We start from the raw sequence: 42,106 nt of genomic DNA on the forward strand, positions 1-42,106 counted from the left end.
CAGGGCCGCCGACGAGCCGAAGTCGCGTCCACCTCTCGACCAGAACGTACACGATCGGGTTGCGTTCCGGCGAAGTTGGCAGTTCAGGGTGTTTGGTCTGCCAGGATCACAAATCACCAACCCCCTTTCACCCTGGATGGGAGTCTCTCCAATGGCTGTGTCACTTGCTGACGCCGAAGCGTCGAAGGCCGCTGTTTCCGCTGCCGACGAGGATGCGATCTGGCGTCCGTTCACCTTCTCGACGGCCGAGGACGCGGTGAACTTCGCGAACCTGACGCCTGCGCAGAAGGCAGGCGAGTTCACCCTGGCTGCCGGCAGCGACGGCCAGTGGGTGGGCGCCTACTTCTTCTGACCTTCCCCGTCGCGGCGACCCTGTACCGCGGGCAATCCCGCCTTGCGATTCCCGCTTTCGGCGGGGCGGGGGAGGCCTCCCCCTCGCGGGGGACGGCGGATGATCCGTGGGACGGATGTGATCAGCGCGGGTGACGCGGAACCCTGGAGCGTCGGCAATCCGGACATTCGGGGGTCACGGTGGTTGTTCCTGCACATTCGGAGACAGGTGGCGTTCCCAAGCCGCCGATCGCAAGCCCGGGGCGGATGTTGTGGTGGCGGCGGTGGCCCGTGCGGGCGCCCGCGGCAGCCGCATCCTGGGGTGTGTTGTACGCCGCTGTCGAGGTCACCTGGGCGGTGACGGGCACCGCCGTGCCGTGGAAGGAGCACTCCGCGTACGCGCCGGGGATCCAGCTCTTCCTGGCGGCCCTCGCGCTGCTGGCCGGTGGCGCCTGCCTAGCCGGTGGCGCGTGCCTGGCCGGCGCCCGAACTCTCACCGGGCCCGGCCGGGTTGCGGTGGCGACGGCGCTGATCGCGGCGCTCCCGGTGTTCGGCGTGGGGATGATCGGGCTGCCGATCCATTTCGTGACGCTTGCGACGCTCTCGGGGATCGAGAGCGCCACCGGGCTGGCCCAGGTGCTGCTGAACACGGCCGGTGCCGCCCTCCTGCTCCTCGTCGGGCTGTCGTACCGTCGACGGCTGCGCGGAGACTGCCCGCGGTGCGGGCGGCCGCACGCCGGCGCAGCCGACGGCCCGCTTGTCCACCCGGCCCCCTCCCGAGCCCCGGGGCGGACCCGCGTCGCGGTGTACCTGCTCATGGGCGGACTTCTGCCGTGGGCGGTGGTCAAGACCATCTGGACGCTCGGCGGCGACGCGCTCGGTGTCGCGGGCGACGATTGGCAGCGGATGACGAGCGCCGACGCGTCGGGGCCGTCGAAGGCGACCGCGTCGGCGGGGATCGATGTGACCGTGCTGGCCGCGCTGGCCGGGATCTTCCTGCTGCTGGGACTGCTGCACGCGTGGGGACAGGTGTTCCCCCGCTGGACGGTGGTCCTGTCCGGACGACGGGTCCCGCGCCTGCTGCCGTTGATCCCGGCCTGGCTGACCGGCATTCCCCTGACGATGTACGGGGCCGTCCTCGTCGTCATGGCCCCGCTCACGGCCGTCGGCGTGCTGCCCGAGATCGAGCCGTCCCCGCCGTTCACCTCCAGCTCGGGGATCACGTGGATGGCGGGGTTCGGCGGCCTGGCGTTCGCCGGTCTGGGCATCGGCCTCGTCGTGGCTGCCCGCTCCTACGCCGCCCGCACCCGCCCTGTCTGTGCCGGCGCCACGGCAACGGAGCGGCCCGCGTAGCCGAGTACCGGGGTGTCGGCGTCCCGCCGGTGATCAACGAGCGGCCGCGACGGCTCCCCGTCGAGGCGCGCGAGATCGCCGGTCGGGCCGACGGGCTTGCGCGTCGCGTCTCGCCCTCGACCTCGGTCAGCTGCGCCAGGCCGTGACGTTGCCGGAGCGTGCCATCCCCGTCGCCCGCGTGCCGGTCCGTTGCCCCGGCCGGCCCGGGAGACGGTGCCTCAGCCGAGGGGCGCGCCACAGCGCGTCCTGCGGACGCCACGGGGCAGGCGTGGGGAATCATCGACCAACGATCCGCTGTCCGCGCGGGTGGCTCTGTCAGTACCTCGTGCCACTGTTCGGCCCGTGATCAACAATCGTGAGGGCATCGACCGCGTCGACTGGTCGTCCATGGGCCACGCCTACGGGGCTGCCGACGACGTCCCGCTGTGGCTGGAGCAGATGGCCTCGCCCGATACCGACGTCCGGGAGAAGGCGTTCAGCAGCTTCTACAGCGCGGCTCACCACCAGGGTGACGTCTACGCGTGCACGGCGGCGAGTGTGCCGTTCCTGTTCGCGCTCGCCGACGATCCCCGGGCCCCCGACCGCGCGGCCGTCATCCGGCTTCTGCTCAGCATCGGCGGCGCGGCGCTGGAATGCGACCCCGACGGCCTCTACTACGGTCCGTCGGGCCACGCATCGACCCCTCATGCGGATGTCGTGCCTCAGATGCAGGAGCGTGTCGACGACTTCGTCCGGCACGCGGCGGACCCGGACCCGCAGGTGCGGCAGGCCGCCGTCCCGGCCCTGGGGCTGTTTCTGGACGACGGCGACCGGGCGTTCGCGCTGTTGCGAGAGCGGTTGGCGGCCGAGAGCGGCACCTTGGAGCGCCTGCTGGTCGTCGAGGCGGCCGCGGCGCTGGCCCAACGGCTGCCGGCCGCGCTCGGCCCGGTGACGGTCTGGCTCGCCACCCTGGCCACGGACCCGACGGTGGACTCCGACATCCGGCTCGCCGCCCTGGTCCACCGGGCCGCCTGCGCACCGGAGGTGATCGACGCCGGTCTCGTCCCGACGGCGACCGACCTGCTCCAGCAGCTCCCACCCGAGCCCGCGAGCGACAGCAAGGGTGAGGGCGAAGGCGAGGACGACGACCGGCCGGCCGACTGCGGGCAGTGCGCCTGCGCGGACGTCGCCGCCGGGCCGGCACCGGACCAAGGGGCCCCGCCGCAGCTCGCCGCCGTCTTCGCCGACCTCGATCGGCACGGCCGCGTGCACGCCCCGACCACCGAGCTGCTGACCACCCTTCACCGACTGCTCGACGCACGGGTACCCGAGCGCACGGCCCTGCTCACCGCCCAGCTCCGCAGCACCGACGCGGCCACCCGCTACGACGCCATCGCGATGGCCCGGACCCTGATCGGCTCCTGGCGCGGCGACCACACCGGCCTCGTCCGCCTGCTCGCCGACTGCCTGCTGCCCCAGGACCCGTACACCGCCGCCGAAGCGGCCGAGGCCATCGGCCGACTCCCCGCCGACCTCGCCGAACCCGCCCGCGAGGCCCTCGCCGCCCTCGTCGAAGCCCACCGCGCCACCCACGGGCCGACCGTGTGGGCCGCACGGCACCCGCTGCTGCGCCGGGCCCATCAGCAGGCCGTCACGGCCTTGGCCCGCCTCGGCGACGAGCGCGCCCTGCCCGGGCTGTTGACCGCGCTGGACACCGACACCGATGCCTGGCGCGCGCTCCAGGTCGCCGGCTGCCTCCCCCAGGCCGCCGCGGAGCTCCTGCCCAGGCTGTCCCGGCGCCTGGCCGACGCGGACTTCTCGAAGGACTGGACCTGGTCGGACGCCTGCACGCTGGTCGCCGCCCTTCGCCGGCTCGGCGAACCGGCGGCCGTACCCGCACTCACCACAGCCCTGACCGCGTGCGCCGGGCAGGAGCAGTGGCCCGGCGTAGTCGCGGCGCTCCACGCACTGGCCCGCTGCGGCACCGCCGCCGCCTCCGCCCTGGCGGTGATCCGCCCGCTGGCCGACACCGAGAACCTGGACGTCCGCCTCGCCGCGGCAGAGGCCCTGTGGGACATCGAACGCGACCCCGCGGATGCCGTGCCGCGGCTGGTCGCCCTGCTCGACACCCACAAGCACGACAGCGCGGCCGACGTCCTCGGTCGGATCGGCGCGGCGGCGGCCGCGGCCCTGCCCTCCCTGCGGCAGACGCTCGAAACCGGCCACCTGTCGGCCCGGATGCATGCCGCCGCCGCGATCCACGACATCGGCGGCCCGGCCGAGGCGGAGGTCGTCCTGCCGGTGCTGCTGGCGACCTGGGAGGAGAACGACTCGACCGCCACCTACGTCGTGGAGTGCTTGCAGCGGATGGGTCCCGCCGCCGCACCCGCCCTTCCCCGGATCCGCGCGGAACTCGCCCTGGCCCGCCGCAGCGGCGGCTTCTTCACGATCGTCGAGCAGGACGAGGCTCTGCTGCGCGCCGGCCGGGCCGTCATCAGCCGGCTGACCTGAGGCGAACCCGGGGGTGCACAGGTCCTCCGCCTGCCGCTGCGGAGGACCTGTGCAGACCTGTGCAGGAGGAATCTCCACCGACTCCCCCGACGCCAGTACCCAAGAGTCGCCGAGGCGGCCGCGCAGTCGACGGGCGGTGTTCGGTCAGTCGGAAATCTCAAGGTGCAGGATGGTGGCCCAGTCGCTGGTGACCAGCAGCAGGTTGCGCCACCATACGTAGCCCGGCGGGCCGTCGACGTCGCCGGAGGTTCGGACCGGCCCCAGATGCGCTTCGATGAGGTCGGCGACGCCGTCGGCGAGTTCGCCTGCCTGCCGGATCTCACCGGGCGTGCGCAGATCGGCGTCCGGCCACCTGTTGGCGGGCTGCATGGAGCCGTCGGTCACCTGTCGGCGGAGGACGTCCCGCCAGGCTTGCGGTGACTCGAACGGGTCGACCGGCGTTCGCACCCGGTGTCCACTGGCCCCCGCGTCGTACACGGCTTGAGCGAGGCCCGTCATCCAGTCATGGCCGACTGTCCTCCCGGCCACTGGGACTACGTGGAGCAGGTAGATGGACGACACATGGTTGCAGGCGTCGAGCAGGTCCTCCAGCGGTTCAGCTGCGGCTGACACCGCCTCCGGAGCATCAAGTGGGTTCACCATGGGCGTCTGGGTCGTCCTCTGTGCGGTTCCGCGGTTCGGCCACAGTGTGTCAGCTGGGCACGTTCATGCTGCGAGGTTCGGGGCGTTCGACGAGCTGATCCGGCCCAATCGGCGGGCCGTCAACGGCGCCCACCTCGTCCGGCGCGTTCGCGCCGGCCTACTGTGCAACAACGGGCGCCCGATCGAACGCGAGGAGCTCACAGCCTGATGGATACCCCCCAGCCGATCACCGACTCGTGGCGTCGGACGATCAACGGGCGGCCGTCGGCGACACCGTAGGCCCTGCCCGGTGGGAGCCGGACGGGCAAGGGTCCGAGGGGTCGAGCTACAGGTGGAATCCGCTTGGCGGGTCGGGGCCGGCGGGCGGTGGGCTCGCCGGCCCCGGGGGGTCAGTTGATGGTCCAGCGTTGGAGGGCCGAGCCGTTGTCCGCTTGCTGGGTGACCTGGGCGCCGTTCGTCGTCGAGGCCGTGGTGAGCAGGAGGCTGCTCTTCTGGGAGGTGATCCTGGATGCGCCGCCGGTTGCGGGGGTGACGAGCCAGCGCTGGCTGCTCGTGTCGGCGCAGGTGGCCTGGATCACCCGGGCGCCGGCGGTGGTGGATCCGCCGCTGACGTCCATGCACAGGTTCGAGAGCCCGTTGACGATCCGGTAGGAGCCGTCGGTCTGCCGGGTGAAGACCCAGTTCTGGTTGGCGCCGCCGTTCGTCGACCAGGTGATGAGCGGGGTGCCGGTGACCCGCGAGTGGTTCGGGTCATCGAGGGCCTTGCCGGAGGTCACCACGGTGTGGGTGCCGTCGAGCACCGGGACGACGGACCAGGTGAGGGAGCGGGTGCCGGTGGCGGTGCCCGAGGTGGCGGTCACGGTGGCGGTGGAGGTGCCGGTGGTGGTGGGCGTGCCGGAGATCAGGCCGGTGGAGGTGATCGACAGGCCGCCGGGCAGGCCGGTTGCGGAGAAGGTGAGCGGCTTTCCGAGCGAGTCGGTGGCGGTGAGTTGGAGCGAGACGGCCGTGTTGACCTTGGTGGACTGGCTGCCGGGGTCGGTGACGGACACAAGTTCCGGCGCGGATCCGGTGGCCGTGAGGGTCAGGGTCTGTTCGGCGGCGTTCCGCGTCCCGCCGACGGTGTTGCCGGTGGAGTTGCTCCAGGTGCGGGTCGGCGTGGTCTCGGCGAGCCGTGAGGTGTCGGAGGACAGGCCGATGACGAGGCCGCTGTAGCGGTTGACCAGGCGGTGGGTCCCGGTGGGGGCGTTGGTGGTGGACTTGCCCGGGATCACCCACCACTGCTGGCCGACGGTGGGACCGCCGGCCGGGGCGGCGGTGACGGTGGGCTTGGCGCCCCAGGCGCGGCCCGCGGTGGCGGTGGAGTCGACGCCGAGGAGGTGGCCGGTGCCGGCGTTGGCGATCCGGTAGGAGCCGTCGCCGTTGCCGGTGAAGGTCCACGATTCGCGGCCGGAGCCGGTTGCGGCGGGCAGCGAGGTGGTGGCCGGGCTTCCCGCTTCCTGGGCCAGGACGCGTCCGTTGCCGCCGGCGATGCGGTAGCTCCTGCTCACGTTAACCGGCGGTGCGGCGGGGGTGGCGTGGTCGATGGTGACGTTGACGTATTCGGCGCTGGACTTGTTCGAGCATCCGTGGGAGCAGTAGGTGCGGAAGTCCTTGCCGACGATGCCGGAGCCGGTCTTGCTGACGCCGTCCAGGAACCAGCGGTACCAGGAGGCGGTGCGGTACTCGTCGGTGTCACCGATCGGGTACCACTTCTGGGTGGTGAGGTCGTCGGTGGCGTAGTACTGCTGCGGGGCGTCCCCGGACTGGTCGACGGCCTGGGGCTCGCCGATGTACAGGCCCAGGTGGGCGTTGTAGGTGATGTCCATGACGAACAGCGGGGAGGTGGCGGGCATCTTCCCGGCCGCGACCTGCTGGTCGGTGGTGCCGGTGTTGGCGGGGTCGTACTCGGCGGAGGCCGGGGTATAGCCGGTGGTGCTGGTGGCTCCGACGGGCACCATGTTGCTCTCCTTGCCGCCCCTGCCGGGTTGCGACCAGGCGCCGTCGTACCACTTCTGCCAGGAGTCCGGCGCCATCTTCGAGGCGATCGGGGCGCGGGCGACGTGCTCGTGGAAGGCCTTCCAGCCGCCGGACTTGTCGATGATCCGCGAGCCGTAGAAGACGTAGAAGTACCCGGAGGCGGTGTCGACGAACAGGCGCGGGTCGCCGGCGCCGTAGTGGTACGTCTGGTGGGGGAAGGCCGCGGTGTCGGCCCGCGCCGTGCTGTACGGGGAGGTGATGACGTGGTCCTCGATGGTCCACGTCCTGCCCTGGTCGGTGGAGACGGCGTAGTCGATCGCGTCGTAGTGCGAGTAGTCGCCGAAGGGCTTGGGCGTGAACTCGTTGTGCACCAGGCCGTACCAGTCACCGGTGTCCGGGTCGACCCACACTCCGACCAGGTCGCAGTAGTTCGGCTGTGAGTAGCTCGACCCGGCGGGCGCGGGGGTCGCCTCCAGCCCGGTGGGGCTGTTGTTGCACCGCCAGGTGGTGTCGTTGTTGCGGTCCTTGGAGTTGGCGGGGTTCACGGCGTTGCTGAGGGTGCTGTTGAGCGTCGCGGTGTCGAAGTTCGTGCCGGAGTGGAAGTCCCAGTGGCGGCGCTCGGTCGCGCCGTAGAGGGCGGCGGCCTGCTGGAAGTAGAAGGTGCCGTCCTTGTCGATGTAGGGGAAGGCGGGGGTGTCGGACGGGGTGGTCCAGACCCCCTTCGCGCCGGCGGTGATGGTGTAGCCGGAGGTGGGCGGGGTGGCCGAGGCGGCTCCCTCGGTGAGGGCGCTGCCGCCGAGCCCGAGGGTGGCGGCGAGGACGGCGGCGCCGATCCTCCTGTGACGGGGTGTCATGGTGACCTCTTTCTTCGGACGGGCCGTGTCGGCGGCCCTCTCCTGGCGGGATCGTGTGCCGGGGAGGGAGCGGCCGGCGGTTCCGCGCCCGGTACGCGGCAGGACGGAGCCGACCCGTGTTCGTGGGGGTTGCATGGGTGGGACCTTCCGGGCAGGGCACCGGTCCCGTGCGGGCAAGGCAAGGCGGGGCACGACGCGGCCGGTGCCGGGTGGGGGTGTGCGGCTCGGCGGGAGCGTGGGGCGGTGACGGTCGCGGTGGTGGTCGCGGTGGCGGTGGCGGTTCGACCGGTCAGTCGAACGTCTCGATGTACTCCTCGCACGGCCCGAGTTCGGGCGCGTCCGTGAGTTCGACGTGCGGGCCGAAGTGGTCGAGTTCCAGGATCGTCAGGAGGTTGTCGCCCGCGTGCAGCAGCGGCCCGGGTACGTACAGGGTCGTCTGCGGGCCCACCTCCCAGTAGCGCCCGAGGAGTTCGTCGTTGACCCAGACGAAGCCCTTGCCGAAGCCGGGCAGGCGCAGGAAGGTGTCGGCGGGCTCCTCGACGTGCAGGCGCGCGGTGGCGATGCCGCTGCCGCCGGTCGGCGCGGACGCTTCGGCGGCGCGGTGGAGGTCCTCGGTGGTCCAGCGGTCGAGGGGCAGGGCGGACATGGACCAGCCGTGGACGAGCCGCCGCTCCACGCGCACTCCGCCGAGGATGCCCTTGCCCTGGCCGAGCAGCGGACCGTAGTTGATGCGTCCCTGGTTCTCGACGAGCAGGTCGAGCCGGATCGCCGCACCCCGGCCGGTGACGGTGAAGGAGCCGGTGGGGCGGTCGAGGACGGTGACGGGGGCGCCGTCGACGAACACCTGGGCGCGGTCGTGGAGACCGGTGACCGTCACCTCGTGGGAGCCGGGCGGGACGACCGGGTGTGCGGTGTAGAGCAGGAGGCCGGAGGCCAGACCGAGTTCCTCGAAGCTCAGCGGGCCGGGGGCGTGCCGGGGGGTGGCCGTCGAGCGCAGCGCGTCCAGCAGGCCGGACCTGGGCCGGACGGGGAGGGTGGCCGGCTTGAGGAGTGGCGGGTCCTCGGGCAGGGGCGGGAGGGGGCGGGTGGTGTACGGGGCGAGCGTGGCGCGCAGTGCGTGGAACTTGGGGGTGAGCGCGCCGTGTTCGGCGACGGGGGCGTCGGAGTCGTAGCTGGTGATCGTCGGCTGGAGCTTCGTTCCGTCGTGGTTGGCGCCGGCCCACAGGCCGAAGTTGGTGCCGCCGTGCGCCATGTAGAGGCTGAGCGAGCCTCCGTGGTCGAGGATGCCCTGGACGTCCTTCGCGGCGCTCCCGGGGGAGCGTACGTGGTGCCGCTCGCCCCAGTGGTCGAACCAGCCGTTCCAGAACTCGGCGCACAGGAAGGGCTCGCCGGCGCGGCGGGAGCGCAGCAGGGCGGCGGCCTGGTCGGGTCGGGAGCCGAAGGTGGCGCCGGCCAGTCGGTCCGGGAGGCTGCCGCCGTCGAGCATCAGCTCGGTGGGGCCGTCCGCGGTGAACAGCAACTCGCCGATGCCGCGGTCGAGGAGGGCGTCGCACAGCCATCGCAGGTAGGTGTGGTCGTCGCCGTAGCTGCCGTACTCGTTCTCGATCTGTACGGCGACGACGGGGCCGCCGTGGGCCCACTGCCGGGCGGCGACGAGCGGGATCAGCGTGTCGAACCAGCGGGCCGTCTCGTCGAGGAAGTCGGGGTGGCTGGTGCGGACGCGCATGCCGGGGCGGCCGGTCAGCCAGGCGGGCAGGCCGCCGTTGTCCCATTCGGCGCAGATGTAGGGGCCGGGGCGGACGATGACGTCGAGGCCGCTCTCCTGGGCGAGTTGCAGGAAGCGCGGCAGGTCGCGCCGGCCGTCGAAGCCGATCTCGCCGCGGCGGGGTTCGTGGAAGTTCCACGGTACGTAGGTGTCGACGGTGTTGAGCCCGAGGGCGGCGATGCGTCGGAGGCGGTCCTGCCACTGTTCGGGGTGGACGCGGAAGTAGTGCAGGGAGCCTGCCAGGATCCGGTGGTTGCGGCCGTGGCGCAGGAGTTGCCCGTCGGCCCAGGTCAGTGCGGGGCGTTCGGGAGGGGTACGAAGAGCTGTGTCGGTGGGCGCGGTGGTCGCACCTCGGTGGCGGGTCATTTGACGGCTCCGGCGGTCATGCCCGCGCGCCAGTAGCGCTGGAGGGCGAGGAAGGCGATCAGAAGTGGGGCCACGGACACCAGGGATCCGATGACGACCAGCGGCGGGGGCACCGCGACGTGGCTGGCGTTCCAGCCGACGAGCCCGACCGTGACCGGCTGGAGCCGGTCGTCGCCCAGCACCATGGCGGGGAGCAGGTAGTTGTTCCAGATCTCGACGAACTGGAAGAGGAAGATGGTGACCAGGGCGGGGAGCATCATGCGGGCCGCGATCGTGCGGAAGATGCGGAACTCCCCCGCGCCGTCGAGGCGGCCGGCTTCGAGGACCTCGTCGGGCACGCTCTGCTCGGCGAAGACCCGCGCGAGGTAGACGCCGAAGGGGCTGACGACGCTCGGCAGCAGGACCGCGAGCGGGTTGTCGATCAGCTGGACGCCCGAGAACATCAGGTACAGCGGCAGGGTGAACAGCACCTTGGGCACGAGTACGGCGGCCAGGACGAGGGTGAACAGCGCCCGGCGGCCGGGGAAGTCGTACTTGGCCAGGGCGTAGCCGGTGAGGGCGGACAGGACGGTGCCGATGAGCGCCCCGACGCCGCAGTACAGGATGCTGTTGAGCATCCAGCGCCAGAAGATGCCGTCGTCCTGGCTGCTGAGGCGGGCGATGTTGCCGAACAGGTCGAAGCCGTCGAACCACAGGCCGTTGCCGCTGAACTGCTCGCCGAAGGGCTTGGTCGCGGCGACCAGCAGCCACCACAGGGGGACGAGGAAGTAGAACGCGGACAGGCCCAGCAGGGCGAGTACGGTGACGCGGCTCGTCGCGCCGGTCCTGCGGGGCGCTCCGGTCCGGGTGGGCGGGGTCGCGGGGGCGGGGGCAGACGCGGGGGCGGGCGCGGGGTGCACCGCGGTCATGTGCGGTCTCCTCGGCGGGTCAGGGTGAAGAAGGCGAGGGAGACGGCGCCCACGGCGGCGGCGAGAAGGACGGACTGAGCGGCGGCGTAGGGGTAGTTGCCGGCGGCGACGGCGTTCTGGGCGGACATCAGGGGGGTGAAGGCGGAGGAGATGGAGCCGGCGGAGACGGGTTGGAGGACGGCCGGCTCGTTGTACAGCTGGGCCGACCCGATGATGGAGAAGACGGTGGTGAGGACGAGGGCGCCGCGGACGGCGGGGATCTTGATGCTCCAGGCGATCCGCAGGGCGGAGGCTCCGTCCATGCGGGCGGCTTCCAGGACTTCGGCGGGGATGGACTGCAGGGCCGCGTAGATGATGATCATGTTGTAGCCGGCCCAGCTCCAGGTGACGATGTTGGCCACGGACCACAGCACCACGTCGTCGTCGAAGAACGGGACGGTGACGGCGAGCGGTTCGAGCAGCCGGTTGAGCGGGCTGGAGGTCGAGGAGTACATGAAGGACCACACCAGCGCGGCGCTGACGCCGGGGATCGCGTAGGGGACGAAGCTGGTGAGCCGGAAGAAGCCGCGGCCGCGGGCCGAGTCGGAGTCGATGAGGAGGGCCAGGGCGAGTGCGAGGGCCAGCATGACGGGCACCTGGACGACGCCGAAGAGGGCGACGCGGCCGAGGGAGGCGGTGAAGGCGGAGTCCTGCAGCGCGCGGGTGTAGTTGTCGAGCGGGGCGAAGACCTCGGTCGGGGCGGTCAGCCCCAGGCCGGAGCGGCGGACGGTGAAGAGGCTGCTGCGGGCCGCGTAGAGGATGGGCGCGATGTACACGGCCGCGAACAGCACGGCGAAGGGGGCGCAGAAGAGCAGCGGGCCCAGGCGTCGCGGGCGGCGGGAGGCGGGTGTTCGGCGGGAGGCGGGGGGAGTTCGGCGGGGCGGGGCGGGTGTTCGGCCGGGTGCGGCGGCGGCTGCCCGGCGTCGGCCGGGGGCCGGGTGCGCGGCGGGGGCACGGGTCACGGGTGGATTCCTCACGGTGGCCGTCGTCGGGGCGGCGGCGTCGTCGGTACGGCGAGGCGGATGCCTGGGCGGCGGTCGGGTCCGGGGGCTGCCGGGGTCCGGGGGCGAGGGCGCCGGGCGGGGTCCGCGGGCTCCCCGCCCGGTGCTGCGTCGGACCGGATCCGGTGCTGCGTCGGACGGATCCCGGTCCTGCCCTACGGGGCGACCGCCAGGCCCTGCTTGAGCATCTCGGTCCGGACGGCGTCCTGCGCGTGGCTCAGGGCCTGGGCGATCGTTCCCTTGCCCGTCCATGCCTTGCCGAGGCCGTCGTTGAGGTCCGCGGTGGTGGCGGTCATCAGCGGGCCCCAGGTCCAGCCGGGGTCGACGTTGGGGGTGGCGGCGGCGAAGACGTCGTAGATCTGCTGGCCGCCGAAGTAGGGGTCGGCCTTCAGTTGCGGCAGTTGGAGGAGGGCGTTCGCGGCCGGGTAGAGCGATGCCTTGTCGATCAGCGTGCTGAAGGCGTCCTTGTCGGTGCCCAGCCAGTGGGCGAACGTCCAGGCGGCCGCGGTGTTCTTGCAGCCCTTGAGGACGGCGGTGGCCGATCCCCCGGCGTTGCCCGCCTTGTTGTCGCCCTTGTCCCACTGCGGCATGGGGGCGACGGCCCACTGGCCGGCTCCCGCCTTGGCGCCGCCCTTGATGATGCCGGCCTGCCACACCGCGCCGACGACCGTGGCGATGTTCCCCTCGCCCAGGCCCGTGTACCAGGCCTGGTCGTACATGGGGGCGCTGCTGATCAGACCGGCGTCGGTGAGGCCCTGCCAGTAGTCGGCGACCTTCCTGTTCTCGGCGGAGTCCATGGTGAGCTTCCAGGAGTCCTTCTCGACGCGGAACCAGTGGGCGCCCGCCTGCCAGGCGAGGCCGGCGTAGTCGTAGTCCAGGTAGGGCGAGGAGAGGAACCGCTTGGGGTCGGAGGCGTGGATCCGCTCCCCCGCTGCGCGGTATTCCGCCCAGGTGGTGGGGGGTTGCAGGCCGAGGGAGTCGAAGAGGCTCTTGTTGTAGAAGAGAGCCATCGGGCCGGTGTCCACCGGTGCGCCGTGGACGGCGCCGGCGAGGGTCACGGCGTTCCAGGCGGCGGGCTGGTACTCCTTCGCGGCGGAGGCGGCGTGCGCGGACACGTCCGCCAGGGCGCCCTGGGCGGCGAAGCTGGGCATCGTCTCGTACCCGACCTGGGCCAGACAGGGGGCGTTGCCGGCCTTCACCGCGTTGAGCACCTTCTGGTAGCCGCCCTTCGCTCCGGGCTGCACCGTCTGGTAGGTGACCTCGATGTCGGGGTGGCCGGCGTTGAACGCCCGGACGGCGTCCTCGTAGCCCGGGGCCCAGCCCCAGAATGTTATCGATGCCTTACCGCTCGGGCCGGTGTCGGATCCAGGTTCCGATACGGAGCAGCCGGTCGCCGCCAGGGCGAGGGCGCACGCTCCCACCACTCTCGCTCGGCGGATGAAACTACGCTTCACAGCTCCTCCTGAGTGCCGTGGCAGGCGCGGGGGCGTCCTGCACGGGGGGCCGCATGTCCGGCGCGGCACCCGGTGGGGGTATCGCGGCCGGCGCGTGTCGATGGGCGAAACTATGGCAGAGAATGTTATCGATGCCAATGGTTGCGACGAACTGGCCGCCTACTCGGGGAACCTGCACGTGAGTGGCCGTGTGGGCGATATCATTGGGTGGTCGAACGGTTCGAACGGAAGAAGGGGGCCTCAGGTGAACCTCAGTGGCACCAACAGCGGAGCGCGACCACCGGGCATGGCGGACGTCGCACGGGTGGCCGGGGTGTCCGCGCAGACCGTCTCGCGCGCCCTCGCCGGACACCCCAACGTGCAGGAGAAGACGCGTGCGAAGGTCCTGGCCGCCGTCGACCAACTCGGCTACCGGCGCAACAACGCCGCCCGGATGCTCTCCTCGGGCCGCAGCCGCACCATCGGCGTCATCACCCTCCAGACCAGCTTCTACTCCTGGGCCGCCGTCACCTCCGGCATCGAGAACGCAGCCCACGAGGCGGGCTACGCCGTCAACACCGCCACCACCACCTCGCTGGACACCTTCGCCATCGAGAACGCGTTCTCCCGCCTCGCCGACCAGGGAGTGGAGGGGATCATCCTCTCGGTCCCCCTGATCCACACCAGCAAGCGGATCGAGCAGTTCACCCGGGCCACCCCGACCGTCACCATCGACGGATCGCGCACCGACGCGACCGAGGTCCTGGCCATCGACCAGACCCGGGCCGCCGCCATCGCCACCCAGCACCTGCTGGACCTCGGACACGAGACGGTCTGGCACATCGCCGGCCCCGCCGAGTGGCTCGAATCGGCCCACCGCCGCGACGGCTGGCAGTCCGCACTCCGAGCGGCGGGACGCTCCGTACCGCCGCCGCTGGAAGGCGACTGGTCACCCGCCTCCGGCTACCGCAACGGGCTCGTGCTCGCCCGGATCCCCGACGTCACCGCGGTGTTCGTGGCGAGCGACGAAATGGCCTTCGGGGTCATCAGGGCCCTCCACGAGGCAGGACGGCGCGTACCGCACGACATCTCCGTCGTCGGATTCGACGACATCGAACTCGCCGAGTACTGCTCGCCCTCGCTCACCACCATCGCCCAGCCGTTCCAGCAGATGGGAGCCCTCGCGGTGACCCACCTGCTGCGCCAGATCGAGGCACCCGGCGCCCTCCCCGAACCGCGCACGGTCGAACCGCGCCTCATCGTGCGCGCCAGCACGGCCCCGGCCCCCGGCCGCTGACACCGCCGCCGCGCACCCGACCCGGCCCCGGCCGCTACGGATCGGTGATGCGGACGAACTCGGGCCAGTACCGCGGCCCATCGGTCCGTATCCGCTCCAGAACCGGCGCGATGGCCTCCATGGCGGGCTGGAGCCCACCGACGACCTCCTCCAGGACGCCGTCGGTCTCGCCCGGCCCGCTCTCGTGGTCGGGGTCCATGGCCTGCGCACAGCGACGGCCGGCCCGGCGGGTCTGCTCCAACGCCGCCCACCACCGACCGTCCAGACCCGAGTCGGGGATGTGGAGATGGCCCAGGGCGGTCTCGGCGGCGCGGTGGAGCGACGTGCAGACCGCGGCGAACCGGCGCCCGTCGAACCGCACCGGCTCGCCCGGGCGCTCCGCCGCCGCCCGCTGGAGCTCCCGGACCTCGGCACCGAAGGCCTGGTACCCCTCGACGAGCGCCAGGATGTCCTGCTTCCCGCCCACCCGGTACCACATCAGCAACTGGAAGACCCGGACCTTCTCGGACCGGGCGTCGGCCGGACGCTGGGCCGCGGGGACGAGACCGCCCCCCGAACCCGACGGCAGCGACTGCACCGCGGCGGGCCCGAGCGCCAACGCCCCGACGAGCGTACCGACGAGCACGGCCCGCCGGGCACCGGACCGCGCCGCCCTCCCGGCCGGCGCGAAACCGCCGCCCCGCCGACCGAGTGCGAGCGGCAACCGCACCAGCGCCGCAGCCATCGCCGCACCGAACAGCGCCGGCAGCACCGGCCCGGCCAGCACCTGCACCACCGGCCAGCTGCCCTCCGGCAACCACCTGCAACTGTCGCCCATGGTCCGCAACGGCCCGAGGCACCCGTCCACCGACATCAGCACGAACACCGCCGCCAGCCCGCACGCCTGCGCGACCCCCGCCGCCACCAACGCCCCGACCAGCCAGAGCCGCCGGAACACGAGCGCCGTCACCACCGCCGTGGCCACGACCCCGGCCCAGATCGCCACCGTCAGCCACGACACGTACCGCAGCGCGAACCCGCCCCCGCGCCCGTCCAGAGCAGGCCGGCCCGCGAAGACCGCCGCCTTGACCACCAGCACCCCGACCACGCACACGGCGCCGCCCAGCAGCCCGCAGCGCAGCGCCCGCCCGAGCCCCCGGTGATCGCCGACCAGCCACAGGACGTACGGCAGCCCCCACAGCGCCCCCGCCGCCGCCACGAAGGACGCGGTGTTCCCGTCCACACCGAGCCGCGGCATCACCGCGGCGATCCACTCCAGCTCTCCCCGGTGCCGCTCCCACCCGCCGGGGAACCCCTCGACGATGAACTGCCGCATCACCTCCCGGCCCATGAAGTCCCCGGCGGCGTACAGATGACCGCCACCCGACCACCAGGCCAGCCCGGCCGCAGCGACCAGCACCGCCCCCGCCAGCGCGACCGCCGTGGCCACCCGCCCGCGGCCCAACCCCAGACGGGCGCACTGCACCAGCCACGGAACGTACGCCAATGCACCGAGCGGCAGCACGAGCAGGACGAACGGCTGCTCCGGAACCCACCGGCCGCCACCGACGGTGAGGTCCACGACCAGCTCGCCGACCACCAGGCCCGCACCGAGCCACAGTCCCGCCCGCAGCCCCTCCGCAGCGGCCGCTCCCCGGTGCGCCGCGTACACCGCCGACCGCCACGCAGCCACCCCGAGAACCAGCCCCGTCGGCAGCGCGGCCGGCCACACCCCGCCCGCCCCGCCGGCGAACCGCGGCAGCAACAGGACGATGGCGATCCCGGCCGCCCCCACCAGGAACGTCTGCAACGGAGCCAGGGTGAACAGCGCCGCCGGATCGTCCAGCGCCCGACGCCGCTGCGCCCACGTCGGGTGCGAACGCCAGAGCCGGCCGAGCCGCGCTGCCGGGCCCACCGGGTCGCGGACCTCCCACACCCGCCGGTCGGCGCCGAGGGCGACGGCGTCCGCGTCCGCGTACAACTCCCGGTGGCGCAGCGTGTCGGCGCGGGCCAGCACCACCAGGAGCGCCATTCCCAGCGCGGTGGCCGTCTGCTTCACCAGGGACGGCCGAGCAGCCGGCCAGAACACCCGGTCGGCGCCCACGAAGAGCCCGAACTCCGCGCCCACCAGAGACCCGCCGACCACCACCACGAACGGCAGCGCCACCAGCAGGCCGAACACCCGCCACAACGCGGTCACCGCGTACCCCAGGTCCACATCCCGGTTGCGGATGTGCGCGAACTCGTGGAGAACCACCGCCCGGAACCCGGCCGGGTCGCTCCGCCGGGTCACCAGCAGGCCCGCGTACAGGCACAGGGTGCGCCGCCGCGCGTGGCCGAAGACCACCGCTCCCGAGCCGAGCCGACCCGGATCCACCACGAACTCCGGTGCCACCGGCAGCCCCGCCACCTGCGCCAGGCGCAGCAGCTCCGCCCGTAGCTCCTCGTCCACGGGCACCAACCGGCGCGAGCGCCGACGCCAGCGGGGCAGCAGCAGGTACAGCGCTGCGGCCGCGACCAGCACCAGCGCCGTCGCGGCGGGCACCGGCCAGCGCGGGTCGTCCGGAGCGGCGGCCAGACAGGCGCGCAGTGCCGGGTTCGTCGCCGGGCCGCCCGGCTGCGACAGGAAGTCCCCGTCCGGGTCGAACCCGGAGGCCAGGTTGCAGGCGTACTCCACCGCTCTGCCCTTGCGGACCAGCTCCAGCAGGGTCGTCAGCATGTGGTGGCCGGCGGCGACCATGGACACCAGCAGCAGGCCGAACCGCAGCGTGGTTCCGGACGGAAGTACCCGCAGATCGAGGACCCGCGGGGGGACGGGCGGCAGCGGCGGCTGTCGCGGGAGCGGTGGTACCGGCGGGAGCGGCGGTACCGGCGGGAGCGGTGGCACCGGCGGCGTGGCGGGGGTGCTCACGCCGGGGGATCCGAGGGGCGCGGGGCGACGGTTCCGGAGCCGGGCTCCGCCGCAGCGGCGGTCGGGAGCGCGGGAGGTACGGGGGGTACGGGCGGTCGCGCGGGTACGGGCGGTCGCGCGGGTGCGGGCGGGTGAGCGGTCGGCGCCTCGGCCGGGCCGTTGTCCATGGCCAGCCGGGCCACCACGCAGTCCGCGAGCGCGTCGGCGGCCGCCCCGTCGAACCCGGCCTCACGGGCACCGGTCCGCACCCGCGCGTGGACAGCCGCCAACTGCCGCTCGTCCAGCGGCGGTACGGGCGGCTCCGCCGCGGGCCGTGCACGCCGGCGGCGCCACAGCCGCCCCAGACCGCCGCCCGCGCGTACCACCCCCGCACCGATCGCGGCCCGGCACGCCTCGTCCACCGCCATCCACACCACCGGCGTGGCCAGGGCGACCGCCTCCGCCAGTCCGAACCCCAGCGGCTCACCCCGCTGCCGGCGCCCGAACAGCGCCACCACCTCGTCGGAGGACAACCCGTCCAACCCCCGGAGCAGGGGGAGTTCCTCCGGCGCCAGCCGCGTCACCACATCCACGACAACGTCCCGAACCGATCCGGCCACCTGCTGCCCCCGAGCACGGAGTGATCGTCAACTACGTTCGCACGTACGCAACTTACCCCCGACCCCCGCTGGTCATCCACAGATCGGTCCGTATCGAAGCGAGCCGCCGTCGAAGGTGCGTGGTCAGTAGCTCCAGTTGTAGAGGCCGACACCCGTGCGCACCGGTCATGACCGACGGGCAAGCTCCGAAGCTGCGGGGCTGACGCCGCACAGACACGGAAGGACGACCACCTGCCCGCCGTGGGTCAACCGATGCGGCGGCGCGCCTGCAGGCGGAAGGCCGTTCGGCCGGGGACCGCACGGTCTCCGGCTGTGACCAGGACGGCGACGACCGTGCCGACCACCGGCGCAACGAGGTCATGGCCGAAGGCCTCGTTCTCCACGACGGCCAGCACGGCCCCGTCCGCGACGGCGCAGCCCGGCTCGACGAGCACCTCGATCACCCGCATGCCCGCGTGCTCCGCCTCCAACGTCACGTTCACCTGCGGGAGTTCGCGCCAGACCGGGGGTGCCGACGGGCCGCCCAGCCTGCACTCGATCCGTTCCAGTGTGCGGGCGGCCCATCGTGCGGTCCACTCGTCGGACGAGGAGAGCCTCGCCAGGAGCGGGCCGACGGCCCGGGCGTCGCCGATCAGAGCCAGCGTCTCGTACGCCGCCACCCGCAACCGCTCGTCGTCCAGCAGGGCCACCACGGCCTCGGTGTGGTCGCCGCAGCCCAGGCGGGCGAGGGCGTGCAGCGCCTCCCATCGGACGATGGCGCGCGGGCTGCGCAGTCCCCGCTCGGCGACGGCCACCCCGCGCGGGTCGGCGACGCCCTGCAACAACCACAGAACGGCCGACTCCAGCCGCCGGTCACGGGCGATCTCCTCGAACAGGGCGTCCGGGAATGCGGCGGCGAGCCGGCCCCTGAGATCGGACAGCCGCTCGGCCGACTCCCGGGTCCGGGGGACGCCGACCAGCCGGGCTCGGGTCGGCCCTTCCTCGCCCAGGAGGGTGGCGAGCAGCCGGCGAAGGCTCTGCGGCCCCGAGGCCGCCAGCGGTTCGTAGGCCGTGTCGTCCCCGCACATCCAGCGGGCGGCAAGGGCATCGATCTCGGCCTCGGTCAGTTCCACGGGACACCACCGGATCGGGAGGACGGGCATGGCTCGACGGAGCATATCCAGGTGCCGTCGGTCCCGACCCCCCGTGGCGGCATGCCGCTCGGACGTAAACGGGTGGCGGCCGGCACCGGGCTCTGCGTAGCTTCGGACGAGCCGCCTCGGGAGGGAACGGGTCGTGAAGCACAGGCGCAGTCGGGCCGCCGGGCCGGTTCGGGTTCTGGTGGCCGGGGATGTCCACGGTGAGTTCGAGCTGCTCGCCGAACGGGTGGCGGCCGTCCGTCGGGCACGTGGACCGGTGGATGCGATCCTCGCCGTCGGCGACGTCGAGGCGAATCGCGACGAGGCGGACGCGGCCGGGGTGCACGGGCCCGCGAAGTACCGCAAGGTCGGCGACTTCCCGCTGGTCCAGGAAGGGCTGCTCGATCTGGGGGCTCCGCTGTACTTCATCGGCGGCAACCACGAACCCTGGCCCGCGCTGGACGATGCGGGCCCGGGCCGGTGGAGCGACGGCGTGCACTTCCTCGGCCGCGCCGGCGTCGCCGAGGTGGCGGGCCTGCGCGTGGCGTTCCTGTCCGGCATCCACTCGCCCCGCATCACCGGCGTTCCCGGAGCGCGCCGCGAATCGGTCAGGGAGCGCACCTACTACACCGGGGAGGAGGTCGCGCAGGTGGCCCGGGCCGCACGCCGTGCGGGCCAGGTCGACATCCTCCTGACGCACGACTGGCCCGCCGGGGTGTCCGGCCCGCACCGGGGGTCTCCGGTCGGTCGTCCCGAGCTGCGGGCCTTGGCCGAGCGCCTCCGCCCGCGGTGGCACTTCTGCGGCCACATGCACCACCGGCACCGCGCGGTCATCGGGCCGACCCAGGTCGTCTGCCTCGACCACATCCGCTCCGGAGCACCCGCCTTCGCCGCTGTCGAGCGGGATCCCGACGGACGGCTCGTGCTGGTCGAGGACATCGCCGGCGACGAGGGAGTGCCATCGGTCCGGCCCTCGGCGTGACGTCTCCGTCCGGGTGACCGGACCCGTGCTGCACAGGTGCGGGCATGGGCGGGGGCATGGATGAGGGCGGTGGCACCGGGGCCCCGCGAGCAGGCGCCGTCTGCAGCTCAGAATCCGGGCCTCAAGGAGGACCGATCACCCGGCCGCCGGCGTCGCAGCCGTCACCTTCTCCGAGGAACGACGCCTGGACCGGCGGCCACGACCTCCGTCAGGGGATGCTCGTCGACATCGACCGCGACCGTCGCTGAGGAACAGGCCGCCAGCTGATCGAAGCCGAGGAGTGAGCGGTCGATCCCCCTTGACCTCAACCGCACTTCAAGTCACACCATGGTCCGCATGAACACCGAATCCACGGCCCGCGCGGCCGACCTCGAAGCGATCCACCAGGTCGTGGCCACCGTCGAGCACTCCCAGCAGCACAAGGACGCCGATGAGTTCCTCGCACTCTTCCACCCCGACGCGATCTGGACGACGGGCGGCGGCAAGGTCCTCCTCGGCCTCGACGCGATCTCCGAGTTCACCCGCAAGGTCCTCCCCGCGGACGACTGGGACGGCAAGGTCACCTACGAGGTGATCCACGTCTTCTTCCTCCGCCCCGACGTCGCGGCGGTCAAGGTCCGCCAGCTCTACCTGAGCCCGGGCGCCGAGAGCGAGGGCGCCCCGCTGTACGTGATGACCAAGCAGGACGACGGCCGCTGGCTGCTGACCGCCTGCCAGAACACCGGGGTCGCCGCCGACTGACCGATTCCGGCCGGATCGACCGACAACCCCGTCCCCAGATCACCGGACCGAGGCCGCGTCCGCCGTCCGCTCCGCCGTGCGCGCGGCCGTCGCCGACGTCTGGCCGGAGGTCCCCGAGCCGGCCGACGGCTTCCGCCCTCACGTCTCCGTCGCCTACAGCAACGCCGCCGGCCCCGCCGGCCCTGCCACCGAGGCGCTGGCGAGCGTCACCTTCTACCCCGCCACCGCACGGATCACCTCCGCGGAGCTGATCGTGCTCGGCCGCGACCGGCAGATGTACGAGTGGGAGACCTTCGCCGTCGTACCCCTCGGGTCGCCCGGGTCGTGCACCGCCCGCGGCTCGCGCCAGGGCGCCACGTCCGCTTGCTGACCGTCCCGACCAGCAGCACCGCCCCGGCCTGCGACACCACCGAACGGCCACCACTTCGGACGCGAACAAGCGGGTGGCGCACGTTATGCTTCCTCATCCGGGAGGTGCCTCCGACAGGAGTCGGAAGATGGGCCTCAATCCTCATTGGTGCTGGTCGTGGGCACTTGGGTTTGCAGCTGACCGCCTGTCGGGCACCACACTTCATGACGTGACGATGGGGTGAATGCGATGCCTCTTGAGGGCGAGTACGCGCCGAATCCGGTGCAGTGGGTGCGCGAGCAGGTCGAGCTGTACGAGAGTTCGGGCGGCACGCGGGGATTGACGCTCTGGGACACGGGCCTGCCCGTCGTCATCCTCACGACACTCGGCGCCAAGAGCGGCAAGATCCGCAAGAGCCCGTTGATGCGAGTGGAGCACGAGGGGCGGTACGCGGCCGTGGCCTCGAACGGCGGCTTCCCCCGTCACCCGCTCTGGTACTTCAACGTCAAGTCCCACCCGTACGTGGAGCTCCAGGACGGACCCGTACGCGTGGACATGACGGCCCGTGAGATCGTCGGGACCGAGAAGTCCGAGTGGTGGGAGCGCGCGGTCGCCGCGTATCCGCCGTACGCCGACTATCAGCGAAGGACCGCCCGTGTGATCCCCGTCTTCGTGCTGGAGTCCGCGCGCGGGTAGGCCCCGCCGCGCCGCTGCCCGGCTGCCCCCGAGGACGAGGGCAGGCGGGCACTCCGGGGCTACCCGGACCCTATCCGCCGGCCCAGGACCGGGGCCTGCCGGGGATCAGTGCGCGTGGTCGACCGGGAACAACCTGCTCAGCCCCGGGAGCCGATCGACTGCCTCCGCCTCGTCGCGGACGTCCCAGCGGGTGCCGGCGGGCTCCGCACTCGGATCCGTGCGGCGGCCGCCCACAGCTCCCAGCCGTAGCCGTCATCGATCGGGTTCGACACGACGAAGGCGCCGACCGGCCGGGTCGAACGCCCCACCCCGCCCCGCCACGGTGCGGGCGTGGGTGCGCGTGTGATCGCCATGGCGCTCGCTGCTCCCGGAGGGATCGTGATCAGCCCAGTTGCGCGTACGTCCCCGCCGCTGTGAACGCCTCGTCGATGGGCTTGAGGAGCTCGGCCAGGCGGCGGGCGCCGGGAGCGCCGATCGGCTCCCAGAGCCCGGCGCAGTGTTCGTCGGTCTCGACCTCGATCCGCTCGCGAGCCGCGGCGCCTTCGTCGGTCGCGGTCCCGTCGGTCTCCAGCCAGCCGCGGGTGACGAGGCGTTCGGTGGCGGCGGCCCATTCCTCGTCGTCCCATTGGCGGGTGGCGCGCACGATCGGCGCCGGGAGCCGGCCGGTGGCGGTGTGGAGGACGTTGCAGTCGCACGGTCCGAGGCGGTTGTCGGCGAGGACGACGAGATGCGCGTCTCCGCGCCACTCGCGCAGCACGGTGACCTGCTGCCACAGCGCGGTCAGCGGGTCGGATGGCAGTGGGACGGATGCGTTGGCCGCGGCCAGTGGTTTGCCGGCGTAGTCGGCGGCGGTGACAACGGGGTCGATCAGCGATCGCGCCTCAGCGATCTGATGGTCCGTCAGGCTCACCCCGGCGCGTCGTAGCGCGTGCTCGGCGGCCGTGTAGCGGGCGGCCTGCCACCGCCCGGGCGGCGCGGCGTCCCATACGCCTGTCATCGATCGCACCGCCCGGGGGCTGAAGTTGTAGAAGGTCGCGAGAGTGACCTGCCACACGACCGCGCCCATGGGTGCCGATCGGAACGCGAAGTAGGCCGGAGCGCGGTCGGTCACGCCGAGATCGGCGGCCTGCCGGGCGGATTCCGGGACGAGGTAGATGAACCGGTGGGCCGCGTTGACGGCGAGGCTGATCTCGCGGACAGCGGTGATGTTCATGTGTACGGCTCTCAGCTCGGGGGTTCGGTGGTGGCGGCCCGCACCGCCCGGCCGAGGGCGTGGCCGGACATCGTGGCGCCCGGGTGCGCCGGCGCGGATTCGGCCGGGAGGCCGGTGCGTTCGGGGCCCGGCGCGAGCACCACGACGACGTGGCGGTGCGGGCCGTGGCCGGCGGGCGGTGCGGCGTTCGCCGCCCCGGGCAGGCGGGCGAACGGTCGTTGTCGCTCATCGGGTGTCCCCCTCCCCCTGGGGCAGGCTCAGATGATAGATCATAGCAGCGATAATCGATTATTCTGGGTCCAGTTAGACTGTGGCCGTGACGCAGACGACCGATGACCCTGCCCGGGCGGGCAAGCAGATGCTTTCCGAACGGGTTTACGACCGGCTTCGCAAGGACGTCCTGCACGGGGTGTTCGGTCCTGGGGATCCCCTCAAGCCGCAGGAGTTGGCGAAGCAGCAGGGCGTCAGCCTGGCCGTGATGCGGGAAGCCCTGGTGCGACTGGTCGGGGAGGGACTCGCCACCCGGCTGCCCAACCGCGGCTTCGCCGCACCGGCCCCCTCCGACCGCCGCTGGCAGCAGCTCACCGAAGCCCGCTTGACCATCGAACCTGACATGCTGCGCATGGCGATCGAGCGCGGCGACCTCGAATGGGAGACTCGGGTGCGCGCCGCGCACCACAGGCTGGCGCGAACCCCGGAATTCGACCCCGGACAGAACGAGTACTACAGCGACGCCTGGGCCGAGGCCCACCATGGCTTCCACCGCGCGCTGCTGGAGGGCTGCGGAAACTCCATCCTGCTGGAGACCTTCGACCGGCTGTGGACGGCGAGCGAGGTGGCCCGCCGCCTGGCCAGCCACCACACCCCGGACCGCTCGGCTCCCGACGAACACGGAGAACTGGAGCAGGCCGCCCTCGCCCGCGACCCGGACGCCGCCTCCGACGCGCTGGTCCGACACCTGAGCCGCACCGCAGCTGCCCTCTCTCCGGCCACGGGCACCTCGATCTGACCCGCACCGATTCGCCGTGGGGCACAGCCGACCTCAACCGCCCGATCCGCCCGGCCTCCGGGTATCCCGCCGTCCGCCGGGGTGTCCGCGTACCGATCCGCTTGCTCCGGTGCGCTCGGAGTTGTGGGACCCGTCGCCGTCGGTGTGCTCGGGCGCCCCACCGGGGCGGGGCCGGGCTGCCTTCACCAGCACCCGGCGGCCGTGGATCGGCTCCTCCGACCGACAAAGCCACCATCACCGATGGTAGTTGACGGGCCGACAGCCGAAACCAGCGCCGTATGCCTTCGCGGTCCCGTGGTCCGTGGTCAAGGTCATCAGGGTCACGGGTCTGTCCCGGTGGTCGGCGACGGCGGCGGCAGTGCGCGGCGCGGCAGGTCGAACGGACATACGGGCAGGTCGGCGGCGGGATGCGGCCCAGGGCGGCGTCGATGGCGCGGGTGGTTCGCAGCCGTACATGTCACAGGACTGTCCTGAGGCCCGATCGGGCGGAACGGTTCGTCCGGACGGGCGGTCCTGGTCTTCGGAAACCCGCTCGCACCGAGCACCAGGCACCGCTGCCCCACCCGGAGGAGAACACCATGCGCGTTCGCAAGCTCGCCGTCGCCACCCTGGCCGTCGCCGCCGCCCTCTCGCTCGCCGCCTGCGAGGACGGCGAGGCCGGCACCGCACAGGGCGCCCCGACCGCCGCCCCGACGGCTTCCACCGGCGCCTCCGCCGGCGGCGCACCGACCGCCGCGGCGCCGACCTCCGGGGCGCCGGCCTCCGCGGCACCGGCCTCCAGCGCCCCGGGGAAGGGCAGTACGCCGCCCACCACCGCCGCTCCGGCCGGCTCCACCGGGGCCGGGAAGACCCCCAAGTGCCGGACCGCGGACCTGACCATCACCGCCGCGGACCACACCATCACCGGCGACGCCGAGAACACCGTCGTGGTCGAGCTGAAGAACCACAGCGGCAAGGACTGCACGCTCTCCGGGTACGCGGGCGTCGACCTGAAGACCTCCGCGGGCACGCTGTCAGCGAAGCGCTCCGGCGAACCGGTCGTCACGGGTGTCGTGGCGAACGGCAAGTCGACGTACTTCGGCATCAGCTACCGCGCCAACACCTCGGGCGGCTCCGGCGTCCGGGCCACCGGCCTGGTGGTGACCCCGCCGGACGAGACCCAGTCGGTCACCCTGCCCTGGCCGGGCACCGGCTCGCTGCCCGTCACGGACGGCAGCGGATCCCCGGTGAAGATCGGCCCGATGGGAAGCGCCGGCCAGGGCGGCCAGTGACCACAGGCACCCCGCCACCCGCGGGCCCGGACCGCCCCGCCCCCGTACCCGCGCGGTGCGCGATGCGCGGGGCATCGCAGCCGGCTCGGTGACCGCACATACGTCAGCTCCGGCGTCCTTCTCAGACGGTGACCTCCTCGCCGACCGGAACGATCGTCAGGGGCACCGGGCTCAGCATCTGCGGGCTCAGGAACCGCGCCGCCGATTCCTGTCCGATCCGGCTGAGCATCACTTCGTGGATCTGGATCAGGCGTTGCGGCGCGATGTCGCGGACGTAGTCCACCGCACCGCCGAGACTGGTCCAGGGCCCGCTGGTAGGCAGCAGCAGCGTCTCGACCGCGGCGTCCGGGACGTGGTAGGCGTCGCCGGGGTGGTAGAGGCGGCCGTCGACGAGGTAGCCGACGTTCGTCACGCGGGGGATGTCGCGGTGGATCGCGGCGTGCAGGTCGCCGAAGACCGCGACGTCGAAGCCGGAGACGGTGACGAGGTCGCCGGCCCTGACCGCGCCGACCTGGCCCCGCCGGGCCGACCAGCGTTCCACCACCGTCGGCGGTCCGAACACCCGCAGCTCGGGCCGGGTTTCCAGGGCCCGGGCGATCAGGTCGTCGTCGAAGTGGTCGAAGTGTTCGTGGGTGATCAGGACGGCGGTGGCGGCAGCGACCGCGTCGGCTGCGTCGGGTGTGAACGTTCCGGGGTCGATGACGATCCGGGCGTCGTCCTTGGTCAGGGTGACGCAGGCGTGGGCGTGCTTGGTCAGTCGCACTGTCGGCGCCTCTCTCTCGCGTTGATATACAGGGATGCCTGTACAGTACAACCTGTATATCCGCTAGGCTGGCGCCATGGACAACTCGCCTGTTGAGGAACCCGCACCCGACCGGCTCGCCACCGACCTGCGGGCGTCGGTGGGCGCCCTGGTCCGCGCCACCCGCTCGGCCGACCGGCTCGCGCCCATCCCGTCCGCGGTGCTGGACCTGCTCGATCTTCGCGGGGCACTGACCACCGCCGAGCTGGCGGCGAGCCGCGGCGTGCGGCACCAGACGATGGCCGCGACCGTCAAGGAGCTCGCCGGAGCCGGCTACCTCGCCACGCGCGACGATCCGTCCGACGCGCGCAAGAAGGTCCTCACCCTCACCGCCGCGGGGAAGGACGCGATCGAGCAGGACCGCCGGCACCGTGTCGGCGTGCTCGCCCGGGCCCTCGCCGACACCCTCGACGACGGTGAGCGCCGCGAGTTGGCCCGCGCTCTGGCGCTCATCGACAGGATCACCGCGGCGGTCGCCGACGGCGACGCGGCCCCCCGCACCGACCGCGGACCCGTCACCGGGGCCTGGTGACGGTGCGACCGGGGCGTGCCGCCGGCCCGGTCCGGTTCCCCAGGAGGAGGGTCGTCGCGGTCGGCCCGGCCGCGCCGCCGGAACCGTGGTCAAAGCCGCTCACCTGCCGTGTGGCCGGCATGTGGCTGCTCAGCGCCGGGTGGCGGGGCGCGGCGCGTGCGGCAGCGGCGGGGTGAGGACGGGTTCGAGCAACCGGGCGAGCTCGTGGCGTTGCTGCGCTCCGAGCCGGTCGATGGCCGGCGCGAGGGCGTCCTGCGCTTCTTCCTGCAGGCGCCGGGTGAGGTCGCGTCCGGCGTCGGTGATCACGACGACGACGGCGCGCTTGTCCTCGGGGCTGGCGTGGCGGGCCAGCAGTCCGCGCCGTTCGGCGCGGTCGATGAGGCCGGAGAGGGTCGACTTGTCCAGGCCCAGGAAGGCCGCCAGGTCGCTCATGCGAGGGCGCCGGTCGCGCAGGATGCCGAGCACGCGCAGCTGGGTGAGGGACAGGTCGTGCTCGGCACCGATGCGGGTGAGCACGCCCATGACCTGGAAGGCACTGCGGACCAGGCTGTCGACCAGGGCCTCTGCGGAGTCGTCGGCAGAGTCGTCAGGAGCCATGGGCGCCACCCTACTTGACATTGTTTGGATTACCAACAACTCTGGTTTTGATTGGTAATGCAAACCAACAGCCCAGGGAGCCCCCATGCACGCAGCGGTCATCACGGCCCACGGCGCACCGCCCGCCTACGGCGAGCACCCCGAACCCGTCGCCCGGGGCGAGCACGAGATCGTCGTGGACGTCCTCGCGGCAGCCCTGCACCACCTGACCCGGGCCAAGGCCGGCGGCGCCCACTACTCCGCCGCCGGTGTCCTCCCGTTGGTCCCCGGCGTCGACGGCGTCGTCCGGGACTCCTCCGGCCGCCTGCGGTACGCGGTCCTGGACGACACGGCCCTCGGCACCTTCGCCCAGCGCACCGTCATCGACGTGCGCCGAAGCGTCGTCCTGCCCGACCACGTGGACCCCGTACGGATCGCAGCCGCGATGAACCCGGGCATGTCCTCCTGGGTCGCCCTGCGCCGCCGCATCGCCTTCCCCGAGGGCCGGCGCGTCCTCGTCCTCGGCGCCACCGGCAGCGCGGGACGCATGGCCGTCCAGATCGCCAAGCGGTTCGGCGCCGCCCAGGTCATCGCCGCCGGCCGCGACACCGTCCGCCTCACCGCACTGCCCGCCCTCGGCGCCGACCGGACGCTCACCTTCGACGAGATCGCCGCCGCGGCCGACGTCGACGTCGTCCTCGACTTCATCTGGGGCGCGCCCGCCGCAGACACCATGCTCCCGATCCTCACCGCCCGCACCGACCGCTCCGCGCCACTCACCTGGGTCCAGATCGGCTCCATCGCGGGCGAGTCGGCCCCGATCCCGTCAGCGGCACTGCGCTCGGCCCGGTTGCAGATCGTGGGCAGCGGCATCGGATCGCTCTCCCCCCGCGACTTCATCGCCGAACTGCCCGAGTTGGCCGCCGCGGTGACCGAAGGCGCCATCGACGTCCAGGCGCGCGCCGTGCCGCTGGCCCGCATCGCGCAGGAGTGGACCCACCACCGGACCGACGAACGCCTCGTCCTCGTCCCGTGAGCCCCAGGGCGTGGAAGCGGCGACCGAAGCTCCGTTGAGCGGGTAGGGCCGCTCACTGCTCGGCTTGCAGTTCCACCGCTGCAGGTGCCGGACCCCGCCGCGCACGATCGTCACGGTCGAGGAGGCGGTCTCCTTCCACGAGAAGTCGTCCACGCGGGGCCCATGACGCCCGCTCGACGACCGCGGACCTGCCGGGCTGACCCCCGCCGGCGCGGGGGTCAGCCCACCGTGCGCCCCTGTTGCCCTCCCCGCACCCGCGGTGGTCAGCCGCTGGTGACCACCATGCCGAGGAGCACCTCAAAGCGGTCATGCGGACCGGAGTTGCTCCTGCCTCGCCACACAGGCTCCCCGCCACGAGCTGAGGACCGCGGATCCCAGCCCGAGGAGAACCAGCCATCGCCGGCCTCCAGTCGCCGCTGAACCAACCGCTATCGACACGAAGCAGGATCCGAACAGGACGCACCCGGCGATGTTCCCCCACCACCGGAGTCCTGGACCGAACCGCACCTTCATCGTCTTCACCCCCATGAACGGCTCTGCCGGCGACGACCAGCACAGTAGGCCATGTCCCGGCGATCGGCCGACCTCCCGCAGGTGCGGTATCAGGCGGGCAGGTGCCAGATCTGGTTCGAGGTGCCGTTGCAGTCCCAGAGCTGCACGATGTTGCCGTTGGTGCTGTCGTAGGCCCGGACGTCCAGGCAGCGGCCGGACTTCGTGTTGACGATCGCGCCGTCGCTCCGGACCGACCACTTCTGGGCGATGTTGCCGTTGCAGGGGCCGGTGTGCACCTGGGTGCCGTTGCCGGTGCGGCCGTCCCAGATGTCCAGGCACACGCCGACGGCGCGGATGGTGCTGTCGGCGCCGATCTTCCACCTCTGGTTGACGTTGCCGAGGCAGTCCCAGATCTGGGTGGGCGTCTTGTTGGCCATACTGCCGCCGCGCACGTCCAGGCACTTGCCCGCGAAGCCGCTGACCTGCCCGACCGGGCCGGCCGGGACGGCGGGTCCGAACGAGACGCCGATCGACCACGGCGTGCCCATACCGAAGCAGGACGCGGAGGCGGTGGTGTTGCCGGTGACCCAGCCGCTCCACGCCTGCGAGAAGGTGTACATGTTGGTGTTGAAGTCCCAGCTCGCGCAGCTGCCCCCGACGCTCCAGGTCTGCATCGGGTCGAGGCCGGTGCAGGTGGCGGACATGCCGGACTGGGTACAGCTCCCGACGCCGCCGGGGCCCGGGACGGTCGCTGCGGACTGCGCAGCGACCACGGCGGGGCCCGCGGCGCCAGGGGCGGGGCTCTCAGCGGCGTGGGCGGCGGGCGCGGTGAGCGCGGCGGCTCCCGCGAGCAGGGCGGTGGCGAACAGTGCGGCGGTACGACGCATGGAAGATCCTTACGGAGACGGGGAATCGGTCGACCCACCTGCCGGGAAATCGTGGCGACGACGCGACGGTTGTGCGGGTCGCGTGAAAGCTTCGGGCGCGAAATGAGCACGGTCAACAACGCGGGGTGGAGATCACGCCAGCGGTCCGTCCACGGAGGGTGGTTGGGAGATCGGGTGACCGGCCGCAGCGCAGCAGGCGGGCCGCCCGACCGATCCGGCCGGAATGCGCGCGGGAACCGGCATCGTGTTCATCACCTGGCTCTACCGCGTGGGCGGGAACGCCGACATGTTCGCCCCCTACGGCCACCAGCACGGCAAGGGCTGGGCGATCGGCGGCTGGATCGTACCCATCATCAGCCTCTGGTTCCCCTGGCGCGTCGTGGTCGATTGCCGGCATGCCAGCGCCCCCGTCACCGGCCCCTACAACGAGCGCGAGCCCATCGACCAGGGCCTCGTGGCGTCCTGGTGGTCGACCTGGATCAGCTCCGTGGTCCTCGTCTGGATCACTGCCGCGGTCGTCACCTCGGCCGAGACCGCCATGGACCGCGAGGACGTGGACGTCGACGCCGCGGTCGGCACCGTGCAGACCTCCCTGTGGCTGGAGATCACCGAGAACCCCTGTTTCACGGCCGCTGCCGTCCTGGCGATCCTGGTCGTCCGCCGGCTGAGCGCCCTGCAGGACGACCGCGCCCGGGCCGCCGCCGCTACCACGCCGGCGCCCGCGGACCCTGCGCCTGCGAGCTGACGAACCCGGGGCCGCCGTCGTGTGCTGAGCGAGATCGGGCGGGCGCGGCGGCGGAGGGGAGCCGCTCCTCCGGTGGGCGCCGACGGGAGCGGCCCGTCGGCGCCCTGCCGTTCGGCTATTCCTCGGTGGGGCCGAGGTCCGGGGTCGGGCGGAGGTGGAGGGATCGGTCGGACGGGGCGGTGTGGAGTTCCAGTACGGTGATCTCGTTCGGGCCGGGGCGCAGGACGGGGCCGGGCAGGTAGAGCGAGCGCTGGGGTCCCCGGGACCAGTAGCGGCCGAGGTGGAAGCCGTTGACCCAGACGTTGCCCTTGGTCCAGCCGGGCAGGTGGACGAAGGTGTCGGCGGGCTCGTCCAGGTCGAAGGTGCCGCGGTGGAAGGCGGGGCCGACGACGGGGGCTGTGGCGGGGGCGAAGTCGAGGTCGTCGAGCGAGTGCAGGGGCAGCGGCAGGTTGCTCCACCCGCGCAGTTCCTCGCCGTTGAGCCGGACCGCGCCTGCGAGGCCCTTCGGATCGTGCAGGCCCTGGCCGTAGTTGACCCTCCCCTGGTTCTCGACGAGGACGGTCAGGACGGCGCCGTCCCGGGGCACGTCGAAGGCGAGGGCGTGCTCGTGGTTCTCGCGCTCCACCACGCCGACCGGTTGGCCGTCGAGGAAGACCTGCGCGCGGTCGCGGACGTCGTGCAGTTCCAGCAGGGCCGGCCCCGACTGCGGGAGAGGCACTTCGTAGCGGACGAATCCGAAGTCCTGCCCCAACCGTTCCATGGTGAGCGGGAGTTCGGAGCGCACTTCGGTGCCGAGCGCGGCGCTGTGGGAGAACAACCCGGCGACGGCGGTCAGCGGGACGGTACGGGGGGCGAGTTTGGGCGACGGCTGCGGTGCGGGGCCGGTCGGGACCGGGGCGTACTTGGCGATGACGTCACGGAAGGCGTGGTACTTCTCGGTTGGGTCGCCCGCCTCGTCCAGGGGTGCGTCGTAGTCGTAGGAGGTGACGGTCGGCCGGTAGGCGGCCTTGTCGTTGGCGCCGTTGGTGAATCCGAAGCTGGTGCCGCCGTGGAACATGTAGAGGTTCACGGAGGCGCCGAGGGAGAGCAGCTCGTCCAGGTCCTGTGCGGCGTGTTCGGCCGAGCGGACGACGTGGTGGCCGCCCCAGCGGTCGAACCAGCCGATCCAGAACTCGGTGCACATCAGCGGGCCGTGGGGCTGGTGGGCCCGCAGGGCGGCGAGGCCCTCGCGCGAGCGGCTGCCGAAGTTGGCGGTGGCGAGGGTGCCGGGCAGGGCGCCGCGGGCCAGGTCGGACGGCTGGTCGCAGGTGAACAGCGGTACGTCGACGCCGCCCCGGCGCAGCAGGTCCGCCAGGTGTGCCAGGTGGGAGGTGTCGTCGTCGTACGCGCCGAACTCGTTCTCGACCTGGACGGCCAGCACCGGGCCGCCGCGGGTGGCGAGGCGTTCCACCACCGGGGGGAGGAGGCGCGCGAAGTAGTCCTGGACGGCGGCCAGGTAGGCGGGGTGCCGGCTGCGGAGGCGGATTCCGGGGGTCGCAAGGAGCCAGGACGGCAGGCCGCCGCCCTCCCACTCGGCGCAGATGTACGGGCCGGGGCGCAGGAGGACGTGGAGGCCCTCGGCGGCGGCCAGGTCGAGGAAGCGCGGGAGGTCCAGGCCGCCGGCGAGGTCGAAGACACCGCGCGTCGGCTGGTGGAGGTTCCAGGGGACGTAGGTCTCCACGGTGTTGAGGCCCATCAGCCTGGCCTTGCGCAGGCGGTCGGCCCACTGGTCCGGGTGGATGCGGAAGTAGTGCAGGCCCCCGGAGATGATGCGGAAGGGCCGGCCGTCGAGGGTGAAGTCGTCGCCGTCGATCTGGAGGGCGGACGTGGCGGGCGTGGCGGGCATGGTGGTCTGCTCCTGGTGGGGTGCGGTCGGGCCGGTCGCCGACGCGGGGTGCGGTCGGGGCCGGTCGGCGGCGCCCGTCCCGCCCCGCTCGGTGCGAATGGGGCGGGACGGGCGCCGGACGTACGTCACGGTGTGGTGATCGTGAAGCCCTGCTGCTTGCCGTAGTCGGTGATGCGCTTCTGCCAGGCCGACAGCCCGCCGTTGAGGCCGGTGCCGAAGCTCTGGCCGACGGTGTCCTTGAACACCGAGTTGGCGTACACCTGGAAGGGGAGGTACTGCCAGCCCTTCCCGACGGCCTCGGAGGAGGCGGCGAGCACCCGGTTGGCCGGCTGGCCGCCCAGGCCGACGACGGGCTTGTCGAGGAAGGCCGGGTCCTTCAGGAGCTCCGTGGTGGCGGGGAAGAGGCCGTTCTCGTTGAGGGAGCGGACGGCCTGCGGGTCGGAGTTCAGCCAGGTGGCGAAGGCGGCGGCGGCTGCCTTGTTCTTGCTGGTGGTGGGGACGGCGACGGCCGAACCGCCGTTCTCGGCGGTCACGTTGTCACCGGCGTTCCACTGGGGCATCGGTGCGGCGCGCCAGTTCCCGGCGGTGCCGGGGATGGTGGAGGCGATGTTGCCCGGCGCCCAGGCTCCGATGATCCACATGGCGTACCGGCCGCTGTTCATCGACTGCCACCACTCGTTGGTCCAGCCCGGCGCGGTGTCGACGAGCTTGCGGCCGACGAGGGAGGTCCACAGGTCGGAGACCTTCTTCGCTCCGGGGTCCTGGAGGTCGACGGCGACGCCGGTGTCGCCCTTCTGCTGGAAGGGGCGGCTGCCGGCCTGCCACATCAGGCTGTCCAGGCCGCCGGCGTCGCCGGGGTCGATGGAGGTGATGAACCGGTCGGGGGCGGACTCCTTGATCTTCACCGCGGCGGCCTCGAACTCGGCCCAGGTCCTGGGCGGTTCGATCTTCAGCTCGTCGAGGAGCTTCTTGTTGTAGAACATCGCCATCGGGCCGGTGTCCTGCGGGATGGCGTAGACGCCGCCGTTCACCGTCACCTGTGACCAGGCCGACGGAGTGAACTTGGACTCCAGCCCGGCCGCTCCGTAGGCCTTGAGGTCGACGAGCCGCTTGGACATCGCGAGTTCGGGCAGCGCGAAGTACTCGATCTGGACCACGTCGGGCCCGCCGCTGCCGGCCTTCACGGCGGTCTGGAGCTTGGTGTACTCGGCGGCCGACTGCCCCGCGTTGACGATCTCGACCTTGATCTTGGGGTACTTCTGCTGGAACAGGGCGACGGTCTTGTCCAGGTTGGGGGCCCAGGTCCAGAAGGTGAGGGTGGTGGGTGTGTCGAGCGCCTTGGCGGGGTCGGCGGTGCCCTCGGAGGAGGTACCACCGCCGGATCCGCAGGCGGTGAGGGCCAGGGTCAGGGCCACAGCGGGGACGAGCGTCAGGAGTCTGCGGCGCGCGGGTGTGGGTGCAGGGGTCACAAGGGGTCCTCGGGGTGGGATGCGGGAAGGGGTGGGGGTACGGGGTGCGGAGTCCGGGGGGTGCGGCGGGTCATTCCTTGACGCTTCCGGCGGCCAGTCCCGACTGCCAGAAGCGCTGGAGGAAGAGGAAGGCGACGACGAGCGGCACGATGGCGAGCAGGCTGCCGGTCACCACGAGGGGGTAGAAGTTGGTGGTGGTCGCGCCGCTGCCGGCGGCCCCGGTCGCCATCGCGTTCCACTGGTTGAGGCCGACGGTGAGCGGGAACCACTCGGGGTCGCTGAGCACGATCAGCGGCAGGAAGTAGTTGTTCCACGTCGCCACCAGGGCGAAGAGCAGCACGGTGACGAACCCGGGCCCCATCAGGCGCAGGGCGATGGTGAAGAAGGTCCGCAGCTCGCCCGAGCCGTCGATCCGGGCGGCTTCGAGCAGCGAGTCGGGCACGGCCTCGGCGGCGTAGACCCGCATCAGGTAGACGCCGAACGGGCTGACCAAAGAGGGCAGCAGGACCGCCCAGGGGGTGTCGACGAGTCCGGCCTTGCTGAACAGCAGGTAGGTCGGGACGGCGAGTGCGGTACCGGGGATGGCGATCGCGCCGAGGATGAGAGCGGCGACGGCCGTCCGGCCGCGGAACCGGTACTTGGCGAGCCCGTACCCGGCGGCGGTGGAGATGAAGGCCGCTCCGCCCGCGCCCACCACGGCGTACAGCAGGGTGTTGGCGAACCAGCGCAGGTAGATGCCGTCGTCGTGGGTGAGGACGTCGCCGATGTTGGCGAAGAGCCGGAAGCCGTCGCCGAACCAGAGGCCGAAGCTGTCCAGGAGCGAGTCGGTGTCCTTGGTGCTGGCCATGACCAGCCACAGCAGCGGGAGCAGGGCGTACGCGAGCATGGCGGCCATGGCCAGGGTGAGCGCGGTGCTCGGCCGGCGGGCGTTCGGGCGGTGAGCGCTCGGACGGCGGGCGCCCGGACGGCGGGTGTTCGGGCGGCGGGTGTTCGGGCGGTGCGGGTGGCCGCTCCGGCGGGAGGTGGTGCCGGCGCTCACTGGCCCTGCCCCTTTCGCATCGACCTGACCTGCACGGCGTACGCGGCGAGTGCGGTGACCCCGCCCAGAACGACGGCCACGGCGGCCGAGTAGTTGAACTGCTGGCCGTTGAACGCCAGGTTGTAGGCGTACATGTTGGGCGTGTAGCTGGTGGAGATGACGCCCGGCGCGAGCGACTGCATGACGTTCGGCTCGTTGAACAGCTGGAACGTGCCGATGACGGAGAACACCGTGGCCAGCACGAGAGCGGGTCGGAGCGCCGGGAGCTTGATGCTCCACGCCTTGCGGAGCTCGCCGGCGCCGTCCACCTCGGCCGCCTCGTACAGCTCGTGCGGTACGGTCCGCAGCGCCGCGTACAGGATCAGCATGTTGTAGCCGACGTACTCCCAGGTCACGACGTTGCCGATGGAGGCGAGCATCCACGAGGAGCCCAGCAGGTCCGGCACGCCGACCCCGAGTGCCTCGCCGATCTGGCCGACCAGTCCGAAGCGGTCGCCGTACAGGTAGCCCCACATCAGCGAGGCGACGACGGCCGGGACGGCGTACGGGACGAAGATGCCGATCCTGAACAGGCCGGCCCAGCGCAGCCGTCCGCTGTCGAGGGCCAGCGCCGCCAGGAGCGCGAGCAGCAGCATGAACGGGACCTGGACGACGAGGAACAGCAGGACCCGCCACAGGCCCGCCCGGACGAGGTCGTCGGTGAGGGCGCGCCGGTAGTTCTCCAGACCGACGAAGACGGTGCCGCCGACCAGACGGTCCTGGAAGAGGCTGAGGTAGGCGGCGTAGACCAGCGGGGCGATGATGCCGACGGCGAAGACGAGGAGGAACGGGGCGATGAACGAGTAGCCGAAGGCTCCGTGCCTCGGCCGTCGCGAGCGGGGTTCCCGTGAACGCCCGGGCGGGGGCGCCGGCTGCGGCGCGGGCGGGCGGACCTGGTCCGGCAACGGGGCTGTGGAAGGGGGTGACGTGCTCAAGGGTGATGCCCTTCGTGGCGGATGTTTGCGCCAACATGACGATGGTGTTGAGTCTTGTCCGTCTCATCGCGAGGCGTCAAGCCACCGAAACACGGCGATGCAGCTTCGTGACCCAGTGACGGGCGATCACATCGGGGCCTCCCGAGGGGCGCCAACCCGGTGGTGCATCACCCGGTTCCGAGCGAAACAAGCAGCACAGACGCCCATTCGCGACAGACCACCCGCCACCCCGTCGGCCGATCACCCCCGGCAGCCGCGGGCCGCGGCGCGACCCACCCCGGGAAGGGCGAGCCCGACCGAACGGCGCAACCTGTCGTTCACTTGTGTTCGATCATGTGCAAATTCCCCGGCCTTCTGTGCCCGAGCGGCATGGAGGCCCCCGGACCCCCGGACCCGGCGACCTGGCGCATCAGCCTGGGGTCCCCACGCCGGGGCGCTACGATGTCCACGCAACCATCGGGAAGGGATCGGCATGGACACCGCGGCGAAGCCCGGCACGACCGCGCGCGCCACCCGGCGCCCCGCCTCCCAGGCGGACGTGGCAGCCCTGGCGGGAGTGTCCTCGCAGACCGTCTCCCGGGTGGCGAACAACCGGCCCAACGTGGAACCGGAGACCCGGGAACGGGTGCTCTCCGCGATGCGCATGCTCGGCTACCAGCGCAACAGCGCCGCCCGGGCGCTCACCCTCGGCCGCTTCCACGCACTGGGCGTGGTGACCTTCGACATCACCGCCCAGGGCAACGCCCGCACCCTCGCCGCCATCTCCCGCGCCGCCCAGGGCGCCGGCTACTCGATCAACGTGGTCTGCGTCGAGGACGAGACCGAGGAAGCCGTCCAGCGGGCCGTCCGCCAGCTCACCGACCAGGCCGTGGACGGACTCGCCGTCATCGAGGCCCAGATCCTCGACCGGCCCGGCTTCGACATCTCCTCCGGCGTCCCCATCGTGGTCGCCGACGGCGACCCCGAGCGGCGCTACACCTCCATCGACACCGACCAGGCCGCCGGCGTGACGGCGGCCGTCGACCACCTCCTCGACCTCGGGCACCGGACGGTCTGGCACATCGGCGGCCCGCAGAACTCCTACGCCGCCCGCCGGCGCGCCGCCGCCTGGCACGCCGCACTCAAGGCCGCCGACGCACACATCCCGCCGATCGCTTTCGGCGACTGGACGGCCGCCTCCGGCTACGAGATCGGCCGCCGGCTCGCCTCGCGTCCGGACGTCACCGCCGTCTTCACCGCCAACGACCAGCTCGCACTCGGCCTGCTGCGCGCCCTCAACGAGGCCGGGCGCCGGGTACCGGACGACGTCAGCGTCGTCGGCTTCGACGACATCCCCGAGGCCTCGTACTTCTTCCCCCCGCTGACCACCGTCCGCCAGGACTTCGAGGAGGTCGGCCGCCAGTGCGTGGCCCGCCTCCTCCAACACATCGACCCGCCCGAGGGCGCGAGCACCCCCGTCACCGCCGTCACCGTCCAACCCGAGCTGGTCGTCCGCGCCAGCTCGGCCGCGCCGCCGCCCGGCTCCCCCACCGACGCTTCAGGGCCGGGCGTGCCCCCGGCGAACCCGGGTGGGGGCGCGCCCGGCCGCAGCCGCCGACGACGTACCTGACGGCCCTGACGGCCGGGACGCACCCGACGGTCCCCGCCGGCTGCGCCCCCGACCTCGCGTCCCCGACCCCGCGGGACGGAACGCCTAGCCGATCCTGAAGCGCTGACCCGCGCCCGCTCCGCACGGCTCCTGCACCAGCGCGGCACCGGGCGCCACGGAACTCCCCGCGACGGCCAGGCACTTGCCGCTGTGGCGGGCCACCAGGGCGGACCAGCCGCCGCCCGTCGGGCGGACGGACCACTGCTGGTTCCGCGCCCCGCTGCATCCGTACGACACCACCGGGGCGCCGTCGGCCGTCGACTCGCCCGCGACGTCCAGGCAGTCCCCGCTGCCGCGCACCACCACGGCCACCTGGCCCGGGCCCGCCGGCCGCAACGACCACTGCCGGTCGGCCGTACCGGTGCAATCGGACTGCACGACGGCGACACCACCGGCTTCCGGCGCACCGGACGCAGCCGTGCACAGGCCGCTGCGCCGATTCGTCACCGACTGCCACACGTCGGGGGCGGCACTGCGCACGGACCAGGACTGGTTCGACCCCGCCGTGGCGGTCCAGACCCCCACCGGAGCGCCGTCCCACCGGGCGGCGCCGGTGACGTCCAGCAGGAGTCCGGACGCCCGGTTGACGATGGTGCTGCGGCCGTCACCGGTGGTGGAGCGCATCCACAGTTGCTTCGCCGCCTTGCCGGGTGCGGCGAATGCGAGAGCACCGGAGCTCACCGCGAGGTCGGTTCCCGTGCCGGCGTTGGTGATCCGGTAGGTCGCCGTGCTGTCCCAGCCGCCGCCGGCCCGGGTCACGTGCCACTGCCGGCCGGGATCGGCGGGATCCGGGGTGCGCTGGACGGGACCCGAGCCCGGGAGGGGGCCGGCGGCGAGGACCAGGCCGCTGTGGTCGTTCACCAGGTGCTGCGGGCCGACGGTCGGCGCGGTCGCGGTCGCGGAGTTGACGCCGACGGTGCCGGGGAGGACGAAGGTGGTGACCGACCCGGGGCCCACGGTCGTCGTGAGCGTGCCGGCGGCGGTGACGGTGAGGTCCGCCTCGCGCCGGACGTCCTTCGTGCCGTCGGTGGTCCAGCGCTCGACCGGCGTACCCGCTCCCGTCCGCTGGAACCCGGCCAGGTCGAGGGTGAGGGTCTGTGCCGTGCCGGTGGGGTTGGTGTGGACGACGACCGTGCCCGCGCCCTCCGGTCGCAGCGCGGCGAGGGTGTCCCCGGAGTCGGTGCCGATCATGCGGGCGCCGGGCCGGACGAACTTGGTGTAGTTCGCCATGGCCCAGTACTTCCTGTTCTTGCGGATGGGCTCGACGGCGGGGTCGTCGGGGGTCAGATCGACCTGGATGAGGCCCCAGTTGGAGTTCTCGTGGGCGGGCGTCATGTTCTCGTGGTCCTCGACGGCCTGCCACAGGACCCACGCCCGCGGTTCGAGTTCCGTGAGGTCACCGGTGATGCGGCGGGAGAGCTCCAGGGCGGGCGTCATGTCGGTGAAGCTCTGCGGCACGCCGCCGCCCAGGTCGACCTCCGACATCCACAGCGGCTTGCCCGCCCCCTTGGCGATGTCCCGGGCGCCGGTGCGGCCGTCCGTGCCGTAGGTGTGGACGTTGAGCTTGCCGATCGCCGCGCGCACTGCGGCCGGGTAGGAGTTCCAGTCGTCGCGGAACATCACCGGATCGGTCTCGCCCATCGCCGCCACCGGCGTGGCCAGTCCCACCGTGTCGAGTGCGCCGCGCAGGGCGGCGACCATGCGCGCCTGGGAACCGTGGTCCCAGTGCGAGCCCTCCTGCGGTCCTCCGGCGTGCCAGTACTCCGTGCTCGGCTCGTTGACCGGCGACACGGACCCGAAGGTGACTCCGGTGGAGTCCTGCACCCGCTTGAGGGACCCGGCCAGATAGGCGGCGAAGCGCTCGTACTGGTCGGCGCGCAGGTTGTCCTGCCATCCGTGGGCCGCGCCGGACACCAGGCCGCTGTTGGTCATGAAGTACGGGGCGGAGTTCGAGTACGCCTCGAAGGTGTCGGCGCCGCGGCTCTTGGCGGCCGTCAGCCACCAGCGCTGGTTGGCGTCGGCGCCGGCGTCCCAGTGGTCCGGGTCGGCCGGGTTCCACCAGCTCCCCGGCCCGGCAGCGCCGTTCGCGTCGCCCGGCTGCGGGCCGTACTCCGCGGGGCGCTTCCAGTGGCCGGGCACGGCCGCGCCGGCGCGCATGTACGGCGCGGTCTCCGGGCTGTCGCCCCCGCCGATGTTGTAGCGGGCGATGGTCAGGCCCAGGCCGTCGGCTCCGAAGAGCTCGTCGGCCAGCCGGTTCCGCCGCTCGTCCGGCCAGCCTCCGGTGACGTTGGCGAACCAGCCGAGCGAGGTCCCCCATCCCTGGAAGGGCTGCTGCTGGTAGCTCGGGTCGAGGCGGACGGTGAGGTGGGCGGCCGCTTCGGCCGCTGCGGCTTCGGCTGCGGCTGCGGCGGCCGGCTGCGGGAGCGCGAGCAGGCCGGCTCCGGCCGCCGCGACCACGGCGGCGAGGCAGGTGCGGGCCGTGCGGTGCCGTGTCGTCTTCGTTCGGGGGGACATCGGTCCTCCAAGTACGGGGCAGGCAGACGGACGGCACGCCCCTCGGGTGAGGGAGGGACGTGCCGGTGGGGGTGTGTGCCGTGAGGTGGGTGCTGGTCGGGGTGGGTGTGCCGTGGGGGGTGTGCCGTGGGGCGGGCCCGGCCGGCTGCGGGGCGCTGAGGCCCGGGCGCGGGGCGGTCGGGCCCGACCGATCAGACCGCGGCGGTCCGGCGGAGGAACTGCTGGTTGGCCCCGTTGCCGCAGGTCCACTGCTGCAGGGCGGCGCCGTCGGTGGTGGCCTGGTTGACGACGTCCAGGCACTTGCCGCTGTGCCGGGCGATCAGCCGGACGTGGCCGGACCCGTCGCCGACCTTCTGGACCTGCCACTGCTGGGACTCGGCGGTGCCGCAGGTCTTCTGCACCACGTAGGCCCCGTCGGTGGTCGCGGCACCGTCGACGTCCAGGCACCTGCCGCTGTGCCGGGCCATGATGCGCACGTAGCCGTTGCCCAGGCTCTTGAGCGAGAAGTTCTGGTTGGCGCCGTTCCCGCAGGACCACTGGATGAGCTGGGCGGCGTCGGCGAACGAGTAGTTCCCGACGTCGACGCACTTGCCGCTCTGCCGGCCGACCAGGCTCTGCCAGGTCGCGTTGAGCGGGGCCACGTTGCCGGTGGCGGCGTTCACCGTGATCTGCGGCGAGTAGCCCATGGTCATGGTCGTGTCGGTGGGGAACTCCAGGGGCAGCCACACGTACTGCGAGTCGTTGACCATGCCGCCCATCGAGTTGCCCCAACGGTCGCCCATGTACAGGTAGTCCGTGCCCCCGCTCCCCTGGACCGGCAGGACGAACGCGGTCTGGCTGGCGTAGGTGATGCCGTCGCCGATGTCGCGCACGTCGCTCCAGGACCCGGTGATGCTGGTGGCCGTGCCGTACTTCTGCTGGTTGGGGGACCATCCGGACGCGCCGGAGGTCAGCAGGAAGTACACGCCGTTGCGCTTGAACATCGCCGGCGCCTCGCGGGACTGGCCGTTCCAGAGGCTCTGCACCTGCGCGTCGATCCCGGTGTAGTCGGCGGTGAGCCGGTAGACGTGCAGGTCGCGGTTCTCGTTGGCGGCCGAGATCATGTAGCCGGTGCCGTCGTCGTCGACGAAGGTGGTGATGTCCCGCGACATCGCGCCCAGCGGACGGAAGCTGCCGCGCCAGCTGTAGTCGCCGTCGACCGTGCTCGACACCGCCACCGCCGCCCGGGCCTCGCTGTAGTCGGTCGCGCTGCCCTCCTTGTGCATCCACATCACGAACTGCCCGGTGGCCGCGTTGTACATGACCTTCGGCCGCTCGATGTTCGCGCCGACGAGCTCCGGGTCGGTGGCCTGGGTCAGCACGTGCCGCCGGAACTCCCACCTCCTCAGGTCCGTCGAGCGGTACGCGGAGACGTACCGGAAGGAGTTGTCGGCGTTGCGGTTCTCGCCGAACCAGTAGTAGTAGCCGCCGACCTTGATCACGCCGCCGCCGTGCGCGTGCAGCGGGTTGCCCGAACTGTCCGCGAACTGGGTGCCGTTGGTGACCGTCACGGTCACCGCCTCCGCTTGCCCGACGCCCTGGAGCAGGGAGGCGCACAGGGCGAGGGCCGCCCCGGCGACCGCGGTTCTCAAACGCAACATGTCCACTCGTACTTTCGCTCGCCGATGCGCCCGCGGGCCGCCCGCGGGCATGACGGCGGCCTGCACAGCGGCCGCTCGCACGCGGTGGCCGTGCCGGTCGCCGCCCGCCGCACTAGGGGGAACGGCCCGCAGGAGCATCGTGGGTGGGGGATGCCCGATCGCCGGCGACAGCGCGTCCGTCGCTGATGTTCGCGCAAACAATCGGGGTGATGGAGAGTTTCCGAGCACTGTTCGGTTGTGTCAAGGGTTCCGGCGGCTCCACCGTGGACTCCCCGCCGGGGCATCCGGGGCTATCACGCCTACTGGCAGCACGGGTTGGCTGCGACGGCCACAGCCTGAGCAGCCCCAAACCTTCCCCCGCCCGCAAGATCGATCATGTTGTTTCCTGTTGCTTTCAGTTCAAATCTTGGCCGCGGGCTGGCAGGATGTCCGCCATGACCTACCTCGCCGCGGATGACCGCTATGCCTCGATGACCTACCGCCGCGCCGGCCGCAGCGGGGTGCA

General features: G+C 72.4%; 33 protein-coding genes and 2 pseudogenes. 15 read left to right on the plus strand and 20 right to left on the minus strand.

Going from position 1 to position 42,106, the window contains the following annotated elements; translation table 11 throughout:
- The first annotated feature begins 151 nt into the window (after positions 1-151).
- The 3 genes from ACWGB8_RS03565 to ACWGB8_RS03575 all read left to right on the plus strand — a co-directional run bounded on the left by ACWGB8_RS03565 (position 152) and on the right by ACWGB8_RS03575 (position 4,173).
- Positions 152-352 (plus strand): hypothetical protein, encoded by a 201-nt coding sequence (locus ACWGB8_RS03565; RefSeq protein ID WP_452209846.1) that lies wholly within the window; start codon positions 152-154, stop codon positions 350-352.
- Between the two features lie 335 nt (positions 353-687).
- Complete coding sequence (locus ACWGB8_RS03570) at positions 688-1,683, plus strand: hypothetical protein (protein WP_452209848.1); 996 nt, start codon at positions 688-690, stop codon at positions 1,681-1,683.
- Positions 1,684-2,025: 342 nt separating this feature from the next.
- Complete coding sequence (locus ACWGB8_RS03575) at positions 2,026-4,173, plus strand: HEAT repeat domain-containing protein (protein ID WP_452209850.1); 2,148 nt, start codon at positions 2,026-2,028, stop codon at positions 4,171-4,173.
- A gap of 144 nt (positions 4,174-4,317) precedes the next feature.
- On the opposite strand, the gene ACWGB8_RS03580 is transcribed toward ACWGB8_RS03575, so the two are convergent.
- The 6 genes from ACWGB8_RS03580 to ACWGB8_RS03605 form a co-directional block, all read right to left on the minus strand.
- On the minus strand, positions 4,318-4,815 hold the full coding sequence (locus ACWGB8_RS03580; protein ID WP_452209851.1) for a hypothetical protein: 498 nt from the start codon (positions 4,813-4,815) through the stop codon (positions 4,318-4,320).
- 389 nt (positions 4,816-5,204) lie between these two features.
- Entirely contained in the window at positions 5,205-7,685 is a 2,481-nt protein-coding gene (locus ACWGB8_RS03585; protein ID WP_452209853.1) for an RICIN domain-containing protein, read from the minus strand.
- A gap of 289 nt (positions 7,686-7,974) precedes the next feature.
- Positions 7,975-9,816, minus strand: a complete 1,842-nt coding sequence (locus tag ACWGB8_RS03590) for a glycoside hydrolase family 35 protein (protein WP_452209855.1) — start codon at positions 9,814-9,816, stop codon at positions 7,975-7,977.
- Entirely contained in the window at positions 9,813-10,724 is a 912-nt protein-coding gene (locus ACWGB8_RS03595) for a carbohydrate ABC transporter permease (protein WP_452209857.1), read from the minus strand. Before ACWGB8_RS03595 ends, ACWGB8_RS03590 begins: the two co-directional genes overlap by 4 nt.
- Complete coding sequence (locus tag ACWGB8_RS03600) at positions 10,721-11,725, minus strand: carbohydrate ABC transporter permease (protein ID WP_452209859.1); 1,005 nt, start codon at positions 11,723-11,725, stop codon at positions 10,721-10,723. The genes ACWGB8_RS03595 and ACWGB8_RS03600 overlap by 4 nt, the downstream gene beginning before the upstream one ends.
- A gap of 194 nt (positions 11,726-11,919) precedes the next feature.
- Positions 11,920-13,218 carry an ABC transporter substrate-binding protein gene (locus ACWGB8_RS03605; protein ID WP_452209861.1) on the minus strand — a complete coding sequence of 433 codons (1,299 nt, stop codon included), beginning with the start codon at positions 13,216-13,218 and terminating at the stop codon, positions 11,920-11,922.
- 286 nt (positions 13,219-13,504) lie between these two features.
- Here ACWGB8_RS03605 and ACWGB8_RS03610 point away from each other — a divergent pair, with 286 nt between their 5' ends.
- Positions 13,505-14,494 carry a LacI family DNA-binding transcriptional regulator gene (locus tag ACWGB8_RS03610; protein WP_452209905.1) on the plus strand — a complete coding sequence of 330 codons (990 nt, stop codon included), beginning with the start codon at positions 13,505-13,507 and terminating at the stop codon, positions 14,492-14,494.
- Between the two features lie 34 nt (positions 14,495-14,528).
- Here ACWGB8_RS03610 and ACWGB8_RS03615 read toward each other — a convergent pair whose 3' ends face one another.
- From ACWGB8_RS03615 to ACWGB8_RS03625, 3 genes are all read right to left on the minus strand, one after another.
- A complete protein-coding gene (locus ACWGB8_RS03615) occupies positions 14,529-17,384 on the minus strand; it encodes a M48 family metalloprotease (RefSeq protein WP_452209863.1) in 2,856 nt (951 codons plus the stop codon).
- Positions 17,381-17,956, minus strand: coding sequence for a hypothetical protein (locus tag ACWGB8_RS03620; protein WP_452209865.1), 576 nt, complete (start codon positions 17,954-17,956; stop codon positions 17,381-17,383). Before ACWGB8_RS03620 ends, ACWGB8_RS03615 begins: the two co-directional genes overlap by 4 nt.
- A gap of 272 nt (positions 17,957-18,228) precedes the next feature.
- Positions 18,229-19,095 (minus strand): HEAT repeat domain-containing protein, encoded by an 867-nt coding sequence (locus ACWGB8_RS03625; RefSeq protein WP_452209866.1) that lies wholly within the window; start codon positions 19,093-19,095, stop codon positions 18,229-18,231.
- A gap of 208 nt (positions 19,096-19,303) precedes the next feature.
- Here ACWGB8_RS03625 and ACWGB8_RS03630 point away from each other — a divergent pair, with 208 nt between their 5' ends.
- The 3 genes and pseudogenes from ACWGB8_RS03630 to ACWGB8_RS03640 form a co-directional block, all read left to right on the plus strand.
- A complete protein-coding gene (locus ACWGB8_RS03630; RefSeq protein ID WP_452209868.1) occupies positions 19,304-20,083 on the plus strand; it encodes a metallophosphoesterase family protein in 780 nt (259 codons plus the stop codon).
- A gap of 336 nt (positions 20,084-20,419) precedes the next feature.
- On the plus strand, positions 20,420-20,824 hold the full coding sequence (locus tag ACWGB8_RS03635) for an SgcJ/EcaC family oxidoreductase (RefSeq protein WP_452209870.1): 405 nt from the start codon (positions 20,420-20,422) through the stop codon (positions 20,822-20,824).
- Between the two features lie 52 nt (positions 20,825-20,876).
- A pseudogene (locus ACWGB8_RS03640) lies at positions 20,877-21,080 on the plus strand (2'-5' RNA ligase family protein); the annotation flags it as partial.
- A gap of 59 nt (positions 21,081-21,139) precedes the next feature.
- Here ACWGB8_RS03640 and ACWGB8_RS03645 read toward each other — a convergent pair.
- Positions 21,140-21,291: pseudogene (locus ACWGB8_RS03645) on the minus strand (IS1380 family transposase); the annotation flags it as partial.
- A 131-nt stretch (positions 21,292-21,422) separates the two neighbouring features.
- On the opposite strand from ACWGB8_RS03645, the gene ACWGB8_RS03650 reads away from it, so the two are divergent.
- Entirely contained in the window at positions 21,423-21,869 is a 447-nt protein-coding gene (locus ACWGB8_RS03650; RefSeq protein ID WP_452209872.1) for a nitroreductase family deazaflavin-dependent oxidoreductase, read from the plus strand.
- Positions 21,870-22,251: 382 nt separating this feature from the next.
- On the opposite strand, the gene ACWGB8_RS03655 is transcribed toward ACWGB8_RS03650, so the two are convergent.
- Positions 22,252-23,082, minus strand: coding sequence for an SCO6745 family protein (locus ACWGB8_RS03655; RefSeq protein ID WP_452209874.1), 831 nt, complete (start codon positions 23,080-23,082; stop codon positions 22,252-22,254).
- Between the two features lie 316 nt (positions 23,083-23,398).
- On the opposite strand from ACWGB8_RS03655, the gene ACWGB8_RS03660 reads away from it, so the two are divergent.
- On the plus strand, positions 23,399-24,091 hold the full coding sequence (locus ACWGB8_RS03660; RefSeq protein WP_452209876.1) for a GntR family transcriptional regulator: 693 nt from the start codon (positions 23,399-23,401) through the stop codon (positions 24,089-24,091).
- A 578-nt stretch (positions 24,092-24,669) separates the two neighbouring features.
- Positions 24,670-25,362 carry a DUF4232 domain-containing protein gene (locus ACWGB8_RS03665; RefSeq protein ID WP_452209878.1) on the plus strand — a complete coding sequence of 231 codons (693 nt, stop codon included), beginning with the start codon at positions 24,670-24,672 and terminating at the stop codon, positions 25,360-25,362.
- Between the two features lie 121 nt (positions 25,363-25,483).
- Here the strand turns inward: ACWGB8_RS03665 and ACWGB8_RS03670 are convergent, their stop codons facing one another.
- The gene (locus ACWGB8_RS03670; RefSeq protein ID WP_452209879.1) at positions 25,484-26,125 is read right to left on the minus strand and encodes an MBL fold metallo-hydrolase; all 642 of its coding nucleotides are present in this window, start codon (positions 26,123-26,125) and stop codon (positions 25,484-25,486) included.
- Positions 26,126-26,201: 76 nt separating this feature from the next.
- On the opposite strand from ACWGB8_RS03670, the gene ACWGB8_RS03675 reads away from it, so the two are divergent.
- Entirely contained in the window at positions 26,202-26,696 is a 495-nt protein-coding gene (locus ACWGB8_RS03675; RefSeq protein WP_452209880.1) for a MarR family winged helix-turn-helix transcriptional regulator, read from the plus strand.
- 129 nt (positions 26,697-26,825) lie between these two features.
- Here the strand turns inward: ACWGB8_RS03675 and ACWGB8_RS03680 are convergent, their stop codons facing one another.
- On the minus strand, positions 26,826-27,293 hold the full coding sequence (locus ACWGB8_RS03680) for a MarR family winged helix-turn-helix transcriptional regulator (protein WP_452209882.1): 468 nt from the start codon (positions 27,291-27,293) through the stop codon (positions 26,826-26,828).
- An 85-nt stretch (positions 27,294-27,378) separates the two neighbouring features.
- Between ACWGB8_RS03680 and ACWGB8_RS03685 the strand changes: the two genes are divergently transcribed.
- Complete coding sequence (locus ACWGB8_RS03685; RefSeq protein ID WP_452209883.1) at positions 27,379-28,308, plus strand: zinc-binding dehydrogenase; 930 nt, start codon at positions 27,379-27,381, stop codon at positions 28,306-28,308.
- Between the two features lie 602 nt (positions 28,309-28,910).
- Here the strand turns inward: ACWGB8_RS03685 and ACWGB8_RS03690 are convergent.
- Complete coding sequence (locus tag ACWGB8_RS03690) at positions 28,911-29,687, minus strand: ricin-type beta-trefoil lectin domain protein (RefSeq protein ID WP_452209885.1); 777 nt, start codon at positions 29,685-29,687, stop codon at positions 28,911-28,913.
- Between the two features lie 223 nt (positions 29,688-29,910).
- On the opposite strand from ACWGB8_RS03690, the gene ACWGB8_RS03695 reads away from it, so the two are divergent.
- The gene (locus tag ACWGB8_RS03695; protein ID WP_452209886.1) at positions 29,911-30,432 is read left to right on the plus strand and encodes a DUF4328 domain-containing protein; all 522 of its coding nucleotides are present in this window, start codon (positions 29,911-29,913) and stop codon (positions 30,430-30,432) included.
- A 115-nt stretch (positions 30,433-30,547) separates the two neighbouring features.
- On the opposite strand, the gene ACWGB8_RS03700 is transcribed toward ACWGB8_RS03695, so the two are convergent.
- From ACWGB8_RS03700 to ACWGB8_RS03715, 4 genes are all read right to left on the minus strand, one after another.
- A complete protein-coding gene (locus ACWGB8_RS03700; RefSeq protein WP_452209888.1) occupies positions 30,548-32,317 on the minus strand; it encodes a glycoside hydrolase family 35 protein in 1,770 nt (589 codons plus the stop codon).
- 125 nt (positions 32,318-32,442) lie between these two features.
- Positions 32,443-33,786 carry an ABC transporter substrate-binding protein gene (locus ACWGB8_RS03705; protein ID WP_452209890.1) on the minus strand — a complete coding sequence of 448 codons (1,344 nt, stop codon included), beginning with the start codon at positions 33,784-33,786 and terminating at the stop codon, positions 32,443-32,445.
- A 70-nt stretch (positions 33,787-33,856) separates the two neighbouring features.
- Positions 33,857-34,825, minus strand: a complete 969-nt coding sequence (locus ACWGB8_RS03710) for a carbohydrate ABC transporter permease (protein WP_452209891.1) — start codon at positions 34,823-34,825, stop codon at positions 33,857-33,859.
- Complete coding sequence (locus ACWGB8_RS03715) at positions 34,822-35,769, minus strand: carbohydrate ABC transporter permease (protein WP_452209893.1); 948 nt, start codon at positions 35,767-35,769, stop codon at positions 34,822-34,824. Before ACWGB8_RS03715 ends, ACWGB8_RS03710 begins: the two co-directional genes overlap by 4 nt.
- Positions 35,770-36,271: 502 nt before the next feature.
- On the opposite strand from ACWGB8_RS03715, the gene ACWGB8_RS03720 reads away from it, so the two are divergent.
- Positions 36,272-37,408, plus strand: coding sequence for a LacI family DNA-binding transcriptional regulator (locus ACWGB8_RS03720; protein WP_452209895.1), 1,137 nt, complete (start codon positions 36,272-36,274; stop codon positions 37,406-37,408).
- 84 nt (positions 37,409-37,492) lie between these two features.
- On the opposite strand, the gene ACWGB8_RS03725 is transcribed toward ACWGB8_RS03720, so the two are convergent.
- Both ACWGB8_RS03725 and ACWGB8_RS03730 read right to left on the minus strand, forming a co-directional pair.
- Positions 37,493-39,961, minus strand: a complete 2,469-nt coding sequence (locus tag ACWGB8_RS03725; protein WP_452209897.1) for an RICIN domain-containing protein — start codon at positions 39,959-39,961, stop codon at positions 37,493-37,495.
- Positions 39,962-40,152: 191 nt separating this feature from the next.
- The gene (locus ACWGB8_RS03730; protein ID WP_452209898.1) at positions 40,153-41,601 is read right to left on the minus strand and encodes an RICIN domain-containing protein; all 1,449 of its coding nucleotides are present in this window, start codon (positions 41,599-41,601) and stop codon (positions 40,153-40,155) included.
- Between the two features lie 209 nt (positions 41,602-41,810).
- On the opposite strand from ACWGB8_RS03730, the gene ACWGB8_RS03735 reads away from it, so the two are divergent.
- Positions 41,811-42,106: hypothetical protein (locus tag ACWGB8_RS03735; RefSeq protein WP_452209899.1), on the plus strand; the 296-nt coding region annotated here is incomplete at its 3' end.

The organism is Kitasatospora sp. NPDC054939 (genome assembly GCF_053610105.1).

Excerpts from the sequence above, each read along its gene's own strand:
- ACWGB8_RS03720 (WP_452209895.1), top strand. The coding sequence starts at position 36,272 with ATGGACACCGCGGCGAAGCCCGGCACGACCGCGCGCGCCACCCGGCGC.
- ACWGB8_RS03680 (WP_452209882.1), bottom strand. The coding sequence starts at position 27,293 with ATGGCTCCTGACGACTCTGCCGACGACTCCGCAGAGGCCCTGGTCGAC.
- ACWGB8_RS03585 (WP_452209853.1), bottom strand. The coding sequence starts at position 7,685 with ATGACACCCCGTCACAGGAGGATCGGCGCCGCCGTCCTCGCCGCCACC.
- ACWGB8_RS03590 (WP_452209855.1), bottom strand. The coding sequence starts at position 9,816 with ATGACCCGCCACCGAGGTGCGACCACCGCGCCCACCGACACAGCTCTT.
- ACWGB8_RS03595 (WP_452209857.1), bottom strand. The coding sequence starts at position 10,724 with ATGACCGCGGTGCACCCCGCGCCCGCCCCCGCGTCTGCCCCCGCCCCC.
- ACWGB8_RS03565 (WP_452209846.1), top strand. The coding sequence starts at position 152 with ATGGCTGTGTCACTTGCTGACGCCGAAGCGTCGAAGGCCGCTGTTTCC.
- ACWGB8_RS03610 (WP_452209905.1), top strand. The coding sequence starts at position 13,505 with ATGGCGGACGTCGCACGGGTGGCCGGGGTGTCCGCGCAGACCGTCTCG.
- ACWGB8_RS03685 (WP_452209883.1), top strand. The coding sequence starts at position 27,379 with ATGCACGCAGCGGTCATCACGGCCCACGGCGCACCGCCCGCCTACGGC.
- ACWGB8_RS03675 (WP_452209880.1), top strand. The coding sequence starts at position 26,202 with ATGGACAACTCGCCTGTTGAGGAACCCGCACCCGACCGGCTCGCCACC.
- ACWGB8_RS03650 (WP_452209872.1), top strand. The coding sequence starts at position 21,423 with ATGCCTCTTGAGGGCGAGTACGCGCCGAATCCGGTGCAGTGGGTGCGC.
- ACWGB8_RS03695 (WP_452209886.1), top strand. The coding sequence starts at position 29,911 with ATGCGCGCGGGAACCGGCATCGTGTTCATCACCTGGCTCTACCGCGTG.
- ACWGB8_RS03665 (WP_452209878.1), top strand. The coding sequence starts at position 24,670 with ATGCGCGTTCGCAAGCTCGCCGTCGCCACCCTGGCCGTCGCCGCCGCC.
- ACWGB8_RS03635 (WP_452209870.1), top strand. The coding sequence starts at position 20,420 with ATGAACACCGAATCCACGGCCCGCGCGGCCGACCTCGAAGCGATCCAC.
- ACWGB8_RS03655 (WP_452209874.1), bottom strand. The coding sequence starts at position 23,082 with ATGAACATCACCGCTGTCCGCGAGATCAGCCTCGCCGTCAACGCGGCC.
- ACWGB8_RS03580 (WP_452209851.1), bottom strand. The coding sequence starts at position 4,815 with ATGGTGAACCCACTTGATGCTCCGGAGGCGGTGTCAGCCGCAGCTGAA.
- ACWGB8_RS03725 (WP_452209897.1), bottom strand. The coding sequence starts at position 39,961 with ATGTCCCCCCGAACGAAGACGACACGGCACCGCACGGCCCGCACCTGC.
- ACWGB8_RS03730 (WP_452209898.1), bottom strand. The coding sequence starts at position 41,601 with ATGTTGCGTTTGAGAACCGCGGTCGCCGGGGCGGCCCTCGCCCTGTGC.
- ACWGB8_RS03690 (WP_452209885.1), bottom strand. The coding sequence starts at position 29,687 with ATGCGTCGTACCGCCGCACTGTTCGCCACCGCCCTGCTCGCGGGAGCC.
- ACWGB8_RS03700 (WP_452209888.1), bottom strand. The coding sequence starts at position 32,317 with ATGCCCGCCACGCCCGCCACGTCCGCCCTCCAGATCGACGGCGACGAC.